Source organism: Blastococcus sp. SYSU DS0539, from assembly GCF_054050855.1.
In genome coordinates this window covers 56,590-114,260 of record NZ_JBJHAF010000007.1, presented here as the reverse complement: position 1 = coordinate 114,260, position 57,671 = coordinate 56,590, and the positions used below count along the sequence as shown (strand labels likewise).

51 protein-coding genes, 3 tRNA genes and 1 riboswitch (2 of these 55 only partly in view) are annotated in these 57,671 nt (G+C 73.8%); of the genes, 37 read left to right on the top strand and 17 right to left on the bottom strand.

From position 1 onward, the window contains the following. Positions 1-1,058 carry the end of a S8 family peptidase gene (locus ACI790_RS10785; protein WP_456569782.1) on the top strand. The gene continues 1,174 nt to the left of window position 1, outside the view, so 1,058 of the gene's 2,232 nt are visible here — the last part of the coding sequence; its start codon lies off the left edge, out of view; its stop codon occupies positions 1,056-1,058. Between the two features lie 292 nt (positions 1,059-1,350). Here the strand turns inward: ACI790_RS10785 and ACI790_RS10780 are convergent. The 3 genes from ACI790_RS10780 to ACI790_RS10770 all read right to left on the bottom strand — a co-directional run bounded on the left by ACI790_RS10780 (position 1,351) and on the right by ACI790_RS10770 (position 4,199). Then, positions 1,351-1,424, bottom strand: a tRNA-Gly gene (locus ACI790_RS10780). 333 nt (positions 1,425-1,757) lie between these two features. Next, positions 1,758-2,144, bottom strand: coding sequence for a hypothetical protein (locus ACI790_RS10775; protein WP_456569781.1), 387 nt, complete (start codon positions 2,142-2,144; stop codon positions 1,758-1,760). A 117-nt stretch (positions 2,145-2,261) separates the two neighbouring features. Further along, positions 2,262-4,199: an alpha/beta hydrolase gene (locus ACI790_RS10770; protein WP_456569780.1), complete on the bottom strand. Its 1,938-nt coding sequence runs from the start codon at positions 4,197-4,199 to the stop codon at positions 2,262-2,264. A gap of 206 nt (positions 4,200-4,405) precedes the next feature. Here ACI790_RS10770 and ACI790_RS10765 point away from each other — a divergent pair, with 206 nt between their 5' ends. The 6 genes from ACI790_RS10765 to clpX all read left to right on the top strand — a co-directional run bounded on the left by ACI790_RS10765 (position 4,406) and on the right by clpX (position 10,689). Beyond that, the gene (locus ACI790_RS10765; RefSeq protein ID WP_456569779.1) at positions 4,406-5,860 is read left to right on the top strand and encodes an amidase; all 1,455 of its coding nucleotides are present in this window, start codon (positions 4,406-4,408) and stop codon (positions 5,858-5,860) included. Between the two features lie 50 nt (positions 5,861-5,910). Next, positions 5,911-5,984 (top strand) — tRNA-Pro (locus ACI790_RS10760). Positions 5,985-6,116: 132 nt separating this feature from the next. Continuing rightward, positions 6,117-7,580 (top strand): trigger factor, encoded by a 1,464-nt coding sequence (gene tig / locus ACI790_RS10755; protein WP_456569778.1) that lies wholly within the window; start codon positions 6,117-6,119, stop codon positions 7,578-7,580. 248 nt (positions 7,581-7,828) lie between these two features. After that, positions 7,829-8,467 carry an ATP-dependent Clp protease proteolytic subunit gene (locus ACI790_RS10750; RefSeq protein WP_442864491.1) on the top strand — a complete coding sequence of 213 codons (639 nt, stop codon included), beginning with the start codon at positions 7,829-7,831 and terminating at the stop codon, positions 8,465-8,467. Positions 8,468-8,487: 20 nt separating this feature from the next. After that, a complete protein-coding gene (locus ACI790_RS10745) occupies positions 8,488-9,114 on the top strand; it encodes an ATP-dependent Clp protease proteolytic subunit (RefSeq protein WP_456569777.1) in 627 nt (208 codons plus the stop codon). Positions 9,115-9,414: 300 nt separating this feature from the next. Next, a complete protein-coding gene (clpX, locus tag ACI790_RS10740; RefSeq protein WP_456569776.1) occupies positions 9,415-10,689 on the top strand; it encodes an ATP-dependent Clp protease ATP-binding subunit ClpX in 1,275 nt (424 codons plus the stop codon). 125 nt (positions 10,690-10,814) lie between these two features. On the opposite strand, the gene ACI790_RS10735 is transcribed toward clpX, so the two are convergent. Beyond that, positions 10,815-11,726 carry a DUF559 domain-containing protein gene (locus ACI790_RS10735; RefSeq protein WP_456569775.1) on the bottom strand — a complete coding sequence of 304 codons (912 nt, stop codon included), beginning with the start codon at positions 11,724-11,726 and terminating at the stop codon, positions 10,815-10,817. 211 nt (positions 11,727-11,937) lie between these two features. Between ACI790_RS10735 and ACI790_RS10730 the strand changes: the two genes are divergently transcribed. Further along, on the top strand, positions 11,938-12,468 hold the full coding sequence (locus tag ACI790_RS10730) for a DUF1697 domain-containing protein (RefSeq protein WP_456569774.1): 531 nt from the start codon (positions 11,938-11,940) through the stop codon (positions 12,466-12,468). 89 nt (positions 12,469-12,557) lie between these two features. Here the strand turns inward: ACI790_RS10730 and valS are convergent, their stop codons facing one another. After that, the gene (valS, locus tag ACI790_RS10725) at positions 12,558-15,143 is read right to left on the bottom strand and encodes a valine--tRNA ligase (protein ID WP_456569773.1); all 2,586 of its coding nucleotides are present in this window, start codon (positions 15,141-15,143) and stop codon (positions 12,558-12,560) included. A 109-nt stretch (positions 15,144-15,252) separates the two neighbouring features. On the opposite strand from valS, the gene ACI790_RS10720 reads away from it, so the two are divergent. The 3 genes from ACI790_RS10720 to ndk are packed head-to-tail and all read left to right on the top strand — an operon-like array spanning position 15,253 to position 17,434. Beyond that, positions 15,253-16,608, top strand: a complete 1,356-nt coding sequence (locus ACI790_RS10720; protein ID WP_456569772.1) for a bifunctional folylpolyglutamate synthase/dihydrofolate synthase — start codon at positions 15,253-15,255, stop codon at positions 16,606-16,608. Then, entirely contained in the window at positions 16,605-17,012 is a 408-nt protein-coding gene (locus ACI790_RS10715) for a DUF4233 domain-containing protein (protein ID WP_456569771.1), read from the top strand. Before ACI790_RS10720 ends, ACI790_RS10715 begins: the two co-directional genes overlap by 4 nt. Before the next feature lie 11 nt (positions 17,013-17,023). Beyond that, complete coding sequence (gene ndk / locus ACI790_RS10710) at positions 17,024-17,434, top strand: nucleoside-diphosphate kinase (RefSeq protein ID WP_456569770.1); 411 nt, start codon at positions 17,024-17,026, stop codon at positions 17,432-17,434. Positions 17,435-17,552: 118 nt separating this feature from the next. Here ndk and ACI790_RS10705 read toward each other — a convergent pair whose 3' ends face one another. Then, positions 17,553-18,059 carry a hypothetical protein gene (locus tag ACI790_RS10705; protein ID WP_456569769.1) on the bottom strand — a complete coding sequence of 169 codons (507 nt, stop codon included), beginning with the start codon at positions 18,057-18,059 and terminating at the stop codon, positions 17,553-17,555. After that, positions 18,056-18,322, bottom strand: a complete 267-nt coding sequence (locus ACI790_RS10700) for a helix-turn-helix transcriptional regulator (protein ID WP_456569768.1) — start codon at positions 18,320-18,322, stop codon at positions 18,056-18,058. Before ACI790_RS10700 ends, ACI790_RS10705 begins: the two co-directional genes overlap by 4 nt. 170 nt (positions 18,323-18,492) lie before the next feature. Here ACI790_RS10700 and ACI790_RS10695 point away from each other — a divergent pair, with 170 nt between their 5' ends. The 18 genes from ACI790_RS10695 to holA all read left to right on the top strand — a co-directional run bounded on the left by ACI790_RS10695 (position 18,493) and on the right by holA (position 40,193). After that, a complete protein-coding gene (locus ACI790_RS10695) occupies positions 18,493-20,415 on the top strand; it encodes a TIGR03960 family B12-binding radical SAM protein (RefSeq protein WP_456569767.1) in 1,923 nt (640 codons plus the stop codon). Further along, positions 20,415-21,182 (top strand): TIGR03936 family radical SAM-associated protein, encoded by a 768-nt coding sequence (locus ACI790_RS10690; RefSeq protein WP_456569766.1) that lies wholly within the window; start codon positions 20,415-20,417, stop codon positions 21,180-21,182. Before ACI790_RS10695 ends, ACI790_RS10690 begins: the two co-directional genes overlap by 1 nt. Positions 21,183-21,507: 325 nt before the next feature. Then, a complete protein-coding gene (locus ACI790_RS10685) occupies positions 21,508-24,717 on the top strand; it encodes an Rne/Rng family ribonuclease (protein WP_456569765.1) in 3,210 nt (1,069 codons plus the stop codon). 220 nt (positions 24,718-24,937) lie between these two features. After that, a complete protein-coding gene (gene rplU, locus ACI790_RS10680) occupies positions 24,938-25,249 on the top strand; it encodes a 50S ribosomal protein L21 (protein ID WP_135129918.1) in 312 nt (103 codons plus the stop codon). Positions 25,250-25,256: 7 nt separating this feature from the next. Continuing rightward, complete coding sequence (gene rpmA, locus ACI790_RS10675) at positions 25,257-25,514, top strand: 50S ribosomal protein L27 (protein ID WP_014375373.1); 258 nt, start codon at positions 25,257-25,259, stop codon at positions 25,512-25,514. Positions 25,515-25,621: 107 nt separating this feature from the next. Then, positions 25,622-27,196: a GTPase ObgE gene (obgE, locus tag ACI790_RS10670; RefSeq protein ID WP_456569764.1), complete on the top strand. Its 1,575-nt coding sequence runs from the start codon at positions 25,622-25,624 to the stop codon at positions 27,194-27,196. Further along, positions 27,193-28,314 (top strand): glutamate 5-kinase, encoded by a 1,122-nt coding sequence (gene proB / locus ACI790_RS10665; RefSeq protein WP_456569763.1) that lies wholly within the window; start codon positions 27,193-27,195, stop codon positions 28,312-28,314. The genes obgE and proB overlap by 4 nt, the downstream gene beginning before the upstream one ends. Positions 28,315-28,344: 30 nt before the next feature. Further along, positions 28,345-28,827 (top strand): peptide deformylase, encoded by a 483-nt coding sequence (locus ACI790_RS10660; RefSeq protein ID WP_456569762.1) that lies wholly within the window; start codon positions 28,345-28,347, stop codon positions 28,825-28,827. Positions 28,828-28,891: 64 nt separating this feature from the next. Next, positions 28,892-30,145 (top strand): glutamate-5-semialdehyde dehydrogenase, encoded by a 1,254-nt coding sequence (locus ACI790_RS10655; protein WP_456569761.1) that lies wholly within the window; start codon positions 28,892-28,894, stop codon positions 30,143-30,145. Positions 30,146-30,170: 25 nt separating this feature from the next. Further along, the gene (locus tag ACI790_RS10650; RefSeq protein ID WP_456569760.1) at positions 30,171-31,058 is read left to right on the top strand and encodes an AAA family ATPase; all 888 of its coding nucleotides are present in this window, start codon (positions 30,171-30,173) and stop codon (positions 31,056-31,058) included. Then, a complete protein-coding gene (locus tag ACI790_RS10645) occupies positions 31,058-32,479 on the top strand; it encodes a vWA domain-containing protein (protein ID WP_456569759.1) in 1,422 nt (473 codons plus the stop codon). Before ACI790_RS10650 ends, ACI790_RS10645 begins: the two co-directional genes overlap by 1 nt. Before the next feature lie 367 nt (positions 32,480-32,846). Further along, entirely contained in the window at positions 32,847-33,596 is a 750-nt protein-coding gene (gene nadD, locus ACI790_RS10640) for a nicotinate-nucleotide adenylyltransferase (RefSeq protein WP_456569758.1), read from the top strand. Further along, complete coding sequence (gene rsfS, locus ACI790_RS10635; protein WP_456569757.1) at positions 33,593-34,012, top strand: ribosome silencing factor; 420 nt, start codon at positions 33,593-33,595, stop codon at positions 34,010-34,012. Before nadD ends, rsfS begins: the two co-directional genes overlap by 4 nt. Next, positions 34,009-34,758, top strand: a complete 750-nt coding sequence (locus tag ACI790_RS10630; RefSeq protein WP_456569756.1) for a histidine phosphatase family protein — start codon at positions 34,009-34,011, stop codon at positions 34,756-34,758. The genes rsfS and ACI790_RS10630 overlap by 4 nt, the downstream gene beginning before the upstream one ends. Positions 34,759-34,821: 63 nt before the next feature. Next, positions 34,822-35,724 (top strand): DegV family protein, encoded by a 903-nt coding sequence (locus tag ACI790_RS10625; protein WP_456569755.1) that lies wholly within the window; start codon positions 34,822-34,824, stop codon positions 35,722-35,724. 141 nt (positions 35,725-35,865) lie between these two features. Further along, on the top strand, positions 35,866-36,747 hold the full coding sequence (locus ACI790_RS10620; protein WP_456569754.1) for a helix-hairpin-helix domain-containing protein: 882 nt from the start codon (positions 35,866-35,868) through the stop codon (positions 36,745-36,747). Next, on the top strand, positions 36,744-39,179 hold the full coding sequence (locus tag ACI790_RS10615; protein ID WP_456569753.1) for a ComEC/Rec2 family competence protein: 2,436 nt from the start codon (positions 36,744-36,746) through the stop codon (positions 39,177-39,179). Before ACI790_RS10620 ends, ACI790_RS10615 begins: the two co-directional genes overlap by 4 nt. Before the next feature lie 12 nt (positions 39,180-39,191). Then, positions 39,192-40,193 (top strand): DNA polymerase III subunit delta, encoded by a 1,002-nt coding sequence (gene holA, locus ACI790_RS10610; RefSeq protein WP_456569752.1) that lies wholly within the window; start codon positions 39,192-39,194, stop codon positions 40,191-40,193. A 47-nt stretch (positions 40,194-40,240) separates the two neighbouring features. Here holA and ACI790_RS10605 read toward each other — a convergent pair whose 3' ends face one another. Continuing rightward, positions 40,241-40,828, bottom strand: coding sequence for an RBBP9/YdeN family alpha/beta hydrolase (locus ACI790_RS10605; RefSeq protein WP_456569751.1), 588 nt, complete (start codon positions 40,826-40,828; stop codon positions 40,241-40,243). A 102-nt stretch (positions 40,829-40,930) separates the two neighbouring features. Next, positions 40,931-41,191: a 30S ribosomal protein S20 gene (gene rpsT, locus ACI790_RS10600; protein ID WP_456569750.1), complete on the bottom strand. Its 261-nt coding sequence runs from the start codon at positions 41,189-41,191 to the stop codon at positions 40,931-40,933. Between the two features lie 212 nt (positions 41,192-41,403). Here rpsT and lepA point away from each other — a divergent pair, with 212 nt between their 5' ends. The 5 genes from lepA (at position 41,404) to ACI790_RS10575 (ending at position 46,830) form a co-directional block, all read left to right on the top strand. Beyond that, entirely contained in the window at positions 41,404-43,254 is a 1,851-nt protein-coding gene (gene lepA / locus ACI790_RS10595; RefSeq protein WP_456569749.1) for a translation elongation factor 4, read from the top strand. Positions 43,255-43,277: 23 nt separating this feature from the next. Further along, complete coding sequence (locus ACI790_RS10590) at positions 43,278-43,904, top strand: MOSC domain-containing protein (RefSeq protein ID WP_456569748.1); 627 nt, start codon at positions 43,278-43,280, stop codon at positions 43,902-43,904. A 66-nt stretch (positions 43,905-43,970) separates the two neighbouring features. Continuing rightward, positions 43,971-44,675, top strand: a complete 705-nt coding sequence (locus tag ACI790_RS10585) for an LppX_LprAFG lipoprotein (RefSeq protein WP_456569747.1) — start codon at positions 43,971-43,973, stop codon at positions 44,673-44,675. After that, a complete protein-coding gene (locus ACI790_RS10580) occupies positions 44,644-46,395 on the top strand; it encodes an MFS transporter (protein ID WP_456569746.1) in 1,752 nt (583 codons plus the stop codon). Before ACI790_RS10585 ends, ACI790_RS10580 begins: the two co-directional genes overlap by 32 nt. Before the next feature lie 43 nt (positions 46,396-46,438). Next, positions 46,439-46,504: riboswitch (guanidine-III (ykkC-III) riboswitch) on the top strand. Positions 46,505-46,515: 11 nt separating this feature from the next. Next, a complete protein-coding gene (locus tag ACI790_RS10575) occupies positions 46,516-46,830 on the top strand; it encodes a DMT family transporter (protein ID WP_456569745.1) in 315 nt (104 codons plus the stop codon). Positions 46,831-46,926: 96 nt separating this feature from the next. Here ACI790_RS10575 and ACI790_RS10570 read toward each other — a convergent pair whose 3' ends face one another. The 7 genes from ACI790_RS10570 to ACI790_RS10540 all read right to left on the bottom strand — a co-directional run bounded on the left by ACI790_RS10570 (position 46,927) and on the right by ACI790_RS10540 (position 54,087). Further along, positions 46,927-47,892, bottom strand: a complete 966-nt coding sequence (locus tag ACI790_RS10570) for a zinc-binding dehydrogenase (RefSeq protein ID WP_456569744.1) — start codon at positions 47,890-47,892, stop codon at positions 46,927-46,929. 79 nt (positions 47,893-47,971) lie between these two features. Continuing rightward, positions 47,972-49,075 carry an ABC transporter ATP-binding protein gene (locus ACI790_RS10565; RefSeq protein ID WP_456569743.1) on the bottom strand — a complete coding sequence of 368 codons (1,104 nt, stop codon included), beginning with the start codon at positions 49,073-49,075 and terminating at the stop codon, positions 47,972-47,974. A 28-nt stretch (positions 49,076-49,103) separates the two neighbouring features. Then, positions 49,104-50,405 carry an ABC transporter substrate-binding protein gene (locus tag ACI790_RS10560; protein ID WP_456569742.1) on the bottom strand — a complete coding sequence of 434 codons (1,302 nt, stop codon included), beginning with the start codon at positions 50,403-50,405 and terminating at the stop codon, positions 49,104-49,106. Between the two features lie 64 nt (positions 50,406-50,469). Then, positions 50,470-51,315 (bottom strand): carbohydrate ABC transporter permease, encoded by an 846-nt coding sequence (locus ACI790_RS10555; protein WP_456569741.1) that lies wholly within the window; start codon positions 51,313-51,315, stop codon positions 50,470-50,472. Beyond that, positions 51,312-52,265, bottom strand: a complete 954-nt coding sequence (locus tag ACI790_RS10550; protein ID WP_456569740.1) for a carbohydrate ABC transporter permease — start codon at positions 52,263-52,265, stop codon at positions 51,312-51,314. The genes ACI790_RS10555 and ACI790_RS10550 overlap by 4 nt, the downstream gene beginning before the upstream one ends. A 210-nt stretch (positions 52,266-52,475) precedes the next feature. After that, a complete protein-coding gene (gene selD, locus ACI790_RS10545) occupies positions 52,476-53,483 on the bottom strand; it encodes a selenide, water dikinase SelD (protein ID WP_456569739.1) in 1,008 nt (335 codons plus the stop codon). 10 nt (positions 53,484-53,493) lie between these two features. Then, positions 53,494-54,087, bottom strand: a complete 594-nt coding sequence (locus ACI790_RS10540; protein ID WP_456569738.1) for a helix-turn-helix transcriptional regulator — start codon at positions 54,085-54,087, stop codon at positions 53,494-53,496. Positions 54,088-54,152: 65 nt separating this feature from the next. Between ACI790_RS10540 and ACI790_RS10535 the strand changes: the two genes are divergently transcribed. From ACI790_RS10535 to selB, 3 genes are all read left to right on the top strand, one after another. After that, positions 54,153-54,248, top strand: a tRNA-OTHER gene (locus ACI790_RS10535). Positions 54,249-54,274: 26 nt separating this feature from the next. Further along, on the top strand, positions 54,275-55,606 hold the full coding sequence (selA, locus tag ACI790_RS10530; protein WP_456569737.1) for an L-seryl-tRNA(Sec) selenium transferase: 1,332 nt from the start codon (positions 54,275-54,277) through the stop codon (positions 55,604-55,606). Continuing rightward, positions 55,597-57,342 carry a selenocysteine-specific translation elongation factor gene (gene selB / locus ACI790_RS10525; protein WP_456569736.1) on the top strand — a complete coding sequence of 582 codons (1,746 nt, stop codon included), beginning with the start codon at positions 55,597-55,599 and terminating at the stop codon, positions 57,340-57,342. The genes selA and selB overlap by 10 nt, the downstream gene beginning before the upstream one ends. Positions 57,343-57,511: 169 nt before the next feature. Here the strand turns inward: selB and ACI790_RS10520 are convergent, their stop codons facing one another. Continuing rightward, positions 57,512-57,671, bottom strand: the 3' end of a protein-coding gene (locus ACI790_RS10520) for an enoyl-CoA hydratase-related protein (protein ID WP_456569735.1). It continues 611 nt past the right edge of the window; only the last 160 of its 771 coding nucleotides appear in the window; its start codon lies off the right edge, out of view; it ends in the stop codon at positions 57,512-57,514.

The window sequence follows — 57,671 nt, the reverse complement described above, 5'->3', positions numbered from 1 at the left end:
AAGCATGGAATGCTCTAACAGTGGGAGCGGTCACTGACTTGACGACCCTGACGGCCACTGACGTCTCTCTGGGGGCGCCTCCTCCCTTGGCTCAGCCCGGGCAGCTCAGTCCCTACACAACGACGGCCCCTCCAGGTAATCTGCCGATAAAGCCAGAAATAGTCATGGAGGGGGGAAATAGTGCACCGGGGGGCGGCCTTGAAGGTAGCGGCTTGCAAGGGTTGTCAATCTTAACGACTGGGTTTCGTTCAAGGGGTCTTCTCGAGCGCACCTGGGCCACAAGCGCAGCTGCGGCCCAAGCCAGTTTCGCTCTGGCGCGCCTAGCATCAATGCATCCAGGTCTGCGCCTAGCTACCATCCGAGGGCTTCTTGTGCACTCGGCAACTTGGCCCGAGGGAACGGTTGCTCAATTGGGCGATAAGCGGGACATCTTGAGGGCCATCGGCTACGGCCGGCCCGATTTGACTCGCATGGGTGTCAGTGACAGCAACCGGGTGGTGCTCGTCCATGAGGGTGAAGTGTCTGGCGCCGGATCCAGCGAGGAACGCACGGCGCTGTTCATTCATGTCCCGCTGCCTGATTTCGGAGCTATGGGCTTCGGGGATGTGTCGGCGAGGTTGACGGTAACGCTCTCCTACTTCGTCGATCCAACAGACAACCTGATTCGTCGGGACTACGCCGGCGCACGCTTGCGGTGGGACATGCAAGGCCCATTGGAGGAGGCGGACGACTTCATACAGCGAGCTAATGCTGCCAGTCGATCGTCGTCTTATGTGGGCGGTGGGCCGGGTAGTTTTCCCTGGACTGTTGGAATCACCGCTCGGTCGCGTGGCACGCTTCAGCAGGATTGGACCACGGCGTCCGCTGCTGAGATCTCAGGTGAGCGGTTGATAGCTATCCAGCCGGTTTATGGCTGGTGGAGCGAGCGGGAGGCGTACATGAGTCAGAAGCTCCCATTCTCGCTGGTAGTCAGCGTTGATCTAGGCGACGTTGATGTTGAACTATATGCCGAGGTGGAACAGCTTCTAACTGTGGATGTTGAGGTCGACGCGTCGTAAAGTGCCGGGAGCCGTCTACGGCCCGACCGGCTAGCGGTACCGGCGGGGAAACCGCACGACGGATCGCGGCTCGGCACGCCCTTGAACTCACCGCTTGACCAGAGTGTGGTCACGCCGTCCCGTCGGAGTTGAAGAGAGACTGCGCCCTCGCCGTATGCGCCGCGCGGCGTGACCACAACATGACCAATGAGGCGGAAAACAGGGGTCCAAGGGGGGTCATATCGGGCCGTCCGGAGAGTCCTCCAGGACTCCTCCAGTACGCCTAACAGGCGCTCGGACCTGCGGTTATGCATGGAGCGGGTGACCGGGATCGAACCGGCATGGCCAGCTTGGAAGGCTGGGGCTCTACCATTGAGCTACACCCGCGAGACAGATGCCCGCCGATCGTGACCGGTGGGCCGGAGTCCGCACCGAGGGTAGCGCCTCCCAGGAACGCCGCTCCCGCCGCGTCGCCGGCGGTACCCCGTTCTCCTCCTTCCGGCTGATCGACTCCGCCGTCTCGGCTCGTACGGTGACCGGGTGAACGCGCTGCCGCGCTCGCTCTGGCGCGAGCCGAGGCCGCCGACGCCCCCGCCCGCGGCTGGCGGGACTGGCTGCTGGCCGCCCCGAGTGGCTGATCCGCCGTCGTCCGGCCGGCTGGCTCGCCCCGCCACCGGCCTGCGGACGGCGCCGGTCGAGCAGTTCGGGTGACCGGCGGCGTCAGCCGTCTCCACGGTCCTGAGCGGGATCGACGTCCCCGATCAGGAGGCGCTGCCGCTCGACCTCCGCCCGCACCGCGGCCAGGTCACCCGCCGAGCGCAGCGCATGCGTCAGCGCCCCCGCGCTGTCCGCCCGGGCCGCGCGGGCGAGGCTGTCGAGCAGTTCCTGCAGCGCGCCGCCCCGCTCGCCGTGGTGCACCAGCCGGGCGACGTCGTTCACCGTGCTGCGCACGTCCTGCACCAGCAGCGGGAGCTCACGCACGGCGTAGCCGACCAGGACGGCCAGGTCGAACGGGAGGCGCACCAGCGCCGCGGCCGCCGGAAGCACGCCGAACCTCGGCGGCGGTGTGGGAGTGGCCGGGCCGAGGCCGTCGTCGTCGATTTCCACCGCAAGGCCTCCGTCCGTGGGGCGCGCTCCGACCGCCGGGGGCTGGGCTCGCGCCTCCCCGGCAGGCTAACGGCGGGCGAACCCTTTCGCGGATCGGACGGGGGACCGGGGAGCGGTTCAGGACAGCGGGGCGAGCGCTTCGACGGCCGGCAGGAAGACCTCCTGGCGGTGGACGTCGTTCCGCGCCGGGCTGGTGGTCAGCTGGACCAGCAGCAGGCCGTCCGGACCATCGGCGAGCGCCAGGTCGACGCTCTGCCCGAGGTCGTCCAGCCGGTAGAGCTGCCACGTGAACGAGTCGGTCGACAGCTCGCCGACCGGCTGGGGTGGCTCCGCGAGCCCCATCTGCACGCCGACCGTCTGGAGCAGCTGCTCGGCGGTGGCGCCGGGCACGACCCGCTGGACCAGCGACGCCAGGACCGACTCCTGCCACACGCCGGGGATCACCTCCGTCCAGCCCTCCGGCCGCAGCCCGGTGAGACCGAGCTCCTCGCTCTCGAACGACGTCATCTCCACCTCGATGTCGTCCGCGGTGAAGGCAGGTGGGTCGATGTCGTCGACGCAGCCGGTCGCCGGCTGGCTGCCGGGATCGTCCAGAAAGTGCGCGGCGATCCGCACCGCGCAGTCGTGGCTGGGCAGGGCTCCGTGCCCGGTGAACGGGAACCGGACGAAGTAGCTGTTGGGCAGTCCTTCGGCGATCTCCTCGCCCCAGCGCGGTGGCGTGATCGGGTCCAGGTCGCCGGCCAGGACCAGCGCGGGGATCTCGCTGGTCACCGGATCGTTCGCCCCGTCGCCGGGCTCCCCGGCGTCCCAGGAATCGCAGACGTCGAAGACGCCGGGCCCCAGGGTCGGCGCGCCCTCGAAGAAGCCCTCCACCAGCGGGTGCTCGGCGGCGGCCGCGGCCACCTCATCCCGGGTGCCGAAGGCGACCTCCTCCTGGCACTGCACGGCCAGCTGCTGGCCGATGCTGACCAGCTCCAGCTGCTGGGAGAGCGCCCCGAGCAGCAGACCGATCGTGCCGAACTCGCCGTCGTCCGCGGCGGTGATGATCTCCGGCAGGTGCGCCAGCAGCTCGGTCGAGTACAGGGACTGGAACAGGAAGCCGACGAGCGAGTCCCCGTCGAGTTCGTCCTCGATGCGCTGCCCGTTCGTCGGATCGACCACGGTGATCGGCGCCGGTGAGGTGTTCAGCTCCTCGACCAGGCTCGTGAACGTCCGCTCGAGGTCGGGGTACTCGGCGGCGCACCCGGGGTCGTCGGCGCAGGCGGCGAACAGGGCCTCCATGGCCCGGACGGCGTTGCCCGGCGTCTCCTCGTAGAGATCTGCGTCCACGGGGTAGGCGGCGTCCAGCACCACCGACCGGATTCCCTCGGGGTGGTCGCGCATCGCGGCCTGCGCCAGCCGGGTGCCGTAGGAGATGCCGTAGAGGTTCCACTCGTCGTAGCCGAGGGCGACGCGCAGGTCCTCGAGGTCGGCGGCCGATGCCGCGCTGTCGTAGTCGGCGAAGTCGATGCCCTCGTCCACCAGGCGCTGGCGGCACTCGTCCAGCGACTGCACCGCCTGGGCCTCCAGCTCATCCGGGGGCAGGTCCGAGCCCAGGGACTCCCGGACCCACGAGCTGTACTCGTCGCAAGCCAGCGACGGCTCGGTCAGCCCGGTGCCCCGCTGGTCGACGAGCACCAGGTCCCGGTTCTCCGTGAGCGGCTCGTAGAGCAGGCCGAACGCCTGCGGCACGAGTTCCAGCGTGCTCTGGCCCGGACCTCCCGACAGGTAGACGACGGGGTCCTCCGCCGGGCTGTCGGCGGCGCTGCGGACGACGGCGAACGCCAGCTCGATCTCGCCGGCGTCCGGGTCGTCGCGGTCGGCCGGGACGGGCAGCGTGCCGCACTCGATCTCCACGCCCGCCGGTACGTCGAACTCGCAGGCGCCCATGTCCGCGCTGCCGGCGGTGGCCGTGGGGGAGGTGTCGCCGTCCGTCGCGTCGTCCTCGTCGGTGCCCGTGCACGCGCCCACGAACAGCAGTGGCACCAGGAAGAACGCTGCTCGACGACCGTTCATGGCCTCGCTCCGTGTCCGTGAGAGAACCGGGCCCCGTGGGTTCCACGGTCTCCCGGCCTCACTGCGCGCTGCCGGCGCACTCCGCCGCTTCTCAGACCATGATCCAACTACAGATGGCGGTGACCGCACACCCGGCGGCCTGCGGCGCCCGGGTCGCCGGCCCTGCGGACGGTCGCCCTGTCGGTGATCGCCGCTACGGTGCCGACGTGACCGAGACCACGTGGCTGGACGCCACCGCGCAGGCAGACCTCGTCCGTACCGGGCAGGCCAGCCCCGCCGAGCTGGTGAACGCGGCGATCGAACGCATCGAGCGGGTCAACCCGCAGCTGGACGCGGTGATCCGCGACCGGTTCGACGCCGCCCGCAAGGAGTCCGAGGGCGATCTGCCGGACGGTCCGTTCAGAGGCGTCCCGCTCCTGCTCAAGGACCTCGGCTGCCACGTCGCCGGGGAGGAGACGCACTACGGCACGTCCTTCCTCCGGGACGCCGGGCACCGCTGGCCCACCGACAGCTACCTCGCGCAGCGCTTCCGGACGGCGGGCTTCGTCGTCCTCGGCCGCACCAACGTGCCGGAGTTCGGCACCACGATCACCACCGAGCCGGCGGCGAACGCTCCGGCCCGCAACCCGTACGACACGAACCGGTCCACCGGCGGCTCCAGCGGCGGTTCCGCGGCCGCGGTCGCCGCCGGCCTGGTCCCCGTCGCCCACGCCAACGACGGCGGCGGCTCGATCCGCATCCCGGCCGCCGAGTGCGGGCTGGTCGGCCTGAAGCCCACGCGTGCCCGGGTCAGCCAGGGGCCGGACGTGGGGGAGGGCTGGGGCGGCGCCACGATCGACGGCGTCGTCACCCGCTCGGTGCGGGACACCGCCGCCGTCCTCGACGTCCTCGCCGGGCCCATGCCCGGCGATCCCTACGCCGCCCCGCCGCTGCCCCGTCCGCTGGCCGAGGAGGTCGGTGCTCCGGTGGGCCGGCTGCGCGTCGGCCTGCTCGACGCCGATCCGGGGGAGCAGTACCTGGACGACCCCGCCTGCCGGGCCGCCGTGGAGCTGGCCGGGCGGCTGCTGCAGCAGATCGGGTGCGACGTCGAGCCGGGCACGCCGGAGGCGATGTTCGACCCGCGGTTCCCGCGCTTCTTCACCACCACGATCGCCGCCGACATCGCCCTCACCCTCTCCGCGCTCGAGCGGGGGGCGTTGGGCCGCCCGATCGAGGACGGGGAGCTCGAGCCGCGCAACGTCATGTACCGCGCCGTCGGCCGGAAGCTCTCCGCCGAGGACTACGTCGGGGCGCGGACGTGGCTGGGGTCGTGGACCCGGCGGATGGCCGGCTGGTGGACGCCGCGCGACCAGGACGGCGAGGGGTTCGACCTGCTGGTGACGCCCACGATCGCCGCACAGCCGCCGGAGCTGGGCTGGCTCACCGCGGCCGGGCCGAAGGAGGAGGGCCGGCGGATCAACAGCCTGATGCCGTACACGTCGCAGTTCAACGTCACCGGGCAGCCGGCCATCAGCCTGCCGCTGCACTGGACGGAGGAAGGGCTGCCGATCGGCGTCCAGCTGGTCGCCGCGTTCGGCCGCGAGGACGTCCTGGTCCGGGTGGCCGCCGCGCTGGAGGAGGCGGCGCCGTGGGCGGATCGCCGCCCGGTGGTGTCGGCCTGACGGGTTCCGGAGCGGTGGCCGGCGGGGAGCCGCCTAGACTCGGGCGGCCACGGGGTGTGGCGCAGCTTGGTAGCGCACCTGCTTTGGGAGCAGGGGGCCGCAGGTTCAAATCCTGTCACCCCGACCGGACGAGCGGGATGCCCGCATCCCGCCACCGCGCGCGTGCCCCCGACGTCTCTAGACTCGGGGGTCGACCCGGCGTCACCGGACCCCGCGGGCGCCTGCAACCGCTGTCTTACCGAGGAGCACTGCCGCTGTGAAGAGCACCATCGAGGAACTGGGCCCCACGCGGGTCCGGATGGCGATCGAGGTGCCCTGGGGGGACCTGGACCACGCTTTCGGTGAGGTCTACAAGGAGCTGGGCAAGCAGGTCCGCGTCCCCGGGTTCCGCCCCGGCAAGGTGCCCAACCGGGTGCTCGACCAGCGCATCGGCCGCCCCGTCGTCCTGGAGCAGGTCGTCCAGCACGCCATCCCGGAGGTCTACTCCGAGGTCATCCGCGAGAACCAGGTGCGCGTGCTCGGCCAGCCCGACATCGAGGTCACCCGCCTCGACGACAACGACACCCTGGCCTTCACCGCCGAGGTCGACGTCGCCCCGCAGCTCGAGCTGCCGTCGCTGGACGACCTGGCCGTGACCGTCGACGACGTCGAGGTCACCGACGAGGAGATCGACCAGCAGGTCTCGGTCATGCGCGAGCGCTTCTCGATGCTGACCGGCGTCGAGCGGGCCGCCCAGGACGGCGACTTCGTCTCCATCGACCTCGAGGCCAAGCTCAACGGCGAGGTCCTCGAGGACGGCTCGACCACCGGCATGTCCTACGAGGTCGGCTCCGGCAACCTCATGGAGGGCCTCGACGACGCCGTCCGCGGGCTGTCCGCCGACGAGTCGAAGACCTTCCAGACCGCGCTCCTCTCCGGCCCCGACGCCGGCGAGCAGGCCGAGGTCACCGTCACCGTCCGCTCGGTGAAGGAGAAGGAGCTGCCGGAGCTGGACGACGAGTTCGCCTCCACCGCCAGCGAGTTCGACACCCTCGACGAGCTGCGCGAGGACGTCCGCACCCGGCTGGCCCGCACCAAGGTGATCCAGCAGGGCACGCAGGCGCGCGACAAGCTGGTCGAGCACCTGATCGAGACCATCGAGGTGCCGATCCCGGAGAACCTCGTCGACCGCGAGATCGAGTGGCGCAACCAGGCCTTCGAGCGCGAGCTGGCGCAGGCCGGCATGGACTGGGACGCGTTCCTCAAGATGTCCGGCGTCGAGAGCCGCGAGGAGTACGACGCCGAGCAGAAGAAGAACGTCGAGGAGGCCGTCAAGACGCAGTTCATCCTCGACGCCATCGCCGACGCCCGTGAGGTCACCGTCGCCAACGACGACCTCTCGGCGCAGATCATGGCGCAGGCGCAGCGCAACCGGATGAGCCCGGAGCAGTTCGCCCAGCAGCTGCAGCAGAGCGGCAACATCGCCGAGTTCGTCGCCGACGTCCGCCGCACCAAGACGCTGGCCCAGCTGCTCGAGCAGACGACGATCACCGACGCGTCGGGCAACACCGTCGACCTCGAGGCCGTGCGCCCAAAGACGGTGCAGGCGTCCGACGACGAGGCCGCCGAGGAGAGCACCGAGGAAGCCCCGGCCGAGGGTGACGACGTCGCCGTCAAGGCCGTCGCGACCGAGGCCGCCGAGGGCGCCACCGAGAACACCGAGGACGTCGACAAGGTCTGATCTGCGGTGCCACCACCGGCGACGCCGCCCTCCCCGCCCGGGGAGGGCGGCGTCGTCGCGTTCGCGGGGCTCCGGCGCTGCGCCGACGGCGAACACCGCCCGCGCGGGGACTGTCCCGTCGCAGGTCCGCGTTAGGGTCGACAGGACTCAGGCGATCGCCGGGGGGATCACCTCCCGGAGGGCCGTTCCGGGCCCCGCACCACACGAGAACGACTGCCACGACGCGTCCTACGGAGGTCACCGCACCCGTGAGCACCACCGACCCGATCCTGGCGAGCGCACCCATGATGCGTGGCGCCAGCGGCATGATGAACCTCGGCGACTCGGTCTACGAGCGCCTGCTGCGCGAGCGGATCATCTTCCTGGGCACCCAGGTCGACGACGTCATCGCCAACCAGCTGGCCGCCCAGATGCTGCTGCTGTCCGCCGAGGACCCCAAGCAGGACATCCACCTGTACATCAACTCGCCCGGCGGCTCGGTCAGCGCCGGCATGGCCATCTACGACACGATGCAGTTCATCGACTGCGACGTCGCCACCTACGGGATGGGCCTGGCCGCGTCGATGGGCCAGTTCCTGCTGACGGCGGGCACCAAGGGCAAGCGCTACGCCCTGCCGCACGCGCGGATCATGATGCACCAGCCCTCGGCGGGTGTCGGCGGCACGGCGGCGGACATCGCCATCCAGGCCGACCTGTTCCGCCGCACGAAGAAGGAGCTCAACGAGCTGCAGTCCTTCCACACCGGGCAGAGCATCGAGCAGATCGACAAGGACTCCGACCGCGACCGGTGGTTCACCGCGCAGGAGGCCCTCGAGTACGGCTTCGTCGATCACGTGGTGAGCAAGGCGGCCATGACCGACAGCGCCAACCCGGTCTCCGACAACTGAGCGCCCGAGGACACAGACAGATGAGCTTCGAGATGCCCTCCAGCCGGTACATCCTGCCCTCCTTCGTGGAGCGCACGAGCTACGGCATGAAGGAGTCCAACCCCTACAACAAGCTCTTCGAGGAACGGATCATCTTCCTCGGCGTGCAGATCGACGACGCCTCGGCCAACGACGTGATGGCCCAGCTGATCACGCTGGAGTCCGCTGACCCCGACCGCGACATCACGATCTACATCAACTCGCCCGGCGGCTCGTTCACGTCGCTCATGGCCATCTACGACACGATGATGTTCGTCCGTCCCGACATCCAGACCGTGGTCATGGGTCAGGCGGCCTCGGCCGCCGCTGTCCTGCTCGCGGCCGGGACGCCGGGCAAGCGACTGGCGCTGCCCTACTCCCGCGTGCTGATCCACCAGCCCTCGGGCGAGGCCGGCGGTCAGGTCACCGACCTGGAGATCCACGCTGCCGAGATCGAGCGGGTCCGGGTGCAGATGGAGGAGATCCTGGCCCGGCACACCGGCCGGTCCCAGGAGCAGATCCGCACCGACATCGACCGGGACAAGATCCTGACGGCCGCCCAGGCCAAGGAGTACGGGATCGTCGACCAGGTGATCCAGAGCCGCAAGCTCAACGCCCTCTCCTCCTGATCGATCGGTACGGGCCGGAGGCGCGCGCGACGCGTGTTCGGCCCGTACCGTCGGAGGTTCGAGGGCACGACGGGACAGAAGTGGAAGGCCTCAGGCGAAGCGGGTGAGTCATTGCCCGACCTCGTCGGAGGTGGCGGGTACGTTCGGCGAACGCCCGATCCCCGGCCGGAAGTGCTGGGAGTCGAGCCTCGCGGGGCAGCCTGTCAGCGGGGTCGAGCAGGGGCAGAAGACAAGCAAGCAGGGTCCAACCCGCGGGTACCTGACACCAGGACCGGCGACTGTCGAGGTGGAGGTCAGCAGGTGGCACGAATCGGTGAGAGCGGTGATCTGCTCAAGTGCTCGTTCTGCGGCAAGAGCCAGAAGCAGGTCAAGAAGCTCATCGCTGGCCCCGGGGTCTACATCTGCGACGAGTGCATCGATCTCTGCAACGAGATCATCGAGGAAGAGCTCTCCGAGTCGTCGGACCTGAAGTTCGACGAGCTGCCCAAGCCCAAGGAGATCCACGACTTCCTCGACCAGTACGTCATCGGCCAGGACAAGGCCAAGCGGACGCTTTCGGTCGCGGTCTACAACCACTACAAGCGGATCCAGGCCGGCGGCGCAGGCGCCTCCCGTGAGGACGCTGTCGAGCTGGCCAAGTCCAACATCCTGCTGATCGGCCCCACCGGCTGCGGGAAGACCCACCTCGCGCAGACGCTGGCCCGGATGCTGAACGTCCCGTTCGCCATCGCCGACGCCACCGCGCTCACCGAGGCCGGGTACGTGGGTGAGGACGTCGAGAACATCCTGCTCAAGCTGATCCAGGCCGCCGACTACGATGTCAAGCGCGCCGAGACCGGCATCATCTACATCGACGAGGTCGACAAGATCGCCCGCAAGAGCGAGAACCCGTCGATCACCCGCGACGTCTCGGGTGAGGGCGTGCAGCAGGCGCTGCTGAAGATCCTCGAGGGGACGACGGCGTCGGTGCCGCCGCAGGGCGGCCGCAAGCACCCGCACCAGGAGTTCATCCAGATCGACACGACGAACGTGCTGTTCATCGTGGGTGGCGCGTTCGCCGGCCTGGAGCAGGTCATCGAGGCGCGCGCCGGCAAGCAGGGAATCGGCTTCGCCGGGGAGATCCGCGGCAAGCAGGAGATAGAGGACGCCAACTCCTTCGCCGAGGTCATGCCCGAGGACCTGCTGAAGTTCGGCATGATCCCCGAGTTCATCGGCCGGCTCCCGGTGATCACCAGCGTCCGCAAGCTGGACCGGCAGGCGCTGATCAACATCCTGACCCAGCCGAAGAACGCCCTGGTGCGCCAGTACCGGAAGCTCTTCGAGCTCGACGGGGTGGAGCTCGAGTTCACCGACGACGCGCTCGAGGCCGTCGCCGACCAGGCGATCCTCCGGGGCACCGGCGCCCGCGGGCTCCGCGCGATCATGGAGGAGGTGCTCCAGTCGGTCATGTACGACATCCCCAGCCGTGAGGACGTCGCCTCCGTGGTGATCACCAAGGAGGTCGTGCTGGAGCACGTCAACCCGACGATCGTCCCGCGCAAGCCCACCCGCGCCCCCCGCGAGAAGTCGGCCTGACCTCCCGCTGAGCGTCGACGGCCCGTCCCCACCAGGGGGCGGGCCGTTCACGTTTCCTGGCGGCGCAGCGATGTGCGCCGATGGCGCGTTCCCGGCGCGCGGACCCGCCACAGCTGCACATCGCCTCACCGGAGCGCCGCCGCGCGCGCCCGGCACACCGCGAGGATCTCCCGGCGGCACGCCTCCGGCTCGCGCATCAGCCGGCGATAGCTGAACCGCAGCACCACCCAGCCGAGGGCGGCGAGCGCGACGTCCCGCCGGATGTCCCGCTCACGCGCCTCCGCGCTGCCGTGGAAGGCCGCGCCGTCCAGTTCGACGGCCACCTTCAGGCCGGGCACAGCGGCGCCCAGCCGGACGGTGCCGAAGGGCAGCGCCACCCGGTGCTGCTGCTCGAAGGCCGGCATCCCCGGTCCGCGCAGCACCTCCCGGACACCCCAGATCTCCAGCTCGCTCTGGCATCCCTGCTCGACCAGGCCGATCAGCTCGTCCAACCCGCGCCGTCCCGGCAGTGCGGGCTGGGCGGCCAGCCCCGCCCGCAACGCTGCCGGGCGCACGCGCCGATCGCGCAGCGTCTCGATGACGGAGCCGCGGGCCGACTCCACCAGCCGGCTCGATCCGCGCGCGGAGTGCGCCCAACCCCAGGTGTCGACGAGGGTGCGCGGCAGGTGGGTCACGGGCAGGTTCCCGAGCTGGTCGGCCGTGAGGTCCTGGACGCGGTGCACCCGGAGGCCCGGCCGTCGGAGCGCGCGACGCGAGGCGGGGATCGACACGTGGATGACGCCGTCCCTGGGGGCGAGGCGCCAGAGCGCCGCCGCGGAGCCGTGGCTCAGCACCCCGCGCGTCGCCAGCACGGCCGCCAGCGCCCGGGTGTGCCAGTCCTCCCACGCCTCCGGCAGGACGAGGACGCCGGGGTACGGGCGACGGACCCGTCCGGCCGCCACCCAGGCGCTCACCGTGTGCCGGTCGACCCGGCGGGAGAGCTCGGCCGACGTGCGGACACCGCCGGGGCCGAAGAGGGCGCGCAGGTCGTGGGCCACGGGAGCTCACGGTGCCGGGGCGGAGGCCCGCGTGGTCGTCGTCGTCGGGATCTGTGGACAGCGGCGCCGCTGAGCCCGGAGCGATGTGCGTGGAGGGCGGGTGGTCCGCCAGGGAACCCGCCGCCGACGCACAGTGCCCCACCAGCCGGCCCGGGTGGAGCCGCCGGACGTCCACGACGGGTCAGGGTCCCCGCGGCGGTAGCTTGCGGCCGTGAGTACGCGGTACGTGGCCCTGCTCCGCGCGGTCAACCTGGGCGCGACCCGACGGGTGTCCATGCCGCGGCTGCGCGAGGTGCTCGCCGCACGCGGCTACGGCGCGGTCCGCATGCACCTGGCGAGCGGAAACGTGCTGGTCGACAGCGGGTTGCCCGAGGCCGAGCTGGCGGCCGAGCTCACCAGGGTCATCGGCGAGGAGTTCGGGTTCGACGTCCCCGTCGTCGTCCGGACGGCGGACGAGCTGGCCGACGTCGTCGCCGCGGATCCGCTGGGCCACCTCGTCACCGACCACGCGCGGTACTCGGTGACCTTCCTCGCCGAGCCGCCGGACCCCGACCGGCTGCCGGCGCTGCCGCCCGCCGACGGTGGCGCGTACGAGCTCCGGAACCGCGAGCTCTACCTGTGGCTGCCCGAGGGCGTCCGCCGCAGCCCCATGGCCGGGTGGAGGTGGGACCGGCTGCTCGGCGTCGCCGGGACCAACCGCAACTGGAACACGGTCCGGAAGCTGGCCGAGCTCACCCGCTGACGAGGCGACAGCGATGTGCGCCGCGGGCGCGCTCCCGGCCGGGAAACGCGCCCGCGGCGCACACCGCTCAGGCGGAACTTAGGCGGAAATCAGGCCTCGGCGGCCGGAGCGAGGACGACGTCGACGGTCAGCTCGCCCTCGCCGGGCCGGATGGTCAGCAACTGGATCCGGCCGGCGTCGATGAGGTCGGAGCGGGCCGCCTCGACCAGCGGCACCTGGTCCGGTGCGGCGGTGACGGTCGCCGACTCGACGTCGGCCCGCATCGACTGCTTGGCGTCGGACTTCGCCTTCCGCACCGCGGCCAGGGCGGCCGCGGCCACGGTCACCACCGCGGGGTCGCCGTCGTCGGGCAGCTCGCCGGCCGTCGGCCAGCCCGCCCGGTGCACCGAGCCGGCCTGCCACCAGGACCAGACCTCCTCGGTGACGAAGGGCAGCACCGGCGCGAACAGCCGCAGCTGCACCGACAGGGCCAGCGCGAGCGCCGCCTGGGCCGAGGCCGCGGCGTCACCCGACCCGTAGGCGCGGGACTTCACCAGCTCGACGTAGTCGTCGCAGAACGACCAGAAGAACGTCTCGGTGACCTCGAGCGCCCGCGTGTAGTTGTAGGACTCCATCGCCGCGGTGGCGTCGTCGACCACCCGCGCCAGCGTGGCCAGCAGCGCGCGGTCGATCGGCTCGGTCACCTGGTCGAGCGTGTGCGCGGCCGAGGCGCCGGAGCCCAGGGCGAACTTGCCGACGTTGAGGATCTTCATGGCCAGCCGCCGGCCGACCTTCATCTGCGCCTCGTCGAACGGCGAGTCCGCACCCGGGCGGGCGCCGGCGGCGCGCCAGCGCACCGCGTCGGTGCCGTACCGCTCCAGCACGTCGATCGGCGTCGTCGCGTTGCCCTTGGACTTCGACATCTTTTTGCGGTCCGGGTCGACCACGAAGCCGGAGATCGTGGCGTGCGTCCAGGGCACCGCGCCGTGCTCGAAGTGCGCGCGGACGACCGTGGAGAACAGCCAGGTGCGGATGATGTCGTGCGCCTGCGGCCGCTGGTCCATCGGGAACACCTTGGCGAACAGCTCCGGGTCGGTGTCCCAGCCCGAGGCCACCTGCGGCGACAGCGACGACGTCGCCCAGGTGTCCATGACGTCGGGGTCGGCCATGAAACCGCCCGGCTTGCCGCGCTGGTCCTCGGTGAAGCCCGCGGGCACGTCGGACGACGGGTCGACCGGCAGTGACTCCTCCGGGGCCACGATGGGTGCCGAGTAGTCCGGCTCGCCCTCGGCGTCCAGCCGGTACCAGACCGGGAACGGGACGCCGAAGAACCGCTGGCGGCTGATCAGCCAGTCGCCGTTGAGGCCCTCGACCCAGTTGTCGTAGCGGTGCCGCATGTGGTCGGGCACCCACTGGATCTCCCGGCCGCGCGCGAGGAGGGCGTCGCGCAGGTCGGCGTCCCGGCCGCCGTTGCGGATGTACCACTGCCGCGTGGTGACGATCTCCAGCGGGCGCTCGCCCTTCTCGAAGAACTTCACCGGGTGGGTGATCGGCTTGGGCTCGCCCTGCAGGTCGCCGGACTCCTGCAGCAGTTCCACGATCCGCTGCTGCGCGCTGAACACGGTCTTGCCGGCCAGCTCGGCGTAGGGCTCCGCGGGCACGTCGGCCGGGGGCTCGGCCAGGATCCGGCCGTCCCAGCCGACGATCGCCCGGGTGGGCAGCTGCAGCTCGCGCCACCAGGTGACGTCGTTGAGGTCGCCGAAGGTGCAGATCATCGCGATGCCCGAGCCCTTGCCCGGCTCGGCGAGGCGGTGGGCCACCACCGGCACCTCGACGTCGAACAGCGGCGTGCGCACCGTCTTGCCGAACAGCGGCTGGTACCGCTCGTCGTCGGGGTGGGCGACCAGCGCGACGCACGCGGGCAGCAGCTCGGGCCGCGTCGTCTCGATGAAGACCGGGCCCTCGGGGCCGGCGAAGGCGATCCGGTGGTAGGCGCCGGGCCGCTCCCGGTCCTCGAGCTCGGCCTGGGCGACGGCGGTGCGGAAGGTGACGTCCCAGAGGGTCGGCGCCTCCTGCGCGTAGGCCTCCCCGCGGGCGAGGTTGTGCAGGAACATCCGCTGCGCGGTCGCCCGGGAGGTCTCCGAGATCGTCCGGTAGACGTTCGACCAGTCGACCGACAGGCCGACCCGGCGCCACAGCTCCTCGAAGGCGGACTCGTCGACCGCGGTCAGCCGCTCGCAGAGCTCGACGAAGTTGCGCCGCGAGATCGGCAGCTGGTTCTTCTCCGGCTTGGCCGGCGGCTCGAACGACGGGTCGTAGGGGAGCGCGGGGTCGCAGCGCACGCCGTAGTAGTTCTGCACCCGGCGCTCGGTCGGCAGGCCGTTGTCGTCCCAGCCCATCGGGTAGAAGACGTGCTTGCCGCGCATCCGCTGGTAGCGGGCGACGATGTCGGTGTGGGTGTAGCTGAAGACGTGCCCCACGTGCAGCGAGCCGCTGGCGGTCGGCGGGGGAGTGTCGATCGACCAGATCTGCTCGCGCGGGGCCTGCAGCGCGGCCTCGCGGTCGAAGCCGTAGGTGTCCTCGGACGCCCAGCGGGCGATCCACTTGTCCTCGAGGCCGTCGATCGACGGCTTCTCCGGTACGCCGACGGCGGCTCCCGGCGTCGCGCTGTCCGGGGTGCGGGAGTCGGTGACCATGGACCTCATCCTAGGAAGTGCACGACCGGCGACAGCCGCGGGAGCACCGAGGGAGGAGCGGACCGGGGCACGGAGCCGGTGCGGTGTCCCGGCTGGCATCCTGAGCAGGATGAGCAACAGCAGCACCGGTGACATGGCCCGGGTCGAGAACGCGCTGCTGGCCCGCTGGCCGGAGAGCCGTCTGGAGCCCTCGCTCACCCGGATCAGCGCGCTGGTCGACCTGCTCGGCTCGCCGCACCGGGCCATGCCCGTCATCCAGGTGGCCGGTACCAACGGCAAGACGACGACGGCGCGGATGATCGACGAGCTGCTGCGCGGTTTCGGCCTGCGGGTCGGCCGCTTCACCAGCCCGCACCTGCAGTCGATCCGGGAGCGGATCGTGCTCGACGGCGAGCCGGTGAGCGCCGAGCGCTTCGTCGAGACCTACGACGACATCGCGCCCTACGTGCAGATGGTCGACGCCGCCGGCGAGATCCCGATGAGCTTCTTCGAGGTCATGGTCGGCATGGCCTACGCGCTGTTCGCCGACGCGCCGGTCGACGTCGCGGTGATCGAGGTCGGCATGGGCGGCACCTGGGACGCCACGAACGTGGCCGACGCGCGGGTCGCCGTCGTCACGCCGGTCGCCCTGGACCACGCCGAGTACCTCGGGCCCGACGTCGGCACCATCGCCGGCGAGAAGGCCGGGATCATCGCGGCCGACGCGATCGCGGTGCTCGCCCACCAGGAGCCGGCCGCGCTCGACGCGCTGGTCCGCCGCGCCGTCGAGGCCGACGCCGTCGTCGCCCGCGAGGGCACCGAGTTCGGCGTGCTGGAGCGGAAGGTCGCCGTCGGTGGCCAGCAGGTCCGGCTGCAGGGCCTGGGCGGCGAGTACGAGGAGGTCTTCCTCCCGCTGTTCGGCGCCCACCAGGCGCAGAACGCGGTGACGGCGCTGGCCGCGGTCGAGGCGTTCCTCGGCGCGGGCGCCGCGACCGGCCCGATCGAGCAGGAGACCGTCCGTGCGGCGTTCGCCGCCGTCCGCTCGCCCGGCCGGCTCGAGCGGGTGCGCACCAGCCCCACCGTGCTCGTCGACGCCGCGCACAACCCGGCCGGCATGACCGCGACCGTGGCGGCGATCCGGGAGTCGTTCGACTTCACCCGCCTCGTCGGCGTCGTGGGCTGCGTGCACGGCAAGGACGTCCCCGGGATGCTCGCCGCGCTGGAGGAGGTCTGCGCCGAGCTCGTCGTCACCCAGAACGGCTCGCCGCGGGCCATGCCCGCCGACGAGCTGGGCGCGCTGGCCGTCGACGTCTTCGGCGCCGACCGGGTCAGCGTGTCGCCGCGGCTGGGCGAGGCGATCAGCGAGGCGATCGAGCTGGCCGAGGCCGGTTCCGACGACGCCCTCGGCGGCTCGGGCGTGCTGGTCACCGGCAGCGTGATCACCGCGGGCGAGGCCCGCTCCCTCCTCGCGCGGGGATCGCGGTGACCGCGCCCGACCCGCTCCGCGCGGCGAAGGCGCTGCGCGGAGCGGCGGCCGCGGTGCTGGTCCTGGAGGGGATCGCGGTCCTGTTCGTGCCCCGCGGCATCGCGCAGACCGAGGAGGGGCTGGGCGGCGGCCGGCTGACGGTGCTGCTCGTGCTCGCCGTCGTCCTGATCCTGGCCAGCGGCATCCAGCGCAGGGAGCGCGGCTTGCTCATCGGCACCGCCCTGCAGCTGCCGCTGCTGCTCACCGGCCTCTACACGAACGCCATGTGGTTCGTGGCGGGCGCCTTCCTGCTCATCTGGGCCTACCTCCTGCAGGTCCGCAAGCAGCTGGTGGGGACCGCTTTCGGCCCGGTGCGGGCGCCCGACCCGGCCGACGGCGGCGGGGACCCGGCGGCCACCCCGTAGGCTGCCCCCCCGTGACCGAACGCACTCTCGTCCTCGTCAAGCCCGACGGCGTCTCCCGCGGCCTGGTCGGCGAGGTGATCACGCGGCTCGAGCGCAAGGGCCTGCGCCTGGTCGCCGCCGAGCTGCGCACCCTGACCGCGGAGGTCGCCGAGACCCACTACGCCGAGCACCGCGAGCGGCCGTTCTTCGGCTCGCTCGTCGAGTTCATCACCGGCGGCCCGCTGATGGCCCTGGTCGTCGAGGGCCCGCGCGCCATCGAGGCGTTCCGCGCCCTGGCCGGCGCCACCGACCCGGTGAAGGCCGGGCCGGGCACCATCCGCGGCGACTTCGCCCTCGAGGTCCAGAACAACATCGTGCACGGCTCCGACTCGCCCGAGTCCGCCGCGCGCGAGATCGGGCTGTTCTTCCCCGACCTCGGCTGACGCGCCGGGATCAGGGAGCTGATCACGCGGTGTCCTCCCTTCCGCTCTGCGGTGAGGGAGGACACCGCACGATCAGGTGGGCTGATCGTGGCTCGGGGTCCGGGGAGTGGCAGGCGGGTCAGAGGTCGGGGTCGGCCGGCTCCTCGGGCGCGGTCCAGGCCAGGTGCCAGTAGGCCAGCAGGCCGGCGGTGAACCAGAGCAGGAACCCCAGGCACAGCGCCATCTCGACGTGGCCGGTGAGCGCGACGACGGCGACCGCACCGGTCCACGCCGCGAACGTCAGCGCCGTGCTCGGCCAGCCCATCGCGCTGAAGGACCGTTCGCGCACGCGCCGCTGGTGCTCGTCGAGGGACCGGGCGTCCCGGTCGAACACCCCCCGGATGCCCAGGTTGAGCACCGAGTGCAGCGGGATGAACGCGAGCAGGCCGACGGTCCAGGCGAGGAAGTACGACGTCGTCCACCCCTCGCTCGTCGCGGCCGCGGCCACCGTGACGGCGACCAGCGCCGTCAGCAGGCCGGCCTCGGCCACGACGGCGCGGCGGCGGACCGTCAGGGAACGGGCCCAGGCCCAGCGGCCGTCGTCGAAGGTGCGGGCGAGGTAGGTCTGGTCGGGGGAGCTGCTCATGACGTCCTCCTGAGGAGTTCCTCGCTGAGCGAGGGCAGCGGGTCGAGCGAGAACACCGCTTCCACCGGCAGGTCGAAGAAGCGGGCGATGCGCAGGGCCAGGGCCAGGGACGGGCTGTAGTCGCCGCGCTCCACGTAGCCGATCGTCTGGGGATGGACCCCGACGGCGTCCGCGAGTTCTTTGCGGCTCACGCCGCGGTCGGCCCGGAGCACCGCGATGCGGTCGTGGACCTTGTCCGCCTCCGACTTCGACTGTCGCCCCATACGACGAACCGTAGCATTAATACAACAGGGCGCCCAGGGCTCGGCTCGTCCTCCCTCGTCGTGCGGCGTCCTCCCGCGGCGTCTGCGGTGAGGGAGGACGCGCGACGATCAGGTCATCTGATCGTCGCCCGACCGGGGCCGGTGGTGGCGGCGGCTACCCTGGACCGGTCATGACTGGTGAGACTCTGTACCCCCGCCTCGAGCCGCTGCTGGCCCAGATCCAGAAGCCGATCCAGTACGTCGGTGGTGAGCTCAACGCCCAGCTGAAGCCGTGGGAGTCCGTGGACGTCCACTGGGCGCTCATGTACCCCGACGCCTACGAGGTGGGGCTGCCCAACCAGGGCCTGATGATCCTGTACGAGGTGCTCAACGAGCGCCCGGACGCCCTGGCCGAGCGCACCTACGCCGTTTGGCCCGATCTCGCCGCCCTCATGCGCGAGCACGGCGTCGGCCAGTTCACCGTCGACGGCCACCGGGCCGTCCGGGACTTCGACCTGCTCGGCGTCAGCTTCGCCACCGAGCTCGGCTACACCAACCTGCTCGAGGCGCTCGACCTCGCCGGTGTCCCGATCCACGCGGTCGACCGCGACGAGACCCATCCGGTCGTCGTGGCCGGCGGGCACGCCGCCTTCAACCCCGAGCCGGTCGCCGACTTCGTCGACTGCGCCGTGCTGGGCGACGGCGAGCAGGCCGTCGGCGACATCACCGAAGTCGTCAAGGCGTGGAAGGCGCAGGGGCGCCCGGGCGGTCGCGAGGAGCTGCTGGCCCGCCTCGCCCGCGTCGACGGCGTCTACGTGCCCCGGTTCTACGCGGTCTCCTACGGCCCCGACGGCGGCATCGCCGCGGTCACCCGCACCCGGGACGACGTCCCGACGAGGGTCGGCAAGCGCACCGTCATGGACCTCGACGAGTGGCCCTACCCGAAGCAGCCGCTGGTGCCGCTCGCCGAGAGCGTGCACGAGCGGATGAGCGTGGAGATCTTCCGCGGGTGCACCCGCGGCTGCCGCTTCTGCCAGGCCGGGATGATCACCCGCCCCGTGCGCGAGCGGACGATCACCGGCATCGGCTCGATGGTCGACCAGGGCCTGAAGGCGACCGGCTACGAGGAGGTCGGGCTGCTGTCGCTGTCCAGCGCGGACCACTCCGAGATCGGCCAGCTGGCCAAGGAGCTCGCCGACCGCTACGAGGGCACCAACACCGGCCTGTCGCTGCCGAGCACCCGCGTCGACGCCTTCAACGTCACGCTGGCCAACGAGCTGTCCCGCAACGGACGGCGCAGCGGGCTGACCTTCGCCCCCGAGGGCGGCAGCGAGCGGATCCGCCGGGTGATCAACAAGACGGTGTCCAAGGAGGACCTCGTCCGCACGGTGACGACGGCGTACGCCAACGGCTGGACGCAGGTGAAGCTCTACTTCATGTGCGGTCTGCCCACCGAGACCGACGAGGACGTCCTCGAGATCGCCGAGCTCGCCGTCGAGGTGATCCGCGCCGGCCGCGAGGCCAGCGGCCGCAAGGACATCCGCTGCACCGTCTCCATCGGTGGCTTCGTGCCCAAGCCGCACACGCCCTTCCAGTGGGCCGCGCAGGCCAGCGCGGAGACCATCGACCACCGGCTGCGGGTGCTGCGCCAGGCCATCAACGCCGATCGCCGCATCGGCCGCTCCATCGGGCTGCGCTACCACGACGGCAAGCCCGGCGTGATCGAGGGACTGCTGTCCCGCGGTGACCGCCGCGTGGGCCGGGTCATCGAGCGCGTCTGGCGCGAGGGCGGGAAGTTCGACGGCTGGAGCGAGCACTTCTCCTTCGAGCGGTGGACGCAGGCCGCCGCCGACGAGCTGGCCGCCTTCGGCGTCGACCTGGACTGGTTCACCACCCGGGAGCGCACCGAGCACGAGATCCTGCCCTGGGACCACCTGGACTCCGGGCTGGACAAGGAGTGGCTCTGGGAGGACTGGCAGGAGTCGCTCTCCGAGCAGGAGGTCGCCGACTGCCGGTGGACCCCGTGCTACGACTGCGGGGTCTGCCCGACCAACGGCACCGAGATCCAGATCGGGCCCACCGGCCGCAGCCTGCTCCCGCTGACCGTCGTCTGATGGCCCGCCAGCCCGAGGGCCCGCCCCCGCCGCCGACTGTGCAGAAGCTGCGCATCCGCTACGCCAAGCGGGGCCGGCTCCGGTTCGCCTCCCACCGCGACCTCGCGCGGGCCCTCGAGCGCGCCCTGCGCCGGGCGCAGGTGCCGATGGCGTTCTCGGCCGGCTTCAGCCCGCACCCGAAGATCTCCTACATCGGCGCCGCGCCCACCGGGGCGGCCAGCGAGGCGGAGTACCTGGAGATCGGCGTCGCGATCCGCTGCGACCCCGAGGCGGTGCGGGTCGCGCTGGACACCGCCCTGCCGCCCGACGTCGCCGTCCTCGAGGTCGTGGAGGCGCAGGAGGGGACCGGTTCCCTGGCCGACCGCATCGACACCTCCGTCTGGCGCGTGGAGCTGCCCGGGGTGGTCCTCGCCGAGCTGCAGCCGGCCGTGGAGAAGTTCCTGGCCAGCGAGGTCGTGACCGTCGCCAAGCGCACCAAGAACGGGCTCAAGGACATCGACGCCCGCCCCGCCGTCGCCAGCGCGTCGGCGTCGGAAGAGGCAGGTTGTGCCATACTGCACATGGTCGTCCGGCAGGTGACGCCCGCTGTACGACCCGACGACGTGTTGGCCGCCCTGGCTGCCGTCGCCGACCTGCGCCCGCCGTTGCCCCCCCGGGCCGTGCGTGAGGCGCAGGGCCGGCTCGACGACACCGGGACCGTGGCCGATCCGCTCGGTCCTGACCGTGCGGCGCGCACCCGCTGCCAGGGGGAGCACGCGACGGTCTGACCGGCGGAGGCCTGGAGGCTGCGCGCTGTCGAGCGGCACGGCTGCCAGACGTGACGCACCCCGGGGCCACCCGGCCCCGGACGCCCAGACCACCGCACGACCGGCACCACCGAGCTCCACCGCACCCAGCCCCACCGGGTGCGGGCACCACAGCATTCCGGTCCCCGCCGCGGCAACCGCCGCGGGGGGGCCGCATCAGACTTCCGCAGGACGAGCCTGACCGCCGTACCCCGCGCGGCGGCTCGCCCCGCCCAACCCGTGCTCCTGCGCGGCCGCCAGTCGTTCCGATCGGCGCCCGGGAGCAGCACAGGAGGCGAGAGCCCTCGTGGCTGACACCGACCACCCGACCACCGACACCGACGAGACGCAGGGAGCCGGAACCCCGGCGGGCACACCACAGCCCGCCGAGGCCGAGGTGACCGGCATGCCGGCGACCCACGACGAGGGGGCGCCCGCCGAGGATCCCGAGCAGCCGGCCGAGGACGCCGAGCAGCCGGCCGAGGACCCCGAGCAGCCGGCCGAGCCGGAGCCGGAAGCGCACGCCGCCGACGAGCCCGACGACGTCGACGAGCCCGCGCCGTCCCGGTTCGGGGCGCAGTTCAGCTCCCCGGAGCCCACCGCCGTCGTGGCCCGTCCCCGCCGCCGCGCGACCCGGCCCGCCGGTGCCGCCGATCCCGGCGCGGTCGAGGCCGTGACCCCCGCACCCGCGGCGCCGGTCCCGGCTTTCATCAGCTTCATGGCGCCGCCGGTGGACGCGCCGCCAGCCCCGCGCCGGCGCAGCCGCCGCCCGGCGGAGTCGCCCGACCCCGAGGTGCTCGAGGAGCGGAACGCCGACCGCGAGAGCGGCGACGGCGAGGAGGCCGCCGACGAGGCGCCCCGCTCCCGCCGCAACCGCTCGCGCCGCCGCCCGGCGGAGGACCAGCCGGAGCGGGCCGAGAACGAGCCCGCCGAGGACGAGCAGTCCGAGGACACCGACGAGCGCGACGAGTCGGGCGAGGACCGCGAGGACAACGGCTCCTCGGCCAGCCGGCGTCGCCGTCGCGGCCGCCGGGGTCGTGGCCGTGGCCGCAGCGGTGAGGACTCCGCCGACAACGACGACGAGGACGCTCCCGAGCGCTCGGCCGTCGACAGCGAAGACGACGAGGACGCCGAAACCCCGGACGAGTCCGCCGAGAGCGACGACGACGAGAGCGAGGACGAGGGCTCGACCGGGTCGGGCACCCGCCGTCGTCGGCGTCGCCGCCGCCGCAGCAGCGGGTCCGGGGGCGAGGAGGCCTCCGACGACACCGACGACGACGACCGGCCGGAGCGGGCCGGCCGCAACGGCCGCAGCACCAGCGACGACGACGTCCGGGGCATCGCCGGCTCCACCCGGCTGGAGGCCAAGCGCCAGCGCCGCCGGGACGGCCGGGACACCGGCCGGCGCCGCACGCCGATCCTCACCGAGTCGGAGTTCCTCGCCCGGCGCGAGGCCGTCGACCGGAAGATGGTCATCCGCCAGCGCGGCGAGCGGACGCAGATCGCCGTCCTCGAGGACGACGTCCTCGTCGAGCACTACGTGACCCAGGCGTCGGCGACGTCGTTCGCCGGCAACGTCTACCTCGGCCGGGTGCAGAACGTGCTGCCCAGCATGGAGGCGGCGTTCGTCGACATCGGCAAGGGGCGCAACGCCGTCGTCTACGCCGGCGAGGTGAATTGGGACGCCGCCGGCCTGTCCGGCAAGCAGCGCTCGATCGAGCAGGCGTTCAAGTCCGGCGACAAGATCCTGGTGCAGGTCACCAAGGACCCGATCGGCCACAAGGGCGCCCGGCTGACCCAGCAGATCAACCTGCCCGGCCGCTTCCTGGTCTACGTGCCCGGTGGCTCGATGACCGGGATCAGCCGCAAGCTGCCCGACACCGAGCGCCAGCGGCTCAAGGACATCCTCAAGCGGATCGTCCCCGAGGACGCCGGCGTGATCATCCGGACCGCCGCGGAGGGCGCCTCGGAGGAAGAGCTCACCCGCGACGTCAACCGGCTCAAGGCCCAGTGGGATGTCATCCGCCAGAAGTCCGAGTCGACGTCGAACGCGCCGACGCTGCTCTACGGCGAGCCGGACCTCGCCATCCGGGTGATCCGCGACGTCTTCAACGAGGACTTCAAGGAGCTGGTGGTCCAGGGGGACGATGCCTGGGACACCGTCGAGGCCTACGTCGCGCACGTCTCCCCGGAGCTGACCGAGCGGCTGACCCGCTACACCGGCGAGGGCGACGTCTTCCGCGATCTGCGGATCGACGAGCAGCTCACCAAGGCGCTGGACCGCAAGGTGTGGCTGCCGTCGGGCGGCTCGCTGGTGATCGACCGGACCGAGGCCATGACCGTGGTCGACGTGAACACCGGGAAGTTCACCGGCTCCGGCGGCAACCTCGAGCAGACGGTGACGCGGAACAACATGGAGGCCGCGGAGGAGATCGTCCGCCAGCTCCGGCTGCGCGACATCGGCGGCATCATCGTCATCGACTTCATCGACATGGTGCTCGAGAGCAACCGCGACCTCGTGCTGCGGCGGCTGACCGAGTGCCTGGGCCGCGACCGGACCAAGCACCAGGTCGCCGAGGTGACCTCGCTGGGCCTGGTGCAGATGACCCGCAAGCGCGTGGGCCAGGGGCTGCTGGAGGTCTTCTCCGAGTCTTGCGAGCACTGCCGCGGGCGCGGGATCCTGGTGCACCTGGATCCGGTGGACGAGAAGCGCCGCGGTGGCGGCTCGGGCGGGAACGCCGCCCCCGCCAAGGACACCGGGAGCAAGGACTCAGGCGGCAAGGACTCCGGGAACGGGCGCAACCGCGGCAACGGTGGCGGCGTCGGCAAGGACGCCGGCAAGGACGCTCCCGCTCCGGAGGCCGAGGAGCCCGCGCAGCCGGCCCTGGCCGACGCGACCGCCGGTGACGGCGAGGCCGCCGAGGGCGGCCGCAGCGGAGGACGACGCAGCCGGGGCCGCCGCAACCGCGGGCAGTCCGGCGAGGAGCGGGCGGCCGAGGACGCCGCCGTGCTCGCCGGCGCCCGCGCCGACGACGACGCTGCCGCGAAGGAGCCCGTGGCGGACGGCTCGGCCGAGACGGTCGAGGACGTCGTCCCCGCGGCGGCGGCCGAGCCCGCCGAGCTGGCCGAGCCCCGGCAGGACGCCCCGGCCGCACCCGAGCCGCAGCCGGCGACCCCGCCCGCGCAGCAGCTGGAGCCGCCGGTGACGACGGTCCAGCCGCTGCCCGGGACCGCCCCGGTCCCGGTGCCGCACGCGGAGGTCGAGGGCGACGACGTGCTACCGGCCGGCGAGGTCGCCGCCGTCGAGGCGCCGGAGCAGGACGCGGTGCCGATCACCCCGGCCACGACGGCGGCCGACGTCGTCCCCGGCGGGGTGGCGCACGTCGCCGACGCCGCGGCCGGGACCGCTGGCCAGGCGCCCGCGGACCCGTCGGCGGGGAACGGGGAGCCGTCCCCGGCCGCCACCCGGCCGCGCCGTCGCCGGGCCGCCACCCGCCCGGCCGGCCCGCCCGCCTAGGACGAGCGCCCCCTCCCCGCCGGGCGGGGAGGGGGTGACCGGGGGCGCGTCGACCTGTCGACCGACCTCGGGTACGCTGGACGGGTTGCTGCGTCACCGCGCAGGCGCCTCCGGGTGCCGCCGGGAGGGCGTGGGCAACTCGTCCAAGCACCCGGCGCCCGTTCCGGTCGTGCGCGCCGGACACAGAGCTTGACGTGAAGAAGCGAACGAGGAGTCAGTGGTGTACGCAGTGGTGAAGGCCGGTGGCAGCCAGCACAAGGTGGCCGTGGGCGACACGTTCACGATCAACCGCCTGCAGGGTGCGGCGGGCGACAGCGTCGCCCTCCCGGCCATCCTGCTGGTCGACGGCGACACCGTCACCAGCGACGCGGCGGCCCTGGCCAAGGTGACCGTGACCGGTGAGATCGTCGAGCACGGCAAGGGCCCGAAGATCCACATCCACAAGTTCAAGAACAAGACCGGTTACCACAAGCGGCAGGGGCACCGTCAGCCCCTGACCAGCGTCGTGGTCCGCGACATCTCGAAGGGCTGACGCCGACATGGCACACAAGAAGGGCGCCTCGTCCTCCCGCAACGGCCGCGACTCGAACGCGCAGCGCCTCGGCGTCAAGCGCTTCGGTGGCCAGGTCGTGAAGGCCGGCGAGATCATCGTCCGCCAGCGCGGGACCCACTTCCACCCGGGCCTCGGCGTCGGCCGTGGCGGCGACGACACGCTGTTCGCCCTCGCGCCGGGCTCGGTCACCTTCGGCACGCGGCGGGGACGCAAGACCGTCTCCATCACCGCGGTCGAGGCCTGATCTTCCGTAGCAGTTCCGCTCACGAGCGCACGGGCCACCGGCCCGTGCGCTCGTGGCGCTTGACAGGCAGGTAGGAGGCGGCGCGGACCCAGGTCCGCTCGGATCACATGGCCGCTTTCATCGACCGCGTCACCATCCACGTCTCCGCCGGTAACGGCGGGCACGGCGTGTCCTCGGTGCACCGCGAGAAGTACAAGCCGCTCGGTGGGCCCGACGGGGGCAACGGCGGGGACGGCGGCGACGTCATCCTCGAGGTCGACCCCAGCGTGCACACCCTGCTCGACTTCCACCACCGCCCGCACCAGAAGGCGGCCAACGGCCGTCCCGGGGCGGGCAGCAACCGGCACGGCGCCCGAGGTGAGGACCGCGTGCTGCGCGTTCCCGAAGGCACCGTGGTCAGCACCCCCGACGGCCGGGTCATCGCCGACCTCATGGGCAACGGCACCCGCGTGGTCCTCGCGCGCGGCGGCAAGGGCGGCCTCGGCAACGCGGCGCTGGCGAACTCCCGCCGCAAGGCCCCGGGCTTCGCGCTGCTCGGCGAGCCCGGCGAGTCCCTCGACGCCGTCTTCGAGCTCAAGAGCGTCGCCGACGTCGGCCTGGTCGGCTTCCCCTCGGCCGGCAAGTCCTCGCTGGTCGCCGCGATGTCCGCGGCCCGGCCGAAGATCGCCGACTACCCGTTCACCACCCTGGTGCCCAACCTCGGCGTGATCCGCTCGGGCGACACCGTCTACACGATGGCCGACGTCCCCGGGCTGATCCCCGGCGCCTCCACCGGCAAGGGCCTGGGGCTGCAGTTCCTCCGCCACGTCGAGCGCTGCGCCGTCCTGGTGCACGTCGTCGACATGGCGACGATGGAGCCGGGCCGCGACCCCGAGAGCGACATCGAGGCGCTGGAGCACGAGCTCGCCGAGTACGGCGGCGACGAGCTGGACCTGGTCGGGCGGCTGCGGATCGCCGTGCTCAACAAGATCGACGTCCCGGACGGCCGGGAGCTGGTCGACCTGGTCCGTGCCTCGCTGGAGGCGCGCGGTCTGCAGGTGTTCGCGGTGAGCGCCGCGACGGGGGAGGGGCTGGCGGCCTTCGGGTACGCGCTGGCCGCCGCAGTCGAGGAGCACCGCGCCTCGCTGCCGGCGCCCGAGCCGGTCCGCGTGACGCTGACGCCGCGCGCCGTGGACGACAGCGGCTTCACCGTCGAGCGCGACCCCGACGACCCCGACGCGTTCGTCGTGCGCGGCGTCAAGCCCGAGCGCTGGGTGCGCCAGACCGACTTCACCAACGACGAGGCCGTGGGCTTCCTCGCCGACCGGCTCAACCGGCTCGGCGTCGAGGAGGAGCTGGCGAAGGCCGGTGCGCACGAGGGCGACGCCGTCACCATCGGCGACGTCAGCTTCGACTGGGCGCCGACGCTGCCCGCCGGCAGCCTCACCGTCGAGGAGTCCGCCGGCCTGGGTGGCCGCGGCACCGACAACCGGCTGGAGAGCAACGAGCGGATCGGCGCCTCGGAGCGGCTGGCGGCCAAGCGCGCCCGCCGGGTGCCGTTCGAGGTCACCGAGGGCGGCTGGACCGACGAGGACCTCGAGGACCTGGCGGTCGACGACGACGGGCCGGACGGCGCCGTCGCCGGGGACGAGAAGGACCCGGAGGACGAGGCCGGCACCGAGCTCCCGGACGGCCCGCGGTGACCGCCGGCGCGCGGCCCGAGATCGCCACGGCCGGCCGGGTCGTGGTCAAGGTCGGCTCCTCGTCGCTGACCACCCTCCCCGGGGGTCTGGACGTCGACCGGCTCACCGCGCTGGTCGACGTGCTCGCCGGGGTCCGCGCGTCGGGGCGCGAGGTGGTGCTCGTCTCCTCGGGCGCGATCGCCGCCGGCCTGGCACCACTGGGGCTGGACGGGCGCCCGCGCGACCTGGCGACCGCCCAGGCGGCGGCCAGCGTCGGTCAGCTCCGCCTGGTGCAGACCTACGCCGACGCCTTCGCCCGCCACGGGATCACCGTCGGCCAGGTGCTGCTCACCGCCGACGACCTGACCCGGCGCAGCCACTACCGCAACGCCCACCGGACGGTGGAGCGGCTGCTGGCGCTCGGCGTGCTGCCGATCGTCAACGAGAACGACACGGTCGCCACCGAGGAGATCCGGTTCGGCGACAACGACCGGCTGGCGGCGCTGGTCGCGCACGTCGCGCAGGCCGGCGCGCTGGTGCTGCTGTCCGACGTCGACGGCGTCTACGACGGCGACCCGCGGACCGGGCCGGCGCAGCTGGTCGACACCGTCCGCGATCCGGACGACCTCGCCGCGGTCACCCTCGGCTCGGCCAGCCGCAACGGCGTGGGCACCGGCGGGATGGCGACCAAGGTCGAGGCGGCGTTCATCGCCGCGCACGCCGGCGTGCCCGTCGTCGTCACCTCCACCCCGCAGGCCGCCGGCGCGCTGGCCGGCGACCGGGTGGGCACGCTGTTCGCGGCCATGGGGAAGCGGCCCAGCGCCCGGCAGTTCTGGCTCCGCTACGCCAGCCGGCCGCGGGGCCGGGTGATCCTCGACGACGGCGCCGTGACCGCGGTCCGGGAGCGGCACGCCTCGCTGCTGGCCGCCGGCGTCACCGGGATCGCGGGGGAGTTCCTCGCCGACGACCCGGTCGAGCTGGTCGGGCCGGACGGAACCGTCGTCGCCCGCGGGCTGGTCGCCTACGACGCGCGCGAGATGCCGGGCCTCCTGGGGCGCAAGACCGGTGAGCTGCCGCCGGAGCACCGCCGGGAGGTCGTGCACCGCGACGAGATGGTGCTGGTCGGACGCCTGCGCTGAGCGCCGCGGCCCGGCTGAGAGACTGGCCGGGTGACGATCCGCCCCATCCGCGAGCTCGGTGACCCCGTGCTGCGCACCCCCGCCGACCCGGTCCGGGCCTTCGACGGCTGGCTGGCCGCGCTGGTCCGCGACCTCGAGGAGACCGTCGACCACCCCGGCCGGGCCGGGGTCGCCGCGCCGCAGATCGGGGTGGGCGTGCGCGCCTTCTCCTACAACATCGACGGGGTGATCGGGCACATGGTCAACCCGGTCATCGTCGAGCGGTCCGAGGAGATCCAGGACGGCGACGAGGGCTGCCTGTCGGTGCCCGGCATCTGGGCGCCGACGGTCCGGGCGATGCGCTGCGTCGCCGAGGGCTTCGACGTCGAGGGGAAGCCGCTGCGGCTGGAGGGGGAGGGGTTGATGGCCCGCTGCCTCCAGCACGAGGTCGACCACCTCGACGGCACGGTCTTCCTCGACCGGCTCACCGGCGACGCCCGGAAGTCCGCCCTGCGGGCGCTGCGCGACCGCTGAGCCCGCGACGGGCCGCGACGGTGCTCCGCCGGACGTGTCGCACCTCCCGCGTACCCTCGCGGACGTGTCCGACGTCTCCGGCCTGCCGCTGATCGGTGCCGCCGCGCTGCGCGCGCGGTCGGCCGCCCGGGTGCTGCGCACCCTGCCCACCGACACCAAGGACGCCGCGCTGGCGGCGATGGCCGAGGCGCTGGTGGAGCGGACCGCGGAGATCCTGGCCGCGAACGCGGCCGACGTGGACGCCGCGCGGGCCGACGGCACGCCCGAGGCGATCCTCGACCGGCTGCGGCTGGACGCCGCCCGCGTGGCCGGGGTCGCCGACGCGCTCCGCCAGCTGGTCGCGCTGCCCGACCCGGTGGGCGACGTCGTCCGCGGCTCCCGGCTGCCCAACGGCCTGGACCTCAAGCAGGTCCGCGTGCCCCTCGGCGTCGTCGGCATCGTGTACGAGGCCCGGCCCAACGTCACCGTCGACGCGGCGGGGCTCTGCCTCAAGAGCGGCAACGCGGCGCTGCTGCGCGGCTCCGCCTCGGCGTTCCGGACCAACACCGCGCTGATCGCCGTCCTCACCGACGCGGGAGAGAAGGCCGGCCTGCCGGCCGGGTTCGTCGAGCTGCTGCCGGCCGACCGCGCCTCGGTGGGCGAGCTGCTGAGCGCCCGCGGGCACGTCGATGTGGTGATCCCGCGCGGCGGCGCCTCGCTGATCCAGCGCGTCGTGCGCGAGTCGCGGGTCCCGGTCATCGAGACCGGCGAGGGCAACTGCCACGTCTACGTGGACGCCTCCGCGGCCCCGGAGATCGCCGAGGCGGTCGTGCTCAACTCCAAGACCCACCGGGTGAGCGTCTGCAACTCCGCCGAGACGCTGCTGGTGCACCGCGACGTGCCGTTCCTGCCGCGGCTGCTGGCCGCGCTGTCCGGCGCCGGCGTCACCCTGCACGGCGACGACACCGCCCGGTCCGCCCACGACGCGGTCGTGCCGGCCACCGACGAGGACTGGGCGACCGAGTACCTGTCGATGGACATGGCGGTGAAGATCGTCGACGACCTGCCGGAGGCGCTGGAGCACATCGCCCGGTACAGCACCGGCCACACCGAGGCGATCGTCGCCGACTCGGCCCGCGCCATCGCCGACTTCACCGCCGGCGTCGACGCCGCCGCCGTGCTGGTCAACGCCTCCACCCGGTTCACCGACGGCGGCGAGTTCGGCTTCGGCGCCGAGATCGGCATCTCCACCCAGAAGCTGCACGCCCGGGGCCCGCTCGGCCTGCCCGAGCTGACCTCCACCACCTACGTCGTCACGGGGTCCGGCCACACGCGCTGACCCCGCCCCCCTCCCGAGGAGCCGCATGCCCCGCCCGCCGTCGCAGTCACCCAACTTCTCGTCGGTCGCGGACGTCAGCAAGCGGCTGTCGACCGCGGGCTACCTGCCCGATGCGCAGATCTCGACGACGGTCTTCCTCGCCGACCGCCTCGGCAAGCCGCTGCTGGTCGAGGGGCCCGCGGGCACCGGGAAGACCGAGCTGGCCAAGGCGCTGGCGGCGGCCACCGGGTCGGAGCTGATCCGGCTGCAGTGCTACGAGGGCCTGGACGAGGCCCGCGCGCTGTACGAGTGGAACTACAAGAAGCAGCTGCTGCGCATCCAGGCCTCGCAGGCCGAGGGCGGCGCGGACTGGGACACCGTCCACGACGACATCTTCGGCGAGGAGTTCCTGCTCTCCCGGCCGCTGCTGACCGCGATCCGCCGCACCGAGCCCACCGTGCTGCTCATCGACGAGACCGACAAGGCCGACGTCGAGGTGGAGGGCCTGCTGCTGGAGGTGCTGAGCGACTTCCAGGTCACCATCCCCGAGCTCGGCACGATCACCGCGACCCGCCGGCCGATCGTCGTCCTCACCTCCAACGCCACCCGCGAGCTCTCCGAGGCGCTCAAGCGGCGCTGCCTCTACCTGGCGCTGGACTACCCGACCGCCGAGCGCGAGCGGGAGATCGTGCTGTCGCGGGTGCCCGACCTCGCCCCGGGGCTGGCCGACCAGCTGGTCCGCACGGTGCGGGCGCTGCGCGGGCTGGAGCTGAAGAAGTCGCCGTCGATCTCGGAGACCCTCGACTGGGCGCAGACGCTGCTCGAGCTCGGCCTGGACACCCTCGACGAGCCGGCGATGGCCTCGACCCTCGGGGTGGTGCTCAAGCACGCCAGCGACCAGACCCGGGCCGCGGCCGAGCTGCGGTTGAACTGATGGCGGCGGGGGTGGTCCCGGCCGGGGCTTCCGGCGGGCTGGCCGGGCACCTGGACGGGTTCGTCCGGGCGGTCCGCGAGGCTGGCATCCCGGTGGGCATCAGCCAGGCGGTCGACGCCGCGGAGATCCTCACCGTCGTCGATCTGCTCGACCGCGAGCAGCTGCGCCACGGGCTGGCCGCGGTGCTGCTGCAGCGGGCCGCCCAGCGTCCGACCTACGACGTCCTGTTCGACCTGTGGTGGCCGCTCGGCGACCGCCCGGCCGCCGACCCCGGGGACGGCGACGGCGCGGAGGCGGGGGAGTCCTCCCTGGACGTGCCCGACGACGCCGCTCTGGCCCAGCAGATGCGGGACGAGCTGCTCCGGCTGCTGCAGGACGGCGACCCCGAGGCGCTGCGCCGGTTCGCCCGCGACGCCGTCGACCAGCTGGGGCAGGGCCAGCCGGGCCCGTCGGGGCAGTCCTACTTCAGCTACCGGGTCATGCGGGCGCTGTCGCCGGACACGCTCGTGGCGCAGTTGCTCGCCGGGCTGCTCGGGGACACCGGCCGCGGCGGGCTGGCCGAGCAGGTGGCCCGGCAGACCGTGCGCGACCGGCTGGCGGCGTTCCGCGCCGCGGTCGAGGCCGAGGTGCGGCGGCGGACGGCGGCGGAGAAGGGCCGCGACCGCGTCGCCAAGAACGCCGTGCGCCCGCTGGCCGACCAGGTCGACTTCCTCCGCGCCCAGTCGGCGGACCTCGCCCAGCTGCGCCGGGCGGTCGCACCGCTGGCCCGCCGGCTCGCCGTCCGCCTCTCCGCCCGCCGGCGGCTGGGCCGGCAGGGCCGGCTGGACTTCCGGAAGACGGTGCGGGCCTCGCTCGGCACCGGCGGTGTCCCGGTGGTCACCCACCACCGGCCGCGCAAGGTGCACAAGCCCGAGCTCGTGGTGCTCTGCGACGTCAGCGGCTCGGTGGCCGGGTTCAGCCACTTCACCCTGATGCTCACCCAGGCGCTGCGCGAGCACTTCACCGGCGTGCGGGCCTTCGCGTTCGTCGACTCCACCGACGAGGTGACCCGGTTCTTCCGGCCGGGCGTGGACGTCGCCGATGCCATCGCCCGGATCGGCCGCGAGGCGGACGTGGTCGGCTTCGACGGGCACAGCGACTACGGCACCGCGTTCGAGGTCTTCGCCGACCGCTGGGCCTCGGCGGTGGGCCCGAAGACGTCGCTGCTCGTGCTCGGCGACGGGCGGACCAACTACCGGCAGCCGGGGATCCCCGTGCTCGCCGGCCTGGTCGGCAAGGCCCGGTCGGCCCACTGGCTCAACCCCGAGCCGCGCCGGCTCTGGGGCAGCGGCGACTCCGCGGCGGACCGCTACGGCGAGGTCATCGACATGGTCGAGTGCCGCAACGCCGCCCAGCTCGCCGACTTCGTCACCACCCTCTGAGCCGATCGACGGGGCGACCTGCCAGCGGGTCGCCACGTCGCCACGTCGCCACGTCGCCACGTCGCCACGTCGGCACGTCGACCCGTCGACCCGTCGACCGGCCGCGCTGCGTGCCCGGACCGCCGGCCGACGTGCCGGCGGATCGTGGCGGTACCGTAACCCGACGCGGTCGGGGCCGTTGGTCAACGCGGTGTCGACGACGTCGTCACCGGCCGACCGCACCGCCGCGGCCGGTCGGCGACCGGCTGCACGGGGGAGCCGGTCGCCGCCGTCCGCGGTCCGGCCCCGATGCGCTGCACGGGCGGGTCCGCGGGGCCGGGGCCGGTCCTCGCGGGCCGGCCCTGGTGCCCCCGGATACGCTCGGCCGGTGGCAGGGCGACGAGTCGGCGTGATGGGCGGGACATTCGACCCGATCCACCACGGTCACCTGGTCGCCGCCAGCGAGGTCGCCGGGCTGTTCGGGCTCGACGAGGTCGTGTTCGTGCCCACCGGTGAGCCGTGGCAGAAGAGCCACCAGGCGGTGAGCCCGGCCGAGGACCGGTACCTGATGACGGTCATCGCGACCGCGTCGAACCCGCGGTTCTCCGTCAGCCGGGTCGACATCGACCGCGGTGGCCCGACCTACACCTTCGACACCCTCACCGACCTGCAGGCCCAGCGGCCCGGCGCGCAGCTGTTCTTCATCACCGGCGCCGACGCCCTGGCCCAGATCATGACCTGGCGCGACGGCGCCCGGTGCTTCGAGCTGGCGCACTTCATCGGGGTGACCCGGCCGGGCTACACCCTGGCCGACTCGCACCTGCCCGAGGGCGGGGTGAGCCTGGTCGAGATCCCGGCGCTGGCCATCAGCTCGAGCGACTGCCGGGCGCGGGTGGGCCGGGGGATGCCGGTCTGGTACCTCGTGCCCGACGGCGTCGTCCAGTACATCGAGAAGCGTGGGCTCTACCAGGAGGCCACCCGGCGTCCTCCCGCCCTGGGGGAGGCCGGCGACGGCCGGCCCGCGGGTGACCGCCCCACCTACGACCGCCCACCTCCCGCCGGCACGGGGAACACCTCACCCCGCGGCGACGCTCCCCCTGACTCCCCGACTTCCCACCTCCAGGAGGTGCCCCGATGACCGCCTCACCCGAGGCCCGGGAGACCGCGCTGCTGGCCGCCCAGGCCGCAGCGGACAAGCTGGCGACCGACGTGTCCATCGTCGACGTCAGCGAGCGGCTCGCCATCACCGACGCGTTCGTCCTCGCGTCCGCTCCGAACGAGCGGCAGGTCCAGGCCATCGTCGACGAGGTCGAGGAACGGCTCCGCGGCCACGGCGTGAAGCCGGTGCGCCGCGAGGGTGTCGCCGAGGCCCGCTGGGTCCTGCTCGACTTCGTCGACGTCGTCGTCCACGTCCAGCACGCCGAGGAGCGGGCCTACTACGCCCTCGAGCGGCTCTGGAAGGACTGCCCGACCATCCCCTTCACCGACGCGGCGGCTCCCGGGAGCCCCACCGACGCCGGAGCTCCGCCGGTCGCGGAGACGGCCGGCCAGTGACTCCGCCGGCCCTGCCCGAGCTGCCGGTGACCCGACTGGTCATCTGGCGGCACGGCCGGACCGAGTGGAACGCGGCGGGCCGCTTCCAGGGGCAGCTGGACCCGCCGCTGGACGACGTCGGGCGTGCGCAGGCCGGCCACGCCGCACCCCATCTGGTCGCGTCGGCCGGGCTGGCAGGGCGATCCACCGCGGTGGTGTCCAGCGACCTGGTGCGCGCCGCCGACACGGCACGGGCGCTGACCGACCTGCTCGACGTGCCGCTGCGGCTGGACCCCCGGCTGCGCGAGCACGGCATGGGCAGCTGGGAGGGCCTGACCCGCGACGAGGTGGCCGACCGCTTTCCCGGGCAGTACGCCGACTGGCTGGCCGGCGGGCCGGTGCGTGGCCGCGGCGGCGAGGAGACGGCGGCGGTCGCCGAGCGGGTGCTCGCCGCACTCGTCGACCTCCCCCCGGTCGAGGTGGCGGTCGTGGTCACCCATGGCGGCACGAGCGGCCGGATGATCGAGCGGCTGCTGGAGCTGGGCCCGGACCACCGGCGCGTGTTCGGCCCACTGGCCAACTGCGCGTGGAGCGAGCTGGCCCGGCAGAGCGGCCGGTGGCGGCTGCTCCGGCACAACTCCTCGGCCGGCCCGCTGCCCGAGGGGCTCGCCGTGCCGCCGGCGGAGCGGCTGCGGACCGATCGCCCGGCGGCTGCGCCGGTGGACGCCCGGGGTGGGCCGGCGCAGGACGCCGACGCCGTCGGCTGAGGCGGGCCCTCCCGCGAGGGCTCCGGTCCGGCCGCGCGCCGGCGAGGCGGCTAGCCTCGCCGGGTGCCCGTCGCCGTCCTCACCGATTCGACGGCCTACCTGCCCCGCGAGCTCGCCGACGAGTACGGCATCCACGTGGTGCCGCTGTACGTGGTGCTGGCCGGCCGGTCGGGCCGCGAGGGCGAGGACATCAGCTCCGCGGACGTGGCGAAGGCGCTGTCGTCGCGGGGGCAGCGGGTCTCGACCTCCCGCCCCACGCCGGGGGACTTCCTCGCCGCCTACCGCGCCGCCCTCGACGCCGGTGCCGACCGGCTGGTGTCGGTGCACCTGTCCGCGGAGCTCTCCGGCACCTGGGACGCCGCCCGGGTCGCTGCCTCGCAGGTAGGGGAGCACATCGTGTCGGTCGTCGACTCCCGCTCCGCGGCGATGGGCACCGGCTTCGCCGTGCTCGAGGCCGCGCGCGCAGCCGCCGCGGGGGCGGCCTGCGACGACGTGGACCGGATCGCCCGGGAGGCGGCGGCGCGCACCCGCACCCTGTTCGTCGTCGACACCCTCGAGCACCTGCGCCGCGGCGGCCGGATCGGCTCGGCGGCCGCCGTGCTCGGTTCGGCGCTCGCGGTGAAGCCGGTGCTGCACGTCGTGGACGGCCGGGTGGTGCCGCTCGAGAAGGTGCGCACCTCGGCGCGTGCCCTGGGGCGCCTGGTGCAGCACGTCGTCGACCACGCCGGGGAGCGCGAGGTCTCCCTCGCCGTCCACCACCTCGCCGCGGCCGACCGTGCGGAGCGGCTGGTGACCGAGCTCCGCGCGCGGGTGCCCCGGCTCCGGGAGCTGTACGTGAGCGAGCTGGGCGCGGCGATCGGGGCGCACGTCGGCCCGGGGGCGGTCGGGATCGTGATCTTCACCGGCGCCGACGCGCCGGAGGAGCCGGGAGCCGAGCCGGCTGGGGACGACGACCGGACGGACTGAGCCGCAGCGGGGAGCACGCATCGGCACAGCCTGCGCCGCCGGTGGCGGGACGGGCCCTGCCGCGTCCACAGGGCGGGCCGGCATCCACAGATCGCCGCGGACGGGCTCCGCCGGGACGGCGGTCTTCCTAGCGTCGCCGGGGTGCGCCTCCCTCTCCGCCGCGACGACGCCGACGACGTCATCCGGGCCCGGCTGCGGGCCGTCCTGGCGGAGCCCGGCCCGGCCGCGGGCGGCTGGCTGCCCGACGACGAGGACGGAGACGGCTGGTCGTGGCCGGGCGACGACCGGGTCACCGTGCCGATCGACGCGGGGGACGACCGGGACCGGCCGGGAGGGGTGGGGCGGCACCGGGCACCCGGCCCGACGGTGCGCTGGCACCCCGGCCGGCCGGGCACCCGCGCGGTGTGGGCAGCCGCGCTGGTGGCGGTGCTCCTGCTGGTGGGGTGGACGTGGTGGGAGCGGCCGCGGGTCGAGCCGGCCGCGGCCGGCTCGGCGGTGCCGGCCACGACCACGGGTGGTGCGGCGCCCAGCTCCCCGGCAGCCGGGAACGGGGACGTGCCCACGGATGCGCCGGGGCAGACCTCGGAGCCGGCCGCGGTCGTGGTGGTCTCGGTGGTGGGCCGGGTGGGGCGGCCGGGGCTGGTCACGCTGGCTCCCGGCGCGCGGGTGGCCGACGCCGTCACGGCCGCCGGCGGTCTGCTGCCGGACGCCGACCCCGCCTCGGTGAACCTGGCCGCTCCGCTCGCCGACGGGCAGCAGATCGCCGTCGGCGTGCCCGGAGCGGTCGCGGACGGCGCCCCGGCCGGCGGTGCGCCCGCCGGGGCCGCCGGAGGCCGGGTCGACCTGAACACCGCGGGGGTGGCCGAGCTCGACGCGCTGCCGGGGATCGGGCCGGTCCTGGCCCAGCGGATCGTCGATCACCGCACCCGGGCCGGCGGCTTCCGCAGTGTCGAGGAGCTCGACGACGTGCCGGGCATCGGCCCGGCCACCGCGGCAGAGCTGGCCGACCTGGTGGGCGTGTGACCGGCGCACCGCACCGGGCGCCGGACCCGCCGGCCGAGCGGTGGCGCTGGCTGGACCTGCGGCTGTGGCCGCTCGCGGGTGCGGTCTGGGCCGTGGGGCTGGCCGCCCCGTTCCTCGCACCGCGGATGCTGCTCGCGCTGGCCGGCGGCGCGCTGGGGGTGGCGGCGGTGCTCGCGCGGTCCCGTGGCGCCCGGGCCGCGGTGGTGCTCGTCGTCCTGGCCGGGGTCGCGGCCTCCTCCGCGGTCGCCGCGGCGCGGGGAGCGGCGCGTGAGGCCTCGCCGCTCCGGGCCGCGGCCACGGCCGGCGGAACGGCGGAGGTGGTGCTGACCGTGCGCAGCGATCCCCGGCTCCTGGCCGGTGCGGTCGCGCCGCGGATGGTCCTCGACGCCCGCGTCACCGAGTTCGCCGACGGCGCCGGGGTCCACCGGCTGCACGACACGGTCCTGGTCTTCGCCCCGGTCGAGGGGTGGGCCGGTCTGCTCCCCGGCCAGGAGCTCCGGGTGCGGGCCGGGCTCGCGCTCCCGGAGGCCGGTCGGGACGTCGTCGCGGTCCTGTCGGCCCGCGGGCCACCGGAACGCCTGGCGCCACCGGGAGCGGGCCAGCGGGCGGCCGGCGCGCTGCGCGACTCGCTGGCGGCCGCGTCCACCCGGCTGCTCGGCGAGCGGGCCGGTGGGCTCCTGCCCGGCCTGGTGGTCGGCGACACCCGCGCCATGGACCCGCTGCTCGAGGAGGAGTTCCGCCGGGCCGGGCTGGCCCACCTGACCGCCGTCTCCGGGGCCAACGTGGCGATCGTGATCGCCGGCGTCCTCAGGCCGATGCGCCGCCGCGCCGTCGACCGGCGGGTGCAGGCCCTGGTCGCGCTGCTGGCGCTGGTCGGCTTCGTCGTCCTGGCCCGGCCGAGCGCGAGCGTGCTCCGGGCGGCCGCGATGGGGGCGGTCACCCTCGTCGCCCTCGCCTCCGGACGGGCACGGGCCGCCCTGCCGGCGCTGGGGGCGGCGGTGACCGTGCTCCTCCTCCTCGAGCCCCGGCTGGCCCGCGACCCGGGGTTCGCGCTGTCGGTCGTGGCGACCGGGGCGATCGTGCTCCTCGCCCCGACGTGGGCGCGGCGGCTGCGCCGGCACGGCTGCCCGGCGCTGCTCGCCGACGCCGTCGCCGTCAGCGGAGCCGCCGGTCTCGGCACGGCGCCGCTGCTCGCCGGGCTGACCGGCACGGTCAGCCTGGTGTCGGTGCCGGCCAACCTGCTGGCCGCCCCCGCCGTGGCCCCGGCGACCGTCCTCGGGCTGCTGGCGGCACCGGCCGGGCTGGCCGCGCCCTGGCTCGGGGACGTCCTGGTCCGGCTGGCCGGGTGGCCGGTGCGCTGGATCGTCGTGGTGGCGGAGCATGCGGCCGGGGCCCCCGACGCCGTCGCCGGGTGGCCGGGCGGCACGGTCGGGGCGCTGGCCCTCGCCGGGATTCTGCTGGGCGTGGTCGGGGTGCTGTGGCGGTTCCCCCGGCTGCGCCCGCTCGGGCTGGCCGCGCTGGTCGGGCTGGTGCTCGTGGGCTGGCCGCTGCGCCAGCAGCTGGACGGCTGGCCCCCGGCCGGCGCCGTGCTCGTCGCCTGCGACGTCGGGCAGGGGGACGCGCTCGTGCTGCCAGTGGGCGAGGGGCGGGCCGTGCTGGTCGACGCCGGCCCGGACGTCGCCCCCGTCGACCGGTGCCTGGACCGGCTGGGGGTCGAGGAGTTGCCGCTCGTGCTGCTGTCCCACCTGGACGCCGACCACGTGGGCGGGCTGGCGGGGGCCTTCCGCGGCCGCGCCGTCGGGGTGGTGGCCACCGGCACCCTGTCGCCGGCCGACGAGCGCGGGCCGGCGGTCGACGCGCTGGTGCGCCGGTCCGGCGGCACGCCTGCGGTGCTCGTCCCGGGCGACCGCCGCGCCCTCGCCGGGGTGGAGCTGGAGGTGCTCGCGCCCACCCCGCGACGGGCCACCGCGGCCGCCGAGGCCAACGACCTGTCGCTGGTCGTCCGGGTCACCGCGCCCGGAGGCCTGCGCGTGCTGCTCACCGGTGACCTCGGCGCCGAGGCCGAGACCCGGCTGCTGCGCGACGGGGTGGACCTGCGCGCCGACGTGCTCAAGGTCCCGCACCACGGCAGCGGGGACGCCGATCCGGCCTTCCTCGCCGCGACGGGAGCACGCGCCGCGCTCATCTCGGTGGCGGCGGACAACACCTACGGCCATCCGGCGCCCCGGCTGCTCCGCTGGCTGGCCGAGGCGGGCATGCGGGTGCACCGCACCGACCGGGACGGCGACCTGGCGGTGGTGGGGCGCGCGGGGGACTGGGGCATCGCCGTGCGGGGGAAGGCGGCCGGCGTCTCCGCCGGAGCGGCGGGACCACCAGACCCGGCGGTCCTCGCCGGAGCGTGGGCGGTGACCCGGACCGTCGGGGGCGCGTGACACCATGCAGGAGTGCCTGCCGCTGCCGTCGAGCCCACGTCGCGCCTGCGGGTGGTGATCGGCGAGGAGGAGCTGCTCCGGTCCCGCGCCGTCGGTGCCGTGCGCACCGCCGTGCTCGGTCGCCACCCCGACGCGGAGGTGCACGAACTGGCCGCTCTCGGGCTGCCCGTGGGCCAGCTGGCCGACGTGCTGTCGCCGTCGCTGTTCGGTGGCCACCGGCTGGTGGTGGTCACCGGGGTGCAGGAGTCGGCCGGCGCGCTGGCGGACTCGCTGACCGCCTACACCAAGGACCCGGACCCCGACCTGACGCTGGTCATCGTCCACTCCGGCGGCAAGCGCAACGAGGCGCTGGTCAAGACGTTCAAGGCCGCCGGTGCGGCGGTCGACGAGTGCCCGAAGGTCAGCTCCGTGGGTGACCGCATCGCGTTCGTCCGCAACGAGGTGCGCCGGCTGGGCGGCCGCATCGCCCCCGAGGCGGTGACCGCGCTGGTCGACGCGATCGGCGCCGACCTGCGGTCCCTGTCGGCAGCCGCCGGCCAGCTGGTCTCCGACTTCGGCGGCAGCATCGACGCCGACGATGTCGCACGCTTCCACCGCGGGCAGGCGGAGGTCACCGGCTTCACCGTCGCCGAGCGGGTGCTGACCGGTGACCGCGCGGGCTCCATCGAGATGCTCCGGTGGGCGCTGGACCGCGGGGTCGCCCACGTGCTGATCGCCGACGCGATCGCCGACGGCGTGCGCACCGCCGCGCGGGTGGCCTCGCTCAGCTCCACCAACCCGGGCGACCTCGCCCGCACGCTGAAGATGCCGCCCTGGAAGGTCAAGAAGGCGCAGGCCCAGGCGCGCGGCTGGAGCATCGAGGGGCTGCAGCTCGCCCTCGGCGTGGCCGCCGCCCTCAACGCCGATGTCAAGGGTGTCGCGGCGAGCGCGGACTACGCGCTCGAGCGGGCCATCCGGCGGATCGTCACCATCCGCGCCGAGACGGGCCGGGGCCGGGTGCGCCCCGGCCGCTGACCCGGCGGTCAGCGGGGGTCGGACGGGTCAGCGGGGCGTCAGCCGGGTCAGCGGGGCGTCAGCCGGGTCTGCGGGTCCCGGCACCACGCCTCGACGGCGGGCCACCGGCCGTATCCGGCGTCCGGATCGAGGTGGCCCGCGCCGGGCAGCGGATCGGTGTCGACGCCGAGCGCCCGGTACACGGGCACGGCGCCGCCCTCGGGCCAGTAGGGGTCGTCGTCGCTCGCGGCCAGCCGCACGGTCCCGGCCGCGCGGGTCAGCACGGCGGCGTCGGGCGCGAGGCCGGCGAACTCGGCCACCTCCGGGTGGCCGGCCAGCACCCGGGGCGCGGGCGGGGCCACCAGCAGCACCCGGTCCACGCGCTCCTCCGGCGTCAGCAGGGCTGCCGCGTGCTGCCACAGCGGCACGGCGAGGGAGTGGGCCACGACGACGCGCTCCCCGGTGCCGAGCTGGGCCAGCTCGGCGCGCAGCAGCTCGGTCCAGGTGGCGAGCACCGGCCGGTCGGGGTCGGGGAACTGCGGGTAGAGCACCTGCTCGCCCGCGGCGCGCAGCGATTCGACCAGCTGCCACTGCCAGTGGCGCGCGGGCCGGCGGTTCTGCCAGCCGTGCAAGACCAGGAAACGGCGCGCGACCACGGGTGCTCCTCCAGCGGACGTCTTCAGGACATGCGACGAGCCCCCGTCCCGGAGGGGACAGGGGCTCGTTTACGACCGCGCCGGGGGCGCGGCGTCACCGGCTCAGAGGCCGGCGACCTGCTTGGCCAGCCCCGACTTGCGGTTGGCGGCCTGGTTCTTGTGGATGACGCCCTTGCTGGCGGCCTTGTCCAGCTGCTTGGCGGCGACCTGGTAGGCGGCGCTCGCGGCGGCGGCGTCCCCGGCCTCGGCGGCGCTGCGGACGCGCCGGACGGCCGTCTTCAGGGCGGACTTGACGGCAACGTTGCGCTGGCGCGCCTTCTCGTTGGTCTTGATCCGCTTCAACTGGGACTTGATGTTCGCCACGCGTGAGCCTCGGTGTCTCGACAGGAGGGAGTACTTCTGACAGTCGTGCAAAGTTCGGCGTCCGGGCATGCGCCACAGGACCGGCCTGCGAGATTACCAGCGTCGGCGCGGGGACCCAACCCGCGGTCCGGGGACGTACCGCACACCCCGGACGCACCGCGTGCCGCGCCCGCCTTCGGCCCGGGGCCGGGACGTGGGACGATGGCGGCACTGTGACGACTCCCGCTGCCACCGATCCGGCCCGCATCCGGAACTTCTGCATCATCGCCCACATCGACCACGGCAAGTCGACGTTGGCCGACCGGATGCTGGAAGTCACCGGAATCGTCGAGGGCCGGAACATGCGCGCCCAGTACCTCGACCGCATGGACATCGAGCGCGAGCGCGGCATCACCATCAAGGCCCAGAACGTCCGGCTGCCGTGGACGCCGCGGACCGGCGCGGACACCAGCACCGAGTTCGTGCTCGACATGATCGACACCCCGGGCCACGTCGACTTCACCTACGAGGTGTCCCGGTCGCTGGCCGCCTGCGAGGGGGCTGTGCTCCTGGTCGACGCCGCGCAGGGCATCGAGGCCCAGACGCTGGCGAACCTGTACCTGGCGCTGGAGAACGACCTCACGATCATCCCGGTCCTCAACAAGATCGACCTGCCGGCCGCCCAGCCGGAGAAGTACGCCGCGGAGATCGCGCACATCATCGGCTGCGACCCCGACGACGTGCTGCGGGTCAGCGGCAAGACCGGTGTCGGCGTGCCCGAGCTGCTCGACCGGATCGTCACCGACATCCCGGCACCGACCGGCGATGCCGAGGGACCGGCCCGGGCGATGATCTTCGACTCGGTCTACGACATCTACCGCGGCGTCATCACCTACGTCCGCGTCGTCGACGGGCGGATCTCCGCCCGCGAGAAGATCAAGATGATGTCCACCGGCGCCACGCACGAGCTGCTGGAGATCGGCGTCATCTCGCCCGAGCCCAAGCCGGTGGGCTCCCTCGGCGTCGGCGAGGTCGGCTACTTCATCACCGGCGTGAAGGACGTCCGCCAGTCCCGCGTAGGCGACACGGTCACGCTGTCGAGCAAGCCGGCGGCGGAGTCCATCGGCGGGTACCGCGACCCCAAGCCGATGGTCTACTCCGGGCTCTATCCCATCGACGGGAGCGAGTACCCGCTGCTGCGGGAGGCGCTGGACAAGCTGCTGCTCAACGACGCCGCGCTGGTCTACGAGCCGGAGACCTCGGCGGCGCTGGGCTTCGGCTTCCGCGTCGGCTTCCTGGGCCTGCTGCACCTGGAGATCGTCCGCGAGCGTCTGGAGCGCGAGGCGGGCATCAGCCTGATCTCGACGGCGCCGAACGTCGTCTACCGGGTGATCATGGAGGACGGCACCGAGCACACGGTGACCAACCCGAGCGACTGGCCCGAGGGCAAGATCGACCGCGTCTACGAGCCGATCGTCAACGCCACCGTCATCGCGCCCAGCGACTACACCGGCGCGATCATGGAGCTCTGCCAGGGTCGCCGCGGTCAGCTCGGCGGGATGGACTACCTGAGCGAGTCCCGCGTCGAGCTGCGCTACACGCTGCCCCTCGGCGAGATCATCTTCGACTTCTTCGACGCGCTGAAGTCCCGCACCCGCGGCTACGCCTCCCTGGACTACCAGGAGGCCGGCGAGCAGGAGTCCGCGCTGGTGAAGGTGGACATCCTGCTGCAGGGCGAGGCCGTCGACGCGTTCAGCGCGATCGTGCACAAGGACAAGGCCTACAGCTACGGCGTGATGATGGCCGGCAAGCTCCGCGAGCTGATCCCGCGGCAGCAGTTCGAGGTGCCGATCCAGGCCGCCGTCGGCTCCCGCGTCATCGCCCGCGAGACGGTGCGCGCGATCCGCAAGGACGTCCTCGCCAAGTGCTACGGCGGTGACATCACCCGCAAGCGGAAGCTGCTGGAGAAGCAGAAGGAGGGCAAGAAGCGGATGAAGATGGTCGGCCGCGTCGAGGTCCCCCAGGAGGCGTTCGTCGCCGCGCTCTCCACCAACGAGTCCACCGCCTCGGCCAAGCCGAAGTGATCGGGCGGGTCGAGGCCGTCTGCGTGTCGGGGGCGGACCTCCTCCCGCTGCCCGGCCGCCGGCCCGACCGCAGCGGCATCCACAAGCGGCCGGTGCCCGGCCGGGTCGCCGTCGGTGAGCTCGGTCTGGACGGCGACGTCCAGGTCAACCGCAGGTACCACGGCGGCGAGGGGCAGGCCGTCTACGCGTACGCACAGGAGGACGCCGACTGGTGGGCCGCGGAGCTGGGGCGCGGCCTCCCGGCCGGGATGTTCGGCGAGAACCTCCGGACGTCGGGCCTCGACCTCACCGGCGCCCTGCTCGGTGACCGGTGGCGGGTGGGGACCGCCCTGCTCGAGGTGACCGCGCCCCGCATCCCGTGCGCCAACTTCGCCCGGTTCTGGGACGAGCCGCAGCTGGTGAAGCGGTTCACCGCCCACGGCGCCTGCGGCGCCTACCTGCGGGTGCTGGAGACCGGTGAGCTCGGCGCCGGGGACGTCGTCCAGATCGTGGCGCGCCCCGAGCACGAGGTGACTATCGGGCTCACCTTCCGGGCGTTCACGACGCAGAAGCACCGGCTGCCGCAGCTCGTGCCCGCGCTGGGCTTCCTGCCGGTCAAGGACCAGCCGAAGATCGCAGCGAAGATCGAGGCCCGAGCCGTCCGCGGCTGAACCGGACGGCGCGCTAGTGTCCGCCGCGACGGCCGGGGAGTCCTGCCGCGCGACGGGGAGGTCGCCATGCTGCTGCGCCGATCGGGCGTGCCGCTGCTCGCGCTGGCGCTGTTCGCCGGGCCGGTGCTGGCCGGCTGCGGGTCGGACGAGCCGGAGGAGTCGGCGGCCGAGCTGCTCGACCGGGCCAAGCAGACCCTCGACGAGGCCGAGAGCGCGCACTTCGTCCTGGACAGCGAGGGGGCGCCGGCGACCGGGACCGTGCTGGTCGGTGGGGAGGGCGACATCGCCCGCCCGGCCTCCTTCGACGGCACGCTGCAGGTCCTCGCGCTGGGCTCCACGCTGGACCTCGAGGTGGTCTCCGTCGACGGCACCGTCTACGCCCAGCTTCCCTTCACCAGCGGCTTCAGCGTGATCGAGCCCGCGCAGTTCGGCTTCGGCGACCCCGGCGACCTGCTGGACCCCGAGACGGGCATCTCGCAGCTCCTGGCCGAGGCGAGCTCGGCGGAGCTGGGGGAGGAGCGCCGCGTCGACGGCGAGGTCGTGCGCGAGGTGACCGCCGAGCTGCCCGGCGACCTGGTGGAGCAGGTGTTCGCCAGCGAGGACCCGTCCCAGCCGGTGCAGGCCCGCTTCTCCGTCGCCGCCGACAGCGGTGAGCTGCGCCGGGCGGAGCTCACCGGTCCGTTCTTCGCCGCCGGTGAGGACGCCACGTACATCCTCGAGCTCAGCGACTTCGGGGCCGATGTCGAGATCACCGCACCGGCCACCGGCTGAGGCCGCGGCCGCCGCCTCCCGGCAGGCTCCGGGCCTGGCGGCGATCGCCCTCGCCACCCTCGCCGTCCTGGTCACGGCCGCGGACACCTACGTCGTCGTCCTGGCGCTGCCCGACATCCTCACCGGTGTCGGCGTCGGCCTGGACGAGTTGCAGAAGGCGACGCCCATCGTCGGCGGCTTCCTGCTGGGCTACACCGCCACGCTGCCGCTGCTCGGCCGGCTGGCCGACCTGCGCGGGCGGGTGCCGGTGCTCATCGGCTGCCTGCTGCTGTTCGCGCTCGGCTCGCTGCTGACCGCGACGGCGGAGTCGCTCGGGCTCGCCGTGGCCGGGCGGGGCCTGCAGGGCATCGGCGCGGGCGGGCTGGTGCCGGCCACGCTGGCGCTGGTCGCCGACCGCTGGCCGCCGGAGCGCCGCGCGCTCCCGCTGGGCGTGGTCGGTGCGGTGCAGGAGGCCGGCGCCGTGCTGGGCCCGCTGGCGGGCGCCGCGGTGCTGGCGGTGGCCGACTGGCGGGCGATCTTCTGGCTCAACCTGCTGCTGGGGCTCGGCCTCGCCGCCGGCGTGCTCCTCACCGGGCGGGTGCGCCGGCCGGACCTGGTGGGCCTGGCGCTCGCCGTCGTCGCCGCCGGTGCACTGGCCCTGCTGCTGGCCGAGCCCCCGGAGCTGGCCGAGGACGTCACCCTGGGGCTGCTCTACGTCCCCCTGGCCGACGGCCGGCCGTGGACCACCCCGCTGCTGCTGGTCACCGTCCTCGCCACCGCGGCGCTGGCGGCCCGCAGCCTCGCCCACCCGGCCGGCGCGGTGCTGCCGCTGCGCGGGCTGGGCCGGCTCGCCCGCGAGGTCGACGTCACCGGCTCGGCGCTGGCCGTGGTGGCGCTGGGCGCGCTCGTCTGGGCCTTCGCCGCCGCCGACACCTCCCGGGAGGTCGTCGCGCACGGCTGGCTGCTGCTGCCGCTGGCCGCCGTCGCCGGGGTGCTCTTCGTGCTGCACGAGCGGCGCACGCCGGCCCCGGTCCTGCCGCTGGCGGCGCTGCGCCCGGTCGGCGCGTGGGGCGCCCTGCTGGTCAACCTCTTCGTGGGTGCGGCGCTGGTGGCCGCGCTGGTCGACGTCCCGCTGTTCGCCCGGGCCACGACGACGCCCGGGGACCAGCTGGGTGCGGCCCTGGTGCTGCTGCGGCTGCTGGTCGCCGTGCCGGTCGGCGCCGTCGCCGGGGGGTGGCTCTGCCGGGTGGTGCCACCGCGCCTCGTCGCCGGCACCGGGATGGCCCTGACCGCCGTCGCGTTCCTGGCCATGACCGGATGGGACGAGCGCTCGCTGGACGGGGCCTGGTCGACCGTCGTCCTCGCCGCCGCCGGGCTCGGGTTCGGGCTGGCGATCGCGCCGGTGAACGCCGTCCTGCTGGGGGTCACGCCGGGGGAGGTGCACGGCAGCGCCGGGGCGCTCGCCGTCGTCGCCCGGACCGTCGGGATGCTGGCGGGGCTGTCGCTGCTCACCGCGGTGGCGCTCCGCCGGTTCACCGCCGAGGTGGCGGCGATCGGCACCCCGATGGAGCTGTGCCCCGCGAGCCCGGCCGACTGCGCCGCCTACGACGCCGCGACCGAGGCCGCGCTGCTCACCCAGCTGCACACGGTCTTCGCGGGAGCGGCGATCGCGGCCGCGCTGGCGGCGGTGGCGGCGTTGGTGCTGCTGCGCGGTCAGGTCCGGGGTCCAGCGCCGGCCTGATGCGCACGGGCCGACGTCGGCATGCCGGCGGTGGGACACTGGTCCCGAGCCGGATCCACGGCTCCCGGACGAGCGGTGCCGTACCCGGTGTGCGACAAGACGGCGCCAGAGAGGCTCGTCATGGCGTGGCTGGTGCTGATCGTGTCCGGAGTGCTGGAAGCGGTGTGGGCGGTCTCCCTGGACCGTTCCGTGGGGTTCACCCGCCCCGTGCCGACGGCGGTCTTCTTCGTCGCCCTGGCGGGGAGCATGGGCGGGCTCGCCCTCGCCATGCGGGAGCTGCCGCTCGGGACGTCCTACGCGGTGTGGGTGGGCATCGGCGTGACGCTCACCGTCATCTACTCGATGGTCACCGGCGCGGAACCGGTCTCGCCGGTCCGGGTGCTGCTGCTGGCGGGGATCGTCGGCTGCGTCGTCGGCCTGAAGGTCATCAGCTGAGCCCGGACGCCCGAGAGGGCAGTCGGAGTCGCGCCCGCCCGCGCGTCCGCGCGGGTCGGCGACCACGACTGCCCTCTCGGGGGCGGCGCTCCTCGGTCAGAGGGTGAAGACGATCTTGCCGTTGGTGCGGCCCTCGAGCATCCGCTGGAAACCCTCGCGGGCCTGCGCCAGCGGCAGCTCGACGTCGATCTGCGGGCGGATGCCGGTGACCCGGCACATCTGGATGAGCGCCTCGAGCTCGGCCTTCGTGCCCATCGTCGAGCCGATGACCGACAGCTGGGTGAAGAAGACCCGGTTGAGCTCGGCGCCGGGGTTGAAGCCGGTGGTCGCGCCGGAGGTGACCAGCACGCCGCCGGGCTTGAGCGACTTGATGCTGTGGCTCCAGGTGGCCTCGCCGACGGTCTCCATCACGCCGTCGACCCGCTCGGGCAGCCGTGCGCCGCTCTCGAAGGCCTGCTCGGCGCCCAGCGCCAGCGCGGCGGCCCGCTTCTCCTCGCTGCGCCCGGTCACCCACATCCGGTAGCCGGCCGCACGGCCGAGGACGATCAGGGCGGTCGCGACGCCACCGCTGGCGCCCTGCACGAGGACGGTCTGCCCCGGGCGCAGCCCCGACTTCACGAAGAGCATCCGGTAGGCGGTCAGCCAGGCGGTGGGCAGGCAGGCGGCCTCGGCGAAGGAGAGGTCGGCCGGCTTCGGCAGCAGGTTGCGCCGGGGGACGGCGACCTTCTCCGCCATCGACCCCTGGTGCACCTCCGACAGCAGCGAGCGCTTCGGGTCCAGCGTCTCGTCACCCATCCAGTCGGGCGTGGAGAGGACCCCGTGGACGACGACCTCGTTGCCGTCCTCGTCGATGCCGGCGGCGTCCGTGCCGAGGATCATCGGCATGCGCTCGGCGGGCAGGCCGATGCCCTGCAGGCTGAACAGGTCGTGGTGGTTGAGCGAGACCGCCTTCACCTGGATCGTCGTCCAGCCGTCGGGTGCCTGGGGCTCGGGGCGGTCGCCCACCTCCAGCACGGAGAGCGGGTCCTTCGGAGCGGGGGCGGAGACGAAGGCGGCAAGCATGGTCGGACGCTAACCGAGTGCGTCGTCGAGGGCTACGCGGGTCGCCGGGGAACCCCCGGCGACCCGCGCCCGGCAACCCCTACCGGATCGCCACGCCCTCGCGGTCGAACAGCAGCAGCTCCCCGAGGTGCACCCGGAGCGGGAGCTCCGTCCCCTCCTGGACGCCGAGCCGCTTGTCCAGGCGGACGACGAGGTGGTCCCCGCGGGACCGGGCGCCCTCGGACAGCCCGACCGGCTGGACGAACGCGAAGACCTCCGACCCCGTGCGCTCCGCGCGGGCGACCCGCACGGTCAACCGGTCGGCCGCACCGGCCTGGCCGGCGTCGGCGACATCGACGCCCTCGGGTCGGATGCCGACCGTCACCGGCCCGGATTCGTGCCCGGCCGGGGGAACCGGCACCTGCAGGGAGTCGGTGATCACCGCCTGCCCGTCACGGACCGGCACGTCGTCGAGGAGGTTGATCGACGGCGAGCCGATGAACCCGGCGACGAACGTGTTGACCGGCCGTTCGTAGAGCTCGGTGGGGGTGCCGATCTGCTGCAGCCGGCCGTCGTGCAGGACGACGACGCGGTCCCCCATGGTCATCGCCTCCGTCTGGTCGTGGGTCACGTAGACCGTGGTGGTGCCCAGCCGCTTCTGCAGCGCCGCGATCTCGGCCCGGGTCGAGACGCGGAGCTTGGCGTCCAGGTTGGACAGCGGCTCGTCCATGCAGAAGACCTTCGGGTCGCGCACGATCGCGCGCCCCATAGCCACCCGCTGGCGCTGGCCGCCGGACATCTTGGCCGGCTTCCGGTCCAGCAGGTCCTCCAGCTGGAGGATGCGGGCGGCCTCGGCCACCCGGCTTCGGATCTCGCCGGGACCGACCCCGAGGTTCCGGAGCGCGAACGCCATGTTCTCGCCCGCCGTCATGTTGGGGTACAGCGCGTAGCTCTGGAACACCATCGCCACGTCGCGGTCGCGCGGCCGGCGGTCGGTGACGTCGACGCCGTCGATCAGCACCCGCCCGGAGCTGACCGGCTCCAGGCCGGCCAGCATCCGGAGGGTGGTGGACTTGCCGCAGCCGGACGGGCCCACGACGACGAGGAACTCGCCGTCGTCGATCTCCAGGTCGAGGGCGTCGACCGCCGGGCGTTCGCTGCGTGGGAACGTGCGGCTCGCCGCCTCGAAGGTCACCGCCGCCATGGGTACGTCCCGTCCCGTTGGTCGACGGTCACAGCTTGGGCTCGATGTCCCGCTCGAAGACCGTCTGGCTCTCCTCCTCCAGCTCGGCGAAGACCGTCTCCACGTCTTCGCCGCCGATCGTGATGCGGTCCAGGCCGGCGCCGATGCGGGCACCGCCGCCGGGCAGGAACACCCGGGCGTAGTCCTGCGGTGCGGTCACGGCGAGCTGCTCGAGCGCCGTGCGGGCGTTGGGGTTCTCGTCGAGGTAGGCCTGCATGTCCGGGTGGTCGATGGCGTCCTGCTGCACCGGCATGTACCCGGTGGCCTGGCTGAACTTCACGGTGTTGTCGCCGTTGGTGAGGAAGGCGATCAGCTCCATGGCGGCTTCCTTGCGCTCGTCGGAGATGCGCTCGGGGATCGCCAGACCCGCACCGCCGGTGGGGACCCCGGGGGGCGGGCCGGGGAGGAAGGCCGTACCGAACTCGAACTGCGCGGCTTGGCTCAGCCCGCGGAGGGAGCCGGTCGACTGGAGCAGTGAGGCGGCCTGACCGGCGCCGAACTGGTTGTTGGCGTCGTTGGAGATGGCGATGTGCTGCTGGTTGTACTGGTCCTGCAGGAAGCGCCCGGCCTCCAGCGACTCCTCGGAGGTGAAGGTCATGTCCCACTCATCGGAGTAGGCGCCGCCGAAGGTCCAGATCATGCCCTGGAACATCCAGTCGAGGTAGTTGCTGCCGTCGGGCAGGACCATGGGTGCCACGCCCCCGTTGGCCGCGGCCAGCTCGGGCGCCCACTCAGCCCACTCCGCCCACGTCTCCGGGCCGCGGTCGGGGAGACCGGCGGCGCTCCACATGGCCTTGTTGTAGTAGAAGAGCGGGGTCGACCGCGCGTAGGGCAGGGCGTAGTGCTCGCCCTCGAACTCGTAGTCCTCGCGCAGCGAATCCACGTACCCCGCGGTGTCCACGCCGGTGGTCTCCCACAGCGGGTCCATGGGCGTGATCGCGCCGGTGAGTGCGAAGTTGAACCAGGTGACGTCGGAGACCACGAGGACGTCCGGCAGCTCGCCACCGGACAGGGCGGCGTTGTACCTCTGCGCCACCTCCTCGTAGCTCTTGCCCGCGGTGACCAGGTTGACCTCGATGCCGGACTCGGCCTCGAACGCCTCGAGGAGCTCGGTCTCGACCCCCTTGGACTCGCCCGGGTGGTTCGACCAGAACGTCAGCGACTCGACCGGGCCGCCGCCGTCGGCACCGGCGTCGTCGGACGAGCCGGTGCCGGCGCACCCGGCAAGCGTGAGCGCGGCGATCGCCGCCGCGCCGGTGACGCGGAGGAGGGGGCGGTGACGTGCGGGCATGTACGGGCTCCTGTCATAGGTGGCTCGGTGGGTCTCCGGGTTGGTGCGCCCGGGGGTCTGCGGGTCATCCCTTGACGGCGCCGGCGGTGAGGCCCTTGATCATGTGACGCTGCAGCGCGAGGAAGATGAGCAGGATCGGCAGCATGGTCAGGGCCGTACCGGCCAGTACCGGTCCCCAGTTGGTCAGCCCCTGGGTGTCCTGGAGCTGGGCGAGTCCGACCGGGAGCGGGGCGACGGAGGAGTCGTCGGCGATCAGGAGCGGCCAGAGGTACTGGTTCCACTCGTTGACGATCGTGATCAGCGTGAACGCGATGAGGGTGGGCCACGACATCGGCAGGACCACTCGCCACAGCATCCTGAGCGGGCCGGCGGCGTCCATCTCCGCGGCCTCGAGGATCTCGGCCGGCAGCGAGAGGAAGTGGTTCCGCATGAGGAACGTCCCGAACGCCACCCCCGCCAGCGGGACGATGATCCCGGTGAAGCTGTTCCGCCAGCCCAGCTCGGCGACCAGGGCGTAGTTGCTGATCACCGTGATCTGGTTGGGCACCATCAGGCTGCCGATGATGAACAGCAGCACGGCGGTGCGGCCCGGGAAGCGCAGGAAGGCGAGGGCGAAGGCCGAGAGCACCCCGAGGGCGACCTGGACGACGGTCAGCGTCGCGGTGATGATCACCGAGTTGCGCAGGTAGTCGGTGAAGGCGACCCCGCCGGCGGTGGAGTAGTTGTCCAACGTCGGCGGGCTCGGCAGCCAGGTGACCGGCACGGTGTAGATGTCGGGTCGTTCCTTGAGTGACGACACCAGCAGCCAGTACAGGGGCAGGGCGATCACCAGCACGACCAGCAGGAGGCCGGCGTAACCGCCCATCCGAGCCAGCGGCCTGGTGCGCCCGGCGGTGGTCGTGGCGCTCACCGCTGCCGCCCTCGCTCCATGACGCGGACCTGCACGAGGGTGATGACCAGCAGCGCGACGAACATGATCGAGGCGACGGTGGCGCCGTAACCGGCACGCTGGTTGACGAAGGTTTCCTGGTAGACCTGGTAGACCATCGTGGTCGTGCCGTTGCCCAGCGGGCCGCCCCGGGTCATGGTGTCGATGACGTCGAAGACCTGGAAGCTGTTGAGCAGCACGGTGATCGTCAGGAAGAACGTCGCCGGTCGCAGCTGGGGCCAGGTGACCCTGCGGAACTTCGTCCAGGCGGAGGCGGCGTCGATCTCGGCGGCCTCGTCGAGCTCGGCCCGCCGTCCCTGCAGCGCGGCGAGGTAGATGACGAAGGTGTAGCCCAGGTTCTTCCAGATGTAGGTCACCGTCACCATGAACAGCGCCCACTCCGGATCCTGGTAGAACGCCGGTGCCGTCACCCCGATGCGGCCCAGGAGATCCTGGACGAGGCCGAAGGTGGGGTCGAAGACGAACTGGAACGCCACCCCGACCGCGGCGCCGGCGAGCACGAACGGCGCGAAGACCAGGGAGCGGACGGCGTTCCGGCCGAACAGCTTCTGGTCGAGCAGCAGCGCCAGTGCCAGCCCGAGTGCCATCGATCCGAGGACCGCCGCGCCGGTGAAGACGACGGTGTTCCACAGGACCGTGTGGCCGTCGGAGCTGGTGAACCACTCGACGTAGTTGTCCACGCCGATGTAGTCGGCGGTGGGCGAGGAGATGTTCCAGTCGGTGAACGACAGCCGGATGTTGTCGATCAGCGGTCGGTACGTGAAGACCACGAGGAGTACGAGGTTCGGCAGCAGGAACGCGCTGGCGAGGAGGATGCCACGCCCACGGCGCCGTGCAGGACGAGCCGGCGGCCGGGGCGAGGGTGCCGGGGCAGCCGCGCTCGGCGCACCGGCGACGAGGTCGGTGGCCACGGAGGCACGGTCGCGTCCGTCGGTGAATGGGCTCCGGTACCTGGGGGGCCGGATGGTCGCCGGACGGTGAACATCAGGTGGTCAGCGGTCGGAGCACGTCGGGGAGCGGCGCTCGCGGTCGCCGGAGCTGTCAGCGGACGACGACTCCTGGCCGCTTCCGCGCTCCGGTCCGCTCCTCGCTCGTTCCTCGCTGCGATGCTCCCGGGGCTGTCAGCGGACGATGACGAGGAACTCCCCGCGCGGCACGAACTCGCCGATCACCGGCGACCCGGGGATCTCCCCGCCGAGCAGCAGGCCGCCGGACGTCTGCGCGTCGGCCAGGAGCAGCGCCTCGTCCTCGGAGACCGTCGACAGGTCGGTGTGCGGGCGCACCCAGTCGAGGTTGCGCCGGGTGCCGCCGGAGACGAACCCGGCGGCCAGCGCCTCGCGCGCCCCCGCCAGGTAGGGGACGGCGGCGGCGTCGACCACGGCGGTGACCCCACTGGCCCGCGCCATCTTGTAGAGGTGGCCCAGCAGTCCGAACCCGGTGACGTCGGTGCCGGCGCGGATCCCGGCGGCGACCGCGGCCTGCCCGGCGTCCCGGTTCAGCGCGGTCATCGAGGCGACCGCCTCCTCCGACACCTCACCGGTCGCCTTCATCCGGCTGTTGAGCACCCCGACGCCCAGCGGCTTGGTGAGGGTCAGCGGCGTCCCGGCGACGGCCCCGGCGTTGGTGATGATCCGGTCGACGTCGACCACGCCGGTGACCGCCATCCCGTACTTGGGCTCCGGGTCGTCGATGGAGTGCCCGCCACCGACGTGGCAGCCGGCCTCCTGGGCCACCTCCAGCCCGCCGCGCAGCACCTCGGCGGCGAGCTCGGCGGGCAGCACGTCCCGCGGCCAGCCGAGCAGGTTCACCGCGACGACCGGGGTGCCGCCCATGGCGTAGACGTCGGAGAGCGCGTTCGCCGCGGCGATCCGGCCGAAGGTGTACGCGTCGTCGACGACGGGGGTGAAGAAGTCGGTCGTGAGCACCAGGCCCTGACCGCCGGCGATCCGGACCACCGCGGCGTCGTCGCCGTCGTCCAGGCCGATCACCAGCTCGGCGTTCGGCGACGCGGGGCCGGTGGCGGTCAAGCCGGCGACGACGGCTTCGAGCTCGCCGGGCGGGATCTTGCAGGCGCAGCCACCGCCGTGGGCGTACTGGGTGAGGCGGACGCGGGCGGGTGCGGTGGTCACGCCGTCGAATCTAGGCCCGGCCGCCGGGGAGGACGACCAGTCGGGGTGGGCACGGGGCCGCGGGACGCCGCCGCAGGCCCCGCCCGGCCGGATGGGCGCCGCCCCCGCCGGTGTGCGGAGGGACGCCGAGGTCACCCAGCTCGCGCGGCGGGGCGGCCTCGGCGGTGAGCCGGGCGCTGTCGATGCGGTCCGCGCGGAACCAGCGCAGCGCCTGGCGATCGCGGCACCAGGCCACCAGGAACTCGTGCGCGCCGGTGCGGACGAGCAGCTGCGGCTCCACCGTCCGCTCCGACCAGCGTCCTTCCCGGTCGCGGTAGTCGAGGACGAGCACGCGCCGCTCGGCCAGCCCGGCCTCGACGGACCGCCGCACCTCCGCGACGCGAGCGGCGTCGGCGGCCACCCACCGGCTGCTGGCCAGCATCTGCGCCCGCCGGTGCGGATCCGGTTCCAGCGCGGTCAGCACCTTCTCCAGGGCCGCCCGGCCGGCCTCGGCGTACGGGCCGCCGGGGGAGGCTGCGAGGGCGGCGGCGACGGCCGCGGCCTCCTCGGGGGCGAGGGCGACCGGCGGCAGCGTGGCGGGGGAGCGGGACCCGGTGCGCTTCACGGGTCGGATGCTCGCACCGCCCACCGACAGTTCCGGGGAGCCGGCGGGGACGTAGGCTTCCCGGCGGAGGCGTCAGGGTGTCTGGTGGCCCCCGCGGCCTCTAAAGCCGACGTGGCCGAGCATCTCGGCCAGGCGGGTTCGATTCCCGTCCGCCTCCGCCAACTTCCCGCACATACGCTGCGGGGCGATGATCCAGGACCCGCAGCGCGCCGACCCACGCCGGCAGGTGCCGCGCACCGACACCCTGCTCGCCGATCCGCGGCTGGCCGCGGCCGGCGAGCGGCTGGGCCGGGGCCTGGTGAAGAGCGCCGTCCAGCGGGTGCAGCAGCGGGTCCGCGCCGGCGAGGTGGCCCCCGACGACGCCGTCGACGCCGTTCTCGCCGGGCTGCCCGCGACGGCGTCGAGCCTGCGCCCGGTGCTGAACGCGACCGGCGTCGTCGTGCACACCAACCTCGGCCGGGCGCCGCTGTCGCCGGCCGCCGTCGAGGCGGTGGTCGCGGCCAGCGGCACCACCGACGTCGAGCTCGACCTGGCCACCGGCCGGCGCGGCCCGCGCGGGGAGGCGGCGATCGCCGCCCTCCTCGACGCCGTCCCCGCCGCCGAGGCCGCGATCGTGGTGAACAACTGCGCCGCCGCCCTCGCCCTCGTCGCGACCGCCCTCGGGCAGGGGCGGGAGCTGGTGCTGGCCCGCGGCGAGCTGGTCGAGATCGGCGACGGCTTCCGCATCCCGGAGCTGCTGCAGACCACCGGCGCCCGGCTGCGCGAGGTCGGCACCACCAACCGCGTGACGCTCGCCGACTACCGCGGCGCCCTCGGCCCCGGCACCGGCGCCGTGCTGAAGGTGCACCCGTCGAACTTCGTCGTCCGGGGCTTCACCCGCGCCGTGGAGGTGGGGGAGCTGGCGGCCGCCCTGGCGGGCACCGGTGTTCCGCTGGTGGCCGACGTCGGGTCGGGGCTGCTTCGCCCGCACCCGCTGCTACCCGACGAGCCCGACCTGCAGAGCACCCTTGCCGCCGGTGCGGACCTGGTCCTCGCCAGCGGGGACAAGCTGCTCGGCGGCCCGCAGGCCGGCCTGGTCCTCGGCCGGGCGGAGCTGGTGCAGACGCTGCGGCGGCATCCGCTCTACCGCGCGCTGCGGGTGGACAAGACGACGCTGGCCGCGCTGGAGGCGACGCTGCGCGGTCCGCTGCCGCCGGTGCAGGAGATGCTCGCCGCCGGCGCCGAGGCGCTCCGGGAGCGGGCGCAGGCCCTCGCCGCCCGGCTGTCGGCCGCCGGGATCCCGGCCGAGGCGGTCGACGCCGACTCGCGCGTCGGCGGGGGCGGGGCGCCGGAGCACCCGCTGCCCGGCGCGGCCGTCGCCCTGCCGGAGGCGTTCGCCGGGCCGCTGCGCCTGGGCGCCACGCCGGTGGTCGGCTACGTCGAGGACGGCCGGACCCTGCTGAACCTCCGCAGCGTGCCGCCGTCCGCCGACGGCGACCTCGCCGCCGCGGTGCTGGGGGTGGCTCGCCGGTGGACGTGATCGCCACCGCCGGCCACGTGGACCACGGCAAGTCGGCCCTGGTCCGGGCGCTCACCGGCATGGAGCCCGACCGCTGGGCCGAGGAGCGCCGCCGCGGGCTGACCATCGACCTCGGCTTCGCCTGGACGACGCTGCTCTCGGGCCGCCGGCTGGCCGTCGTCGACGTCCCGGGGCACGAGCGGTTCGTGGGCAACATGCTCGCCGGCGTCGGCTCGGTGCCCGCCGCCCTGGTCGTCGTAGCGGCCGACGACGGGTGGTCGGCGCAGACCGCCGAGCACGTCGCCGTCCTCGACGCGCTCGGTGTGCGGCACGCGCTGCTCGCCGTCACCAAGGCCGACCTCGCCGACCCCGCGCCGGTGCTCGCCGACGTCACCGAGCGGCTGGCCGGGACGTCGATGGGCGGGGTGCCCGGGGTGGCGGTCAGCGCGGTGACCGGCGCCGGCCTGTCCGAGCTGACCGGCGCGCTGGAGGCCCTGCTCGCCGGGCTGCCGGCCCCGGACCGGACCGCACCCGTGCGGCTGTGGATCGACCGCGCCTTCACCATCAAGGGCGCCGGGACCGTGGTGACCGGCACCCTCGCCGGCGGCTCCGTCACGGCCGGCGACCGGTTCCTGCTCGGCGACCGCGAGGTGACCGTGCGCGGCGTCCAGTCCCTCGGCGAGCCCGTCGAGCGGGCCGACGCCACCGCGCGCGTCGCGCTGAACCTGCGCGGGATCGCGGTGGAGGAGCTCTCCCGTGGTGACGCCCTGCTCACCCCGGGCGCCTTCCGGTTCACCGACGTCGTCGACGTCAGCCTCACCGCCGAGCCCGGCGAGCGGCTGCCCGGCGAGCCGGTGGTGCACGTGGGCTCGGCCACCGTCGGTGCCCGGCTCCGTCCCCTGGACGGCGCCGCGGTGCGGCTGCGGCTGGACCGCCCGCTGCCGCTGCGCATCGGGGACCGGCTGCTGCTGCGCGATCCCGGCGCCCGGCGGGTGCTCGGTGCCGACGTCCGGGACGTCGACCCACCCGAGCTGCGCCGCCGCGGCGCCGCCCGGCAGCGGGCCGCCGAGCTGTCCGCGCAGCCGGACGGGGCCGCGGGCGCCGCCGCCGACCTGGCCCGCCGCCGGATCGTGCGCGCGGAGGACTTCGCCGCCATGGGTTGGCCCGAGCCGCCCGGTGCCACCCGGCACGGACCGTGGCTGCTCGCCGCCGGGCTGGCCGAGGAGCTCGCCGCCCGGGTGCCCGACGTCGTCGGCCGCTACCGGCGGCTGCGCCCGCTGGAGCCCGGACCGCCGGCCGAGGTGGTGCGCCGGGCCCTCGACCTGCCCGACGCCGAGCTGGTGCCGGCGCTCGTCCGGCCGCCGCTGGTGCTGCGCGCCGGGCGGGTCGTCGACGGCGCCGCGGACCTGCCGCCGGAGGTGCAGCGGGCGGTCGACGAGATCCGCGCCCGGCTGGCGGCCGACCCGTTCGCCGCCCCCGAGGCGCCCGACCTGGTGGCCGCGGGGCTCGGCGTGCGGGAGCTGGCCGCCGCCGTCCGCAGCGGGCAGCTGGTGCCGATCGGCGAGGGGGTCTACCTGGCCCCCGGGATCGCCGGCACCGCCCGGGCGCGGCTGGCGGACCTCCCTCAGCCGTTCACCCTCAGCCAGGCCCGCCAGGCGTGGGGCACCAGCCGCCGGGTCGCCGTTCCGCTGATGGAGTGGCTCGACGCCCAGGGCGTCACCGAGCGGCTGCCCGACAACACCCGCCGGCTGCGGTAGACGGCCTGCTCCGGCTCCGCGCGGGCTGGGCAAGGTGCGGCTCGAGTTCAAGGGCAACGCGGACATCCGCCAGCTCGGGCAGATGATCGCCACCTACGTCCTGTGAGCACGGTCCGTCTCTGCCCAGCCCGGCTGGGCAGAGACGGACCTTCCCCGGAGTGGTCCTCCGTCAGCCTGCGGAGGGCACCCAGCGGGCGGGGCGCTTCTCGCGGAAGGCGGCGATGCCCTCCTGACCCTCCTCGCCGGCGAAGAACCGCGCCGAGAGGTCGAGCAGGTCGTCGAACCGCAGTTCCGGCTGCCGGGCGCGCAGCAGCCGCTTGGTCTCGGCC

Coding starts and splice junctions, on each gene's coding strand:
- ACI790_RS10770 (WP_456569780.1), bottom strand. CDS start 4,199: ATGAACGGTCGTCGAGCAGCGTTCTTCCTGGTGCCACTGCTGTTCGTG.
- ACI790_RS10745 (WP_456569777.1), top strand. CDS start 8,488: ATGAGCTTCGAGATGCCCTCCAGCCGGTACATCCTGCCCTCCTTCGTG.
- valS (WP_456569773.1), bottom strand. CDS start 15,143: ATGGTCACCGACTCCCGCACCCCGGACAGCGCGACGCCGGGAGCCGCC.
- ACI790_RS10720 (WP_456569772.1), top strand. CDS start 15,253: ATGAGCAACAGCAGCACCGGTGACATGGCCCGGGTCGAGAACGCGCTG.
- ACI790_RS10705 (WP_456569769.1), bottom strand. CDS start 18,059: ATGAGCAGCTCCCCCGACCAGACCTACCTCGCCCGCACCTTCGACGAC.
- ACI790_RS10700 (WP_456569768.1), bottom strand. CDS start 18,322: ATGGGGCGACAGTCGAAGTCGGAGGCGGACAAGGTCCACGACCGCATC.
- ACI790_RS10695 (WP_456569767.1), top strand. CDS start 18,493: ATGACTGGTGAGACTCTGTACCCCCGCCTCGAGCCGCTGCTGGCCCAG.
- ACI790_RS10690 (WP_456569766.1), top strand. CDS start 20,415: ATGGCCCGCCAGCCCGAGGGCCCGCCCCCGCCGCCGACTGTGCAGAAG.
- rpmA (WP_014375373.1), top strand. CDS start 25,257: ATGGCACACAAGAAGGGCGCCTCGTCCTCCCGCAACGGCCGCGACTCG.
- obgE (WP_456569764.1), top strand. CDS start 25,622: ATGGCCGCTTTCATCGACCGCGTCACCATCCACGTCTCCGCCGGTAAC.
- ACI790_RS10650 (WP_456569760.1), top strand. CDS start 30,171: ATGCCCCGCCCGCCGTCGCAGTCACCCAACTTCTCGTCGGTCGCGGAC.
- ACI790_RS10645 (WP_456569759.1), top strand. CDS start 31,058: ATGGCGGCGGGGGTGGTCCCGGCCGGGGCTTCCGGCGGGCTGGCCGGG.
- rsfS (WP_456569757.1), top strand. CDS start 33,593: ATGACCGCCTCACCCGAGGCCCGGGAGACCGCGCTGCTGGCCGCCCAG.
- ACI790_RS10585 (WP_456569747.1), top strand. CDS start 43,971: ATGCTGCTGCGCCGATCGGGCGTGCCGCTGCTCGCGCTGGCGCTGTTC.
- ACI790_RS10580 (WP_456569746.1), top strand. CDS start 44,644: ATGTCGAGATCACCGCACCGGCCACCGGCTGAGGCCGCGGCCGCCGCC.
- ACI790_RS10575 (WP_456569745.1), top strand. CDS start 46,516: ATGGCGTGGCTGGTGCTGATCGTGTCCGGAGTGCTGGAAGCGGTGTGG.
- ACI790_RS10570 (WP_456569744.1), bottom strand. CDS start 47,892: ATGCTTGCCGCCTTCGTCTCCGCCCCCGCTCCGAAGGACCCGCTCTCC.
- ACI790_RS10565 (WP_456569743.1), bottom strand. CDS start 49,075: ATGGCGGCGGTGACCTTCGAGGCGGCGAGCCGCACGTTCCCACGCAGC.
- ACI790_RS10560 (WP_456569742.1), bottom strand. CDS start 50,405: ATGCCCGCACGTCACCGCCCCCTCCTCCGCGTCACCGGCGCGGCGGCG.
- selA (WP_456569737.1), top strand. CDS start 54,275: ATGATCCAGGACCCGCAGCGCGCCGACCCACGCCGGCAGGTGCCGCGC.